The organism is Nocardia sp. NPDC057227 (genome assembly GCF_042669725.1).
In the GTDB taxonomy this organism is placed as follows: Bacteria; Actinomycetota; Actinomycetes; order Mycobacteriales; family Mycobacteriaceae; genus Nocardia; species Nocardia asteroides_A.
Genome location: NZ_JBHUXA010000039.1, coordinates 1 through 40,657, shown reverse-complemented (window position 1 = coordinate 40,657; position 40,657 = coordinate 1). Strand labels below are relative to the sequence as shown.

The window sequence follows — 40,657 nt, the reverse complement described above, 5'->3', positions numbered from 1 at the left end:
GTGCCGGGCCGCCCTCGCCGGTCTTCCCCCGTCCACCCTCGATCGCAAGGGACGCGCGCTCGTGTTCGATCTGATCTCGCGGTACGACGACCAGATACTCGACGCCTTCTGGGTGACCATCCAGCTGACGCTGCTCTCCTCCGTCGGCGCGCTGGTGCTCGGCACGATCGTGGCCGGGCTGCGGGTGTCGCCGGTACCGATCGCGCGCGGTGTCGGGACCGCCTACGTCACGCTGATCCGCAACACCCCGCTCACGCTGATCATCGTCTTCTGCTCGCTCGGGCTGTACTCCACCATGGGGCTCACGCTCGGCGGCGAGACGCTGAACGCCATCAACTTCCGCTGGGCCATCGTCGGCCTGAGCGTGTACACCGCCGCGTTCGTCTGCGAATCGCTGCGCTCCGGCATCAACACGGTGCCGCTCGGGCAGTCCGAGGCCGGCCGCTCGCTCGGGCTCGGGTTCAGCCAGAACCTGCGGCTGATCGTGCTGCCGCAGGCCTTCCGCGCGGTGGTCGCGCCGCTGGGCAGCGTGCTGATCGCGCTCACCAAGAACTCCACCATCGCCTCCGCCATCGGCGTCGCCGAGGCGGCCGCGCTGATGGCGACCATGAACGAGACGGAGGCCGACCTGCTGGCGATCGGCGCGATCTTCGCGCTCGGCTTCGTGATCCTGACCCTGCCCACCGGCCTCTTCTTCGGCTGGCTGGCCAAACGATTCGAGGTGGCCCGATGAGCGCCGCGCCGTCGGTCCTGTTCGACGCACCCGGCCCGAGGGCCAGGCTGCGCAATCACTTCTTCACCGCGATCGTGGTGGTGCTCGTCGCCGCCGGGCTGTGGCTGACCATCTCCGCCTTCGCGGACAAGGGGCAGTTCGCGGCGGACAAGTGGACGCCGTTCCTGGAGGCCTCGGTCTGGGAGACGTACCTGCTGCCCGGCCTGCGCGGCACCATCGTGGCCGCGCTGCTCTCCATCGTGCTCGCGCTGGTGCTCGGCATGATCTTCGGTGTCCTGCGGCTCTCCGAGCACCGGCCGGTGCGCTGGTTCGCGAGCGTGGTGGTGGAGCTGTCGCGCGCCATCCCGGTGCTGATCCTGATGATCTTCCTGTTCGCGGTCTTCGCCGAGTACGACCTGTTCAAGTCGGATGATCTGGCGCTCGCCGCGGTGGTCACCGCGCTCACCATCTACAACGGGTCGGTGATCGCGGAGATCGTGCGAGCGGGTATCCGCTCGCTGCCGCGCGGGCAGACCGAGGCCGCGGTGGCGCTCGGGCTGCGCAAGAACCAGCTCATGCGGCTGATCCTGCTGCCGCAGGCGATCACCGCCATGCTGCCCGCACTGATCTCGCAGATGGTGGTGGCGCTCAAGGACTCCGCGCTCGGCTACCAGATCACCTACGTCGAGATCGTGCGCTCCGGGCAGCAGCTCGGGTCGTCGGAGAGCAACACCATTCCCGCGCTCATGGTGGTCGCGCTCGTCATGATCCTGCTGAACAGCCTGCTCACCTTTGTCGCCACCCAGGTGGAGCGGCGGTTGCGCACCCGCAAGAAGAAGGGCACCGCGGTGCTCGCGGCCGACTCGGTGGTCACCGACGCCGCGCCGGGTGTGGACATCGCCAAGCGGTAGGACCGACTACGCAGGTGGCACAATCATGGTGTGCCACTTCTGGATTCGTCTCCGGTCGACGTGACGCTCTTCGACGGCCCGCAGCCGGTGCTGCGCGACGGCGGGCTGGTGCTGCGGCCGTGGGCGGCGGCCGACGCCGAGGCCGTGTACGCGGCGTTCACCGACCCGGCGGTGATGCGGTGGCATCGCAGGCGGGCCGATTCGATGGCCGAAGTCGAGGGCTGGATCCGTGACTGGCAGGCGACCTGGCCTGCGCGTACCGCCGCGAACTGGGCCGCTGTCGCCGACGGGGCGGTGACCGGCCGGATCTCGCTCACCGGGTTCGACCTCCGCTCCGGCAATGCGCAGGTCGCGTACTGGACGCTGCCGGCCGCGCGCGGCCGCGGGCTCGCTCCGCGCGGAGTGCGCGCTGCGGTCGCGTTGGCCTTCGCCGTCGGCTTCCACCGCCTGGAACTCACCCACTCCGTCCACAACCCGGCCTCCTGCCGGACCGCGGAGAAGTCCGGCTTCCCCCTGGAAAGCACGCAGCGCGAGGCCGGATTGCACGCCGACGGCTGGCACGACATGCACCTCCATGCGCTGGTCACGCCTGCGGGCGCGTCCGGCTGAGCCCTGATCCCGCGGCTCCCGCGAATGCGTCCGGCCGAGCCCTGGCGAACCAGGGTCGCCGCAGGCGCGTCCGGCAGGGTCAGTCGTCTGTCGGCTCGGTGCCGCCGCCGTACCCGGCGGCGTCGAGTTCGGCGCGAACCACGGGGAAGACGACCGACGCGGGATAGCCGCGGCGGGCGAGCATGGCGGAGAGCCGACGGAGTGCGGTGTCGCGGTCGACGCTCGCGGGCAGGCTGCGCAGCTTGCGGCGCACCAGTTCGGCGGCGCGCTCCTGTTCGTCGTCGCCGCTGATGCCGTCCAGCGCGGCCGCCGCCGTCTCCGGCGCGACCCCCTTGCGGCGTAGTTCCTGGGCGAGCGCGGCCCGCCCCCGCCCGGAGAAGGTGTGCCTGGCCTGCACCCACTGCTCGGCGAAGGCGGCGTCGTCGACCAGCCCGACCTCGGCGAGCCGGTCGACCGCGGCCGCCGTCACCTCGGCGTCGAATCCCTTGGCGGACAGCCGCTGCACGAGTTCTGCGCGGCTGCGAGCGCGGACGGCGAGCAGGCGAAGACAGGCTTCCTTCGCCTGCTCGACCGTCCCACCCTGCGGGGCACCCCCCTGCGCCGCGCGGCCGGAGCCGGACGGCGCGGGTTCCTCCCGCCCGGGCCCGGCCGCCACCGGACCCGCCCGCCGACGGCCGGCACCACCGCGGCCGTCCGGCGGAAGATCACTTCCCCCCGGCTTGCTCTCCAGTTCCCGCAACCGCCGCCGGACCTCGTCCACCGGATCGGGTCGAGCGCGGCGGTTGCGGACGGGCTCAGAAATCGGCGGGCACCTCGGCGCCCTCGGCCGCGGTCACGTCGGCACCGATGCCGAGCTTCTCCTTGATCTTCTTCTCGACCTCGTCGCGCACGTCGATGTTCTCCAGCAGGAACTTCCTGGCGTTCTCCTTGCCCTGGCCCAGCTGGTCGCCCTCGTAGGTGTACCAGGAGCCGGACTTGCGGATGAAGCCGTGCTCGACGCCCATGTCGATGAGCGAGCCCTCCTTGGAGATGCCGTGGCCGTAGAGGATGTCGAACTCGGCCTGCTTGAACGGCGGCGAGACCTTGTTCTTCACGACCTTGACCCGGGTGCGGTTGCCCACCGCGTCGCTGCCGTCCTTGAGCGTCTCGATGCGGCGCACGTCGAGCCGGACCGAGGCGTAGAACTTGAGCGCCTTGCCGCCGGTGGTGGTCTCCGGCGAGCCGAACATGACGCCGATCTTCTCGCGCAGCTGGTTGATGAAGATGGCGGTGGTGCCGGAGTTGTTGAGCGCGCCGGTCATCTTGCGCAGCGCCTGGCTCATCAGCCTGGCCTGCAGGCCGACGTGGCTGTCACCCATCTCGCCCTCGATCTCGGCGCGCGGGACGAGGGCGGCCACCGAGTCGATGACGATGATGTCGATGGCGCCGGAGCGCACCAGCATGTCCGCGATCTCCAGCGCCTGCTCACCGGTGTCCGGCTGGGAGACGAGCAGCGCGTCGGTGTCGACGCCGAGCTTCTTCGCGTACTCCGGATCCAGCGCGTGCTCCGCGTCGATGAACGCGGCGACGCCGCCTGCGGCCTGGGCATTGGCCACCGCGTGCAGCGCGACGGTCGTCTTACCCGAGGACTCCGGGCCGTAGATCTCGACGACCCGGCCACGCGGCAGCCCGCCGATGCCGAGCGCGACGTCGAGGGCGATGGAGCCGGTCGGGATCACCGAGATGGGCTGCCGCGCCTCCTCGCCGAGCCGCATGACCGCGCCCTTGCCGAAGCTCTTCTCGACCTGGGCGAGCGCCAGTTCCAGTGCCTTGTCGCGGTCGTAAGCCTGTGGTGCCATGTCGATCCCCTTCGCTCGGGAAGCTGATGTGGTAGGCGCTCCGGCTCAGGGGAGAGAAGCGCTTCCTCGTGGTTGGCGCCCACACTAGAGCGCGGCACCGACAAGTTCTGGGCTCAGCCTAGACGAACAAGTGTTCGAGTCAAGCCGCCCCGCCGCGCGGCCGTCACCACCGGACGCGGGGCACGTCGAACTCGGCGCAGAGTGCGCGCCAGACCTCGCGGGGATCGACCCCCGCCTCGATGGCCTGCGCGCCGGTGCGCCCGCCGAGCGCGAGGATCACGTGGTCGGCGAGCAGTGTGTCGCCCCTGGCCACACCGAATTCGGTGTGCAGGAGTTCGGAGAATTCGGTCAACCGCACCGTGCCGAAGATACCGGGCCCGGTGCGCACCCGCGCCGCGCCCGCCCGCCATGCCCGGCGCACCGGCGGATCAGCGCACCGCGGACCGCTCCAGCACCTTGTGGCAGAGCGCGACCGGGTCGGCGACCTCGGCGGCGCTCGCCGCCGCGGCGCCCGCCGCGGCGGTGTATCCGGGCTGCTCCAGCACCCGCAGGACCGCGGCCCGGACGGCGGCGGCGGTCAGCGGCCGGATCAGCAGCGAGCCGCCCTGGCGGGCGGCGCGGTTGGCGAGCTCCCACTGGTCGCCGCCGCCGGGAACGGTGACCACCGGCACCCCGGCGAGCAGGCTCTTGGCCAGCAGCCCGTGCCCGCCGCCGCCGACCACCACCGCGGCCTCCCGGAGCAGCACGTCCTGCCTGCCGAGCCCGGCGCGCACCCAGCCGGGCAGCCCGGGCGGCGGGGCGTCCAGCATCGAGACGGCCACCCGGACACCGGCGCCGTCCAGCGCCTCGACCACGGTCTCCACCATCCCGGCGACCCCGGTGTGCGCGGTGGACGGCGCCACCATGACCAGCGGTTCGGTGCCGGGCGGCGGTGCCAGCACGGCGTCGGTCGGCTCCCAGAGCAACGGCCCGACCACGTGCGTGCGCGCGGGCCAGTCCGGGCGCGGCACCTCCAGCGCGGGCAGGGTGGCGATCAGCCGGGCGGCGGGGCCGGGATCGGCGCCGGGCAGCCCGACCCCCTCGCGGGCCGCGGCGCGCTGCCGGTGCCCGGCCCTGACATCGCGCGCGGTGAGCGCGCGCAGCACGGTGTCCCTGGCCCGCCCGCGCACCCCGGTGCCGGGGGCGAGCCCGCTGCCGATCGGCGGCAGCCCCTTCGACGGCAGGTAGAGCGGGTGCGGCGAGAGCTCGACCCAGGGCACGCCGAGCCGCTCGGCGGCCATCCCGCCACCGGCGGTGAGCACGTCGGAGACGACCAGCTCGGGGCCGATGGCGTCGAGGTCGGGCAGGATCTCGGTGGAGATGTGCGCGGCGCGCTCGTGGATCCGCCTGCCCGCGTCGGCGTCGTCGTCGACGGCGCGCGGCGCCAGCCCCTTGAGCCTGCGCACCGCGATCCCCGCGGCCGCGGCGGTCGCGAACCAGCGCGGGCCGGTGAAGAGCACCGCTTCGTCCCCGGCGGCGCGGAAGCGCTCGCACAGGGCCAGCGCGGGGAAGGCATGTCCTGGGTCGGGTCCGGCCACCACGGCTACGCGCATCCGCCCACCCTGCCACACCGCCGCTGCGGGGTCAGTCGCGGAAGTGGTACAGCGTGAAGCCGACCGCCCGCGCGGCCGGGAAGTCGGCGCGCGGCCCCGTGCCCTGCTCGACGATCTCGGCGACCTGCTCCTCGACCGGTCGCCCCGGCGCGAGTACCTCCAGGTAGCGGCGGTGCGCGGCGAGCGAGGCGTGCGCAAGCGGGATGACCTCCGTGACGTCGACGGCGTGGTCGCCGCCCGGCTCGAAGACGGCGGCCCAGCGCGCGGTCCACGGCGGCAGCTCGGCGAGCTCGGGGAAGATCCACTCGTTGCCCGCGTCGGCGACGGCGTCCAGCGCCGCCCGGCCGGTGGCCCTGTGGTCGGCGCTGTTCGGGTAGCCGGGCGCCCAGACCGGGCCGAAGTGCATGAGCACCACCAGCTCGGGGCGGTGCCGCCGGATGGCGGCGGCCAGATCGCGGCGCAGCGCGAGGCTCTCCTCGATCCGGCCGTCCGGGTAGCCGAGGAACTCCACCGCGCGCACCCCGACCTCGGCGGCCGCGGCCCGCTCCTCGCGCTCGCGCAGCGGCCCCGCCTCGGCGGGCGGCACCCCGGCCATCCCGGCCTCGCCGCTGGTGACCAGCAGGTACCCGATGTCCTTCCCCTGCCCGGTCCACCGGGCGACCGCGGCGGCGGCCCCGTACTCGATGTCGTCGGGGTGGGCCGCGATCACCAGCCCGCGCTGCCAGTCCTCCGGAAGCTGCCGCATACGGGCGAAGTTACCGCGTGCTCGCCGTGGCGGAGCTACAACTTCGATACCGTGTTGTCTCCGCTCCCGGCCACCGCCTTGTAGAGCAGGTACAGCCCGCCGACGATCACGGCAAGCACCAGGAGCGGGAACAGCCCCTTCAGCAGCGCCCCGATGATCGCCACCGCGATCCACACCAGCGCGACCACTCCGATGATCTTCCACACCATTGCCATCTCTCCTTCGGTTCGTCCCGGTTTCCAGCATGGCAGCCGAACGGCGGTGAAACAGCAGGTGAAGGCTGATATCAGGGTAGATTTCGGGGTTGCCACCGACCCGGCCTCCCGCGCTATCCGCACGTACCCTGACGGTGTGGCCATCTCGCGTCGGCAGTTCGGGCGGTTCGGCGGCGCTGCCCTGGCGGTGCTCGCCGGTACGGCCGCGGCGAGCAGCGCCCGGTTCCCGGCGCCGCGCCGGCTCGGTGACCCGTTCGCGCTCGGTGTCGCCTCCGGCGACCCGACGCCGGACGGCTTCGTGCTCTGGACCCGGCTCGCCCCCGACCCCACCGCCCCGGACGGCCTCGCGGGCACCCCGCTGGCACCGGTCAGCGTGGACTACGAGGTGGCGCACGACGAGCAGTTCCGCGCGGTGGTCGCCCGCGGCACCGCCGTCGCGACCCGCGACCTCGGGCACAGCGTGCACCCGGAGATCAGCGGGCTGGAGCCGGACCGCTGGTACTACTACCGCTTCCGCGCCGGCTCGGCGATCTCCCCGGTCGGGCGCACCCGCACCGCGCCCGCGCTCGGGCAGCGGCTGGCGCGGATGCGCTTCGCCTTCGCCTCCTGCCAGTCCTGGACCTCCGGCTACTTCACCGCCTACGACCACCTGAGCCGGGAGGACCTGGACCTGGTGGTGCACCTCGGCGACTACATCTACGAGATGGGCTGGCTCCGCGGCCGCGCGGGCCAGGAGGTCTGGGAGCCGCAGTTCGACGGCGAGGCGGTCGACCTGCGCGGCTACCGGCTGCGCTACGCGCAGGCCAAGGCGGAGGCGCCGCTGCGGGCCGCGCACGCCGCCTTCCCGTGGCTGGTCACCATGGACGACCACGAGGTGGACAACAACTGGGCCGCGGACGCGCCCGGGCTCGGCGTCACCGTGCAGCGGCTCCGGCCGCTCTTCCTGAAGCGGCGCGCCGCCGCCTTCCAGGCCATGTACGAGCACCAGCCGCTGCGGCTGGCGCAGCTGCCGCGGGGGCCGTCCATGCTGCTGCACCGGCGCTACCGCTTCGGCGACCTCGCCGACTTCACCATGCTCGACACCAGGCAGTACCGCACCGCGCAGGCCTGCGGCGACGGCAACGTGGTGACCGGCTGCGCCGAGCGCGCGAACCCGGAGCGCACCATGCTCGGCGCCGGGCAGCGGGAGTGGCTGCTGGACGGGCTGGCGAACTCGACCGCGCGCTGGCAGGTGCTCGGCAACCAGGTGGGGATGAGCCGCACCGACATGGACACCGGCCCCGAGGTGGCGCTGCCCACCGACCCGTGGGACGGCTACCTCGCCGACCGGGCCGCCGTGCTCGGCGCCGCTACCCGGCTCGGCGGCCGGAACATGGTGGTGATCACCGGCGACCGGCACGAGAACCACGCCGCCGACCTGCGCCGCGACCACGCCGACCTCGACTCGCCGGTGGTCTCGGCCGAGTTCACCGGCACCTCGATCACCAGCGGTGGCGATGGCGCCGACATGACGCCGCGCGGGCGCACGATGCTGGACGCCAACCCGGACATCAAGTTCTTCAACGGGCAGCGCGGCTACGTCCGGGTCGAGCTCGACCACGAGCTGTGGCGCACCGATTTCCGGGTGCTGCCGTACGTGCGCAGGCAGGGAGCGCCGATCGAGACCAGGGCGGCGTACGTGGTCGAGGACGGGGTGCCCGGGGTGCGGGAGGCGTGGCGGCCGGAGCCGCCGCGCGGGGCAGGGGGCGCGGGCGAGCGGCCGGACAGCGCGGAGGCGGCGCCGACCCGCTGATCAGAGCGGGAGCTCCGGCCACCACCGCCGGTACAGGTCGTCGCCGGTGTGGAAGTCCCAGTTCGCGTCGATGACCACCCAGGCGCGGTCCGGGTCGTCGAACTTGACCGTCAGCATGCCGGTGTTCGCGCCCGGGTAGTGGCTCCAGCGGACCCGGCCGGTGCCGGAGGGGCGGGTCCACGGTTCTTCGCGGGTGGTGGCGTTCTCGATATTGGTGGTGAAGTCGCTGTCCCGGCGCGGGTCGCCGCGGCGGTAGGACCAGACGTAGTACTTCACGCCGTCGTCCTGGGTGCACTCCAGGGCGGGGGCGCCACCGTTGTTCAGCACGTTCATGCTGGTACAGCGGGCGCCGCGGTAGCCGGTGGCGGCGGGGTCCGGCGGGAGGAGGCCGGGGAAGAGGGTGACGAGGTCGGCGTCGCGGCCCCAGGCGGGGTTCGCCGGGCGCGGCGTCGTGGTGGGGGTCGTCGTGGGCGGGGCGGTGGTGGCCGTCGCGGTCGGTTCGGCCGGGGTGCCGGTGCCGGTGACGGTCGACGGGCTGGCGGCGAGGGTGACGGCGGTGCCGACGACGAGCACCGCCGCGAGCGCCGCTGCCGCGCGGAACCAGGTGCTGGACAGGACGCTTCGCCGCTGGTTCGGCGCGGGCACGGGGTATGCGACCTGCTGCGGTGCGCGCGGAACGGGATTCGAGCCGTCCGGCGGCAGCGGGGGTGGTCCAGGTGCGGGCGGGTCCAGGTGCGGGCGGATCAGGGTGCGGTCGCCCGGGGCGGGCAGGTCCGGATGCGGGCGGATCAGGGTGCGGTCGCTCGGGGCGGGGACACGCGGGGCGGGGACGCTCGCCGGGGAGCCGGGCGGAATCGGCACGCCGGCCAGCGGCGAGACCGCCTGCGAGACCACGGCGTCGAGGGCGGCGCGGGCGGCGGCGGCGAAGGAGCGGCAGTCCGGGAACCGCTGCTCCCGATCCTTCGCCATGGCGGTCGCGATCACCGCGTCCAGCCCGACCGGCAGCCCGGGCACCACGGCGGACGGTCGTGGCGGCGGCTCCATGAGGTGCGCGCCGAGCACCGCGGCGGGCGTGCTGCGGGTGAACGGCAGCGCGCCGGTGAGCATCTGGAACAGCGTGGCGCCGAGCGCGTAGATGTCGGCGCGATGGTCGAGCGGGTCGCCCCGGATCTGTTCCGGCGCCACGTACCCGAGCGTGGCGATCAAGGCTCCCGCCCCGGTGAGCCCGCTGTCGTCGGTGCGGCTGCGCGCGATCCCGAAGTCGGTGACGAAGACGTGGTCCGCCCCGTCGTCGTCGGCGACGAGCAGGTTGGCCGGTTTGACGTCGCGGTGCAGCAGCCCGCGCCGGTGCGCCGAATCCAACCCCGCGGCTGCCTGGGTGAGGATCTGTACCGCGCGCCGCGGGTCCAGCCTGCCGCCGTCGGCGCGGATCAGCTCGGCGACGTCCGGCCCGGCGACGTAGCGCATCGACATCCAGAGCAGGTCGTCCTCGGCGCCACGGTCGTAGATCTCCACGATGTTCGGGTGGTCGAGCTGCACCGCCAGCTCGGCCTCGCGCCGGAACCTGGCGCGGAACTCCGGGTCGGCGCCGGCCACCGGGTCGAGCACCTTGAACGCCACCGAGCGCGGCAGCCGCGGGTGCCGCGCCAGGTAGACGGTGCCCATGCCGCCCGCGCCGAGGGTGCGTTCGATGCGGTGCCCGGCGAACACCGTGCCCGGGGTCAGGGTCATGGGGCGGGCCTCCTCAGAGCGGGGCGCCGGCGAACCAGCGGTCGTAGACGTCCCGGCCGCCGCGGCCGCCGGAGGCGCCGACCGTGCAGAAGCTGCGGGCGGGGTCGTCGAAGGCGATGTCGAGCAGGCCGTAGCCGCCGGTGTCGTCGGTGGCGTAGCGGAGGGTGCCGGTGCCGCTCGGCCTGGTCCAGCGCTCCTCGTGCAGGGCGGCGTAGCCGCTCCCCGCCCGGGTGTAGGTGACCGGGCGGCGGGTCGGGTCGCAGTGGATATTGACATCGAAGCCGTCGTCGGACTCCGCCGGGCAGTGCAGCCAGGCGCCGCGGTCGTCGTTCAGCGCGCAGCGCATGCCGAGGTAGCCGGTGCCCTCCGGGTCGGCCGGGACCAGGCCGGGGAAGGCGTCGGCGATGTAGGCGGCATCGCCCCACGCGGATGTGGGCGGTGCCGAGGTCGTCGGCGGGCGGGTGGTCGGCGGTGCGGTGACGGTCGTCGGTGTCGCGGGGGTGGCGGTGCCGGTCGGGTCGGGTCGGGTCAGGACCACGAACGTGGCCGCGGCCAGGACGCCGAGCACCACGAGCGCGCCCGCGACGACGGGCCTGCGGCTCCGCCTGCCCGGCGCGGGAGCGCTCACGAAGCCGGGCGAGACCCCCGCACCGCCGGGAGGCGGGCCGGTGGGGGCGGCCGGGGCTCCGGGAGCGGGACGCCCCGGTACAACGCAGGACCCGGCCACACTCGTCGCGCCGCCTGCAAGCGGTGAACCGGTCCTGCCCCCGGAAGCGGACACGCCACCGGCCCCGGCGGGGCCGAGCGCGGCCACCGCCGCCTCCGCCAGCGCCCCGCAGCTCGCGAACCGCTCCCTCGGCTCCTTCGCCATGGCCTTCGCGATCACCGCGTCCAGCGCGGGCGGCAGCGCGGGGTTCAGCGCGGAGGCGCGGGGCGGGGGCTCGAAGAGGTGCGCCGCCATGGCGGCGGCCGGTTGCCGCGAACCGAACGGCTTTCCGCCGGTGAGCAGCTCGAAGAGGGTGCAGCCGAGCGAGTACACGTCGGCGCGCCGGTCCACCGGGCAGCCGGTGAGCAGCTCCGGCGCGGCGTAGGCGAAGGTGGCGAGCACCGAGCCGGTGACGGTGAGCGAGGTGGGCGCGTCGAGCGGCCTGGCGATGCCGAAGTCGGTGAGCCGGACGACGTCGTTCCCCTCGTCGTCGACGGCGACCATGATGTTGGCCGGTTTGACGTCGCGGTGCAGCAGGTCGCTGCGGTGCGCGGCGTCCAGCCCGCGCGCGGCGGCCGCGACGATCCGCACGGCGCGCGCGGGCGGCAGCTCGGCGGGCCCGCGCCGGATCAGCTCGGCGGCGTCCACCCCGTCCACGTACCGCATGGCGATCCAGAGCGTCTCGCCCTCGGCGCCGCGGTCGTAGACGGCGACCACGTTGGGGTGTTCCAGGCGGGCGGCCAGATCGGCCTCGCGTTCGAACCTGGCACGGAACTCCGGGTCGGCCCCGAGCCCGGGGTCGAGTATCTTCAGCGCGTCCCGCCGCGGCAGCCGCGGATGCTGGGCGAGGTACACCGCACCCATCCCACCGGCCCCCAGCGGGCGCAGGACGCGGTAACCGGCGAATATCTCGCCAGGGCGCAGCACCACGAAACGACCTCCTCCCAGACTGGAGGATACCTACTCCGCGGCGTTGTCAGGAGTGCGCGGGATGCGCCGTCCGGTAGGCCGCGACCACCTCGTCCGGCACCCGGCCGCGCGAGGAGATGTCGAAGCCGTTCTCCCTGGCCCAGCGCCGGATGGCGGTGGCGTCCTCGCCCGCGCGCCCGGCAGTGGGCTGCTCGCCCGCCCGCCTGCGGCGGCCGCCGACCCGGCGGGCGTGCCGCACCCACTCCCCGAGTTCGGCGCGCAGGCGCTCGGCGTTCGCCGACGACAGGTCGATCTCGTAGGTGACGCCGTCGAGGCCGAACACGATGGTCTCGTCGGCCGCCGATTCCCCGTCGAAATCGTCGACCGTCGTCACGACCACCCGCTGCGCCATAGTTTCCCTGTCCTTCTGCCGAAACCGTTCGGAGACAGGACATTACACACCCCCGCCGCCCGATGCCCGGTAGCCGCGCCGGAAAACGCTACCGGCCGTGCGGCGGAAGGTGGGCGCGGCCGTCGTCGGCGAGCTCGGTGAGCGCCTGCGCCCAGCCGTCGAGGCGGTCCGCGGCGTGCCTGAGGTCGGCGACGATGAGATCGAAATTGTAGTGCACCACACCGGTTTCCGGCACCGCGAGCAACCCGCCCGCGGCGGCGACCAGCTGCTCGTACTCCGCCACCCCGGCATCCAGCCTGGTGACCGCGGCGCGGACGGTGTCGCGCAGCGAACCCGCGGTCGCGGGGTTGGCCTGGCCGATGGCGTCGGCGGCCTGCTCCATGGCCTGCACGTCGGTGATCAGCGCGGCGAGCGCCGCGGCGCCGGAGCCCGCGGTCTCGCGCAGGTCGGCGAGCTCGTCCAGCGGGAGCCTTCCGGTGCGCGCGATCTGGGTGATCAGTGCGTGCAGGGCCCGCTCGGCCCGGTCCAGCCTGCCCGCGGCGGTGCGGGCGGCGGAGCGCAGCGGCGGCAGTTTGCGCGGCCGGTAGGCGGCCTGCGGTAGCGGGAGCTGCCGCAGCTGCAGGTAGCGCCGCGCGCTGATCGCGCCGCCGGTGACCAGCGCCACCGCGCCGCCGCCGAGCACGACGACGGCCCAGACCGGCGCGGAGAGCACGACCAGCCCGACCGCGCCGACGGTGGTGAGCCCGCCCGCGGTGCCGAGCCGCAGGCTGGTGCGCCGGGCCCGGCGCCGCCTGCGCAGCTCGCGCTCCCTCGGGTCGGCCCAGCGCCGCACCGCCACCAGGGCGTTCTCCCCGATGTCCCGCAGCGTCGCCGTCGCGGGCGCCGGGACCTGCTGCACGGCGGTGGTTTTCACGCGGCCGAGCCACGTCGGTCCCGGCTCGGGCTGCTGGCGGCTCATCGGGCTGGCCTCCCCTTCTCGATCGAACCGCACCGGCCGGGCCGGTGCGCGCTCACTGCTGGGCGGTCTGCCCCTTGTTCAGGTCGGCCTGCTGCACGGCCGGGCTCGGCTGCGGCTGGGCCTGGCCGACGGCCGGGTTGGCGCCGCCCGCGGGCAGCGACTCGCCGCGCATGGAGGCGCGGATCTGCTCCAGCTTGCTGTGCCCGGCCATCTGGACGCTGGCCTGCTGCACCTCGAGCATCCGGCCCTGCACCGTGTTCTGCGCGAGCTCGGCGGCGCCGAGCGCGTTGGCGTAGCGGCGCTCGATCTTCTCCCGCACGGCGTCCAGACTCGGGGTGCTGCCCGGCGCGGAGAGCGTGGAGTCCATCTGCTGCAGCGAGGCCGAGACCTGCTCCTGCATCTTGGCCTGCTCCAGCTGGCTGAGCAGCTTGGTGCGCTCGGCGACCTTCTGCTGCAGCAGCATGGCGTTCTGCTCGACCGCCTTCTTGGCCTGCGCGGCCGCCTGCAGCGACTGGTCGTGCAGCACCTTGAGGTCCTCCACCGACTGCTCGGCGGTGACCAGCTGGGCGGCGAACGCCTCGGCGGCGTTGGTGTACTGCACGCCCTTCTCGGTGTCGCCCGCGGCGATGGCCTGGTCGGCGAGCAGCACGGCCTGCCGGGCGTTGGCGTTCAGCTTCTCGACCTCGTCGAGCTGCCGGTTCAGCTTCATCTCCAGCTGGCGCTGGTTGCCGATCACCGATGCGGCCTGCTGCGAGAGCGCCTGGTGCTGCCGCTGGGCCTCCTCGATCGCCTGCTGAATCTGGACCTTGGGGTCGGCGTGCTCCTCGATCTTGGAGTCGAAGAGGGCCATCAGGTACTTCCAGGCCTTCGCGAACGGATTAGCCATCGGTTGATCCCGCCTCCATCTGACGCGCCACGTCGCGACGCGGCTGCGGTGCGCGACCGTCACGCACTCGTTGTCGGTTCCTATCCTCCACCATGTGGAGCCCGGATCCACCGCGACCGGGCACCCCGAATCTAGTCGCAGACAGCGGCCGCGCGCAGCGTGCGGCGCCGGTCACCAGCTGTTCACCAGGGCGAGGGTCTCGCCGCGCGGGGCCGGGATCACGATCCTGGTCTCCACCGGGAGCGGGCGGCCCGCGCCCGGCGTCATCACCACGCTGCCCGGCACGATCGCGTCCGCGCCGGGGAGGTCGGCGGCGTCCGGTGCGCCGACCGCGTCCGGGCCGGTGCCGATCCCGGCCGGAACCGGGACCGCCTCGGCGCCCGCGCCCGCCGTTCCGGTCACGTTCCGCGGGCCCGGCGCCGCCCGCGTCGGCGCGTCGAGCGGCGCGGCCGACATGGTGGCGCCCGCCGGGGCGGCCGCTGCCTCCGAGCCGGCGCCGTGCTCGGCGGCGGAATCGGTGAAACCGGCCGGGTCGGTGAAGCCGCCCGGTTCGGAGCTGCGCTCGGGCGCGGCCTCGCGGCCGGGCTCGGCCCGCTCCGGCGGCGCGCCGGCCAGCACCGGCTCCAGCTCGCCGAGCGGCCCGAACCCGTCGGCGTCGGCCATGATCGTGCTCACGTCCCAGAGCACCCGGGAGAGCGGCACGTCGAGCGCCGAGCAGATGGCGGCCAGCAGTTCACTGGATGCCTCCTTGCGCCCGCGCTCGACCTCGGAGAGGTAGCCGAGGCTGACCCGGGCCGAGGTGGACACTTCGCGCAGGGTGCGGTGCTGCGCGAGACGCGCACGCCGCAGACTGTCCCCGATCGCCTCTCGCAGCAGCGTCATGTCGTACTCCTCTTCCTCGCACACCGACCGCCACCTCCCCGCGCGGCTCGCGGAGCCGGTGGCGGCGCGGCCGGACCTCCGGCGCACACCGTTCTCTGGCACAACGCGCCGCGGCGCCGATCGGTTCCCGCTCCTCCTCCGGGTTCACCCGGATTTCACGGCGCGAATCCGCCCGGCGCGGCTCCGGGTTCTCCCGGGTCACCATTGGTTTCCCGGACCCGGCGTCAGGACCGCTCGGCGGCCTGCACCGTGCGCAGCAACTCCTCGACCGCCGCGCGCGTCGCACCGATTCTGATGGTCCACCGGTCACCGGCGAGTTTCAACCGCTGGGTGGTGATGTGTCCGGCGCCGGCGACCGCGAGGAAGACGGTGCCGACCGGCTGCCCGCCCTGCGGGTCCGGCCCGGCGACCCCGGTGAGGCCGACGCCCCAGTCCGCGCCGCAGCGGGTGCGGGCGCCGACCGCGAGCTGTTCGGCGGTGCCCGCGGCGACCGGGCCGAGCCCGGCCAGCAGCTCGGCGTCGACGCCGGCCAGGGTGTGCTTGAGGTCGGTGGCATAGACCACGAGCCCGCCGCGCAGGACGGTGCTCGCGCCGGGAACGCCTGCCAGGGCGGCGGTGAAGAGCCCGGCGGTCAGCGATTCGGCGGCGGCGACGGTCTGCCCGGCGCCGCGCAGCGCGGCGACCAGCTCGGCGGCGCCGACCACGGCCAGCGGATCGGCCGTCACGATTCCTTGGCCCGCCCCGGCCCGGCCAGCCAGACCCGGACCGCCTGGCCGACGTAGTCGAGCCCGGTGGCGACGGTGAGCACCAGCGCCAGGTACATCAGCGCCATGCCCGCGGTCTCGAAGGCACCGCTGAGCGGGAGCAGCAGCACGCCGATCGCCAGCGTCTGCACCAGCGTCTTGAGCTTGCCGCCGCGCCCGGCCGGGATCACCCCGCGCCGGACCACGACCAGCCGGAGCAGCGTGATGCCGATCTCCCGCGCGCAGATCACGATGGTGATCCACCAGGCCAGGTCGCCGAGCACGGAGAGGCCGATGAGCGCGGCGCCGACCAGCGCCTTGTCCGCGATCGGGTCGGCGAGCTTGCCGAAATCGGTGACCAGGCCGTATTTACGGGCCAGCTGCCCGTCGAAGCGGTCGGTGATGGCGGCGACCGCGAACAGGACGGTGGCGCCGATCCGCCAGCCGGTGTCGTGGCCGTCCGCGGTGAAGAGCGCGAGCACGAACAGCGGGACGATCGCGATCCGCAGCATGGTGAGCATGTTCGCGATGTTCATCAGCGGCACGGCGGGCTCGTGCGGCACGTGGCCCTCCTGCGGCGCGCGCTGATAGCCGGGGCCGACGACGGGGGTGCTCCACCCCCGATCGATCTCCTCGGGCTGCGCGCTCACGACGGCCCCCGGCCCGCGGATCGCACGCGGCGATACCGGGAGCGGACGGGTCGGATGCGCGGCACAGGATCAGCCTATCGGTAACCGCCCCCGCTACTGTTCACCCCATGACTTCTCGGGCACCGACCGGTGCTTCCACCAGCGACGCGAACTCCGTCGCGCCTCCCGGCGCGCCCGCTTCCGCCGTGGTGGTGCGCCGAGCCCGCACCGCGGACGTGCCGGGGATCAAGGGGCTCATCGATGTCTACGCGGGCCGCATCCTGCTGGAGAAGAACCTGGTGACGCTGTACGAGGCGGTCCAGGAGTTCTGGGTGGCGGAGCTGGACGGCCGGCTCGTCGGCTGCGGCGCGCTGCACGTGCTCTGGGCGGACCTGGGCGAGGTGCGCACGGTGGCGGTGCACCCGAGCGTGAAGGGCCACGGTGTGGGAAAGCTCATCGTGCGCAGGCTGGTCGAGGTGGCGCGGGAACTGGGGCTGCACCGGGTGTTCGTGCTCACCTTCGAGGTGCCGTTCTTCGCCGGGCACGGGTTCGTGGAGATCCACGGCACGCCGGTGACCGCCGAGGTGTACGCGGAGATGTGCCGCTCGTACGACACCGGCGTGGCCGAATTCCTCGACCTCAGCTACGTGAAGCCGAACACGCTCGGCAATACTCGGATGCTGCTGACCCTGGATTGAGGAGATCGCCCGTGCCCACCTTCGCCGTGCACTACACCTACTCCGACGGCACCGTGCCGGGGCGCGATGTCCATCGCGCGGAGCATCGGAACTGGCTGGGGTCGCTCGTCGACGCCGGGAGTCTGCTCACCAGCGGGCCGTATCCCGACGGGTCCGGGGCCCTGCTCATCTTCCGCACCGACTCCGAATCGGAGCTGGGTGAGCTGCTCGAGCGGGATCCGTTCGCCCGCGAGGAGCTGATCGACGCGGTGCGCGTCGCGGAGTGGTTGCCGGTGCTCGGCGCGTTCTCGGACTGAGTCTCGCGTCCGACGCCTCGCGGGTCTTCGACCCGCCCTGGCGTCTCGAGGGATGAGGCAGGGGCGGCACACCTGAGGTGTGCCGCCCCTGCACCCCTGACGGGGCTGTTTCGGCCCGCTTCAGCGGCTACTTCGGTTCCACCGACTCCGGTTCCTCCGCGCGCGGCTTCGCGGTGCCGCGGGTGCGGAGGAGGCTGGCGACGGTGGCGACCACGAGGATGCCGATGATCACCGAGAGCGAGAGCGGGGTGGAGATCTCGGGGACGGCGACGTGCTCGCCGCCGTTGATGAAGCCGAGCGTGTTCTCGTGCAGCGCGTGCAGCACCAGCTTGACGCCGATGAACGCCAGGATGGCGGCGAGGCCGTAGGAGAGGTAGACGAGGCGGTCCAGCAGCCCGCCGATCAGGAAGTACAGCTGGCGCAGCCCCATGAGGGCGAAGGCGTTGGCGGTGAAGACCAGGTAGGGCTGCTCGGTGAGGCCGTAGATCGCCGGGATGGAGTCGAGCGCGAAGAGCAGGTCGGCGAAGCCGATGGCGAGCAGCGCCAGCAGCATCGGGGTGACCACGCGCTTGCCGTCGATCCGGGCGAGCAGTTTGTCGCCGTGGTAGTAGTCGGTGGTCGGGACCAGCTTCTTGGTGATCCGGACGATCGCGGAGTCCCGCTTCTCCTCGGTCTCCACCTCGTGCCCGCTGTCCTTGAGCAGCTTCGCGGCGGTATAGATCAGGAAGGCGCCGAACAGGTAGAACACCCAGCTGAAGGCGCTGATCGCGGCGGCGCCGACGGCGATGAAGCCGCCGCGCATCGCCAGCGCAAGCACGATGCCGATGAGCAGCACCTTCTGCTGGTACTTCCGCGGCACCGCGAAGGTGCTCATGATGATCAGGAAGACGAACAGGTTGTCGACCGAGAGCGCCTTCTCGGTGACGAAGCCCGCGTAGTACTCACCGGCGTAGGTGCCGCCCCACTGCCAGGCGACGAAGCCGCCGAAGAGCAGCGCGATCCCGATGTAGACGGCGGACCACGAGCCGGATTCCTTGAAGGTCGGCTCGTGCGGTGTGCGCACGTGCGCGAAGAAGTCGAAGACGAACAATCCCAGGATCACCACGATGGTGATCACCCATACGAGTCCGGTCACCTGCATGCGCGGGTCCTGTCGACGGCTGCGGCGGTCATGGCACCCAGCATGCCCGAATTGTCCGAGGTTTGCCGCAAGGGAGCGGAACCGGGTGCTTCGTCACATCGGACGGTACACCTCAGTCCGCGTCGGCCGACTCCGGATCGCCGCCGCCGCGGATGGCGAACAGCACGCCGTCCAGCTCGTCCGGCTTGACCAGCACGTCCCTGGCCTTCGAGCCCTCGCTCGGCCCGACCACGCCCCTGGTCTCCATGAGGTCCATCAGCCTGCCCGCCTTGGCGAAGCCGACCCGCAGCTTGCGCTGCAGCATCGAGGTGGAGCCGAACTGCGAGGTCACCACCAGCTCCACCGCCTGCAGCAGCACGTCGAGGTCGTCGCCGATATCGGCGTCGACCTCCTTCTTCTCGCCCGCCTTCGCCGCGGTGACGCCCTCGGTGTACTCCGGCTCGGCCTGGTTCTTGGCGAACTCGACGACGGCGTAGATCTCCTCGTCGGAGATGTAGGCGCCCTGCAGCCGGGTCGGCTTGCCCGCGCCCATCGGCAGGAAGAGCCCGTCGCCCATGCCGATCAGCTTCTCCGCGCCGGGCTGGTCGAGGATGACGCGCGAGTCGGTGAGCGAGGAGGTCGCGAAGGCGAGCCGGGAGGGAACGTTGGTCTTGATCAGGCCGGTGACCACGTCCACCGAGGGCCGCTGGGTGGCGAGCACCAGGTGGATGCCTGCCGCGCGGGCCTTCTGGGTGATCCGGACGATCGCCTCCTCGACGTCGCGCGGGGCGGTCATCATGAGGTCGGCGAGCTCGTCCACGATGGCCAGGATGTACGGGTACGGCCGGTACACCCGCTCGCTGCCGAGCGGGGTGGTGATCGCGCCGGACTTCACCTTGCGGTTGAAGTCGTCGATGTGCCGAACCTTGCTGGCCTGCATGTCCTGGTAGCGCTGCTCCATCTCCTCGACCAGCCAGGCCAGCGCGGCGGCGGCTTTCTTGGGCTGGGTGATGATCGGCGTGATCAGGTGCGGGATGCCCTCGTAGGGGGTGAGCTCGACCATCTTCGGGTCGATCAGGATGAGCCGCACCTCCTCCGGCGTCGCCCGCTGCAGCAGCGAGACCAGCATGGAGTTCACGAAGCTCGACTTGCCGGAGCCGGTGGAGCCCGCCACGAGCAGGTGCGGCATCTTGGCCAGGTTCGCCGAGACGAACTCGCCCTCGATGTTCTTGCCGAGCCCGATCACCAGCGGGTGGTGGTCACTGCGGGTGGAGCCGGCCTTGAGCACGTCGGCCAGCCGGACCAGCTCGCGGTCGGAGTTCGGCACCTCGATGCCGACCGCGGACTTGCCCGGGATCGGCGCGAGCAGCCGGACGTTCTCGGTCGCCACCGCGTAGGCGATGTTCCTGGCCAGCGCGGTGATCTTCTCGACCTTCACGCCGGGGCCGAGCTCCACCTCGTACCGGGTGACCGTCGGGCCGCGGACGAAGCCGGTGACGGCCGCGTCGATCTTGAACTGCACCAGCACCTCGGTGATCGCCTCGATCATCGATTCGTTGGCGGCGCTGCGCTTCTTGGGCGGGTCGCCGTCGGTGAGCAGCGAGAGCGGCGGCAGCGTGTAATCGCCCTCGATCACCCGGTCGGCGACGAACTCCGGCTCGGCGGGCGGCGGCGGGGTCTGGTCGACCGGCTTGGGAGCGGCGCGCCTGCGGGCGGGCCGCGGGGCGGGCTCGGGCTCGGGGTCGAGCGGCGGCTCGATCGGCTTGGCGTCGCGCAGCGGCGGTTCGCCGAGCAGCTCGGTGGGCGCGGCGGAGCCGGGGAACTCGTCGGTCGGGTAGTTCTCGGCCGGGGTGCGGCCGCGGCGGCGGCGCGGGCGCGCGGGCGGGTCGTCGTAGCCGGGCGGGTCGAGCGTGCCGTAGCCGGTGTCGAAGGGGTGCGCGGCGTCGTAGTCGGTGTACTCGTCGCCGCCGGACTGGGTGCCGAAGTAGCGGCGCAGCACGTCGGGCACCTCGCGCACGGTGATGCCGGTGAGCAGCAGCACGCCGAAGGCGATGCAGAGCACCAGGATCGGGGCGGCGAGCCACGGGGTGAGCCCCTGGCCGAGCGGGCCGCCCGTGACGAAGCCGAGGAAGCCCGCGGCCCTGGAGCGGCCGTGCGCGTCGGTGGGGGCGCCCGCCGCGAGGTGCCAGAGGCCGAGGAAGGGCAGCCCGACCAGCAGCCCGCCGAGGACCAGGCGGGGCCGGATCTCCGGGCGCGCCTCGGTGCGCATGAGGATCACCGCGACGGCGGCCGCGCCGAACGGGACCGCGGCCGAGGCGGAGCCGCCGACCGCGCGGATCACCGTCTCCACCCAGCGGCCGACCGGGCCACCCGCGGAGAGCCAGACGGCGGCGGCGACCACGGCCGCGAAGGCGAGCAGCCCCAGCGCGATGCCGTCGCGCCGGTGGCCGTGGTCGATGTCGCCCGCCTTGCTCACCGTGCGGGTGGCGGCCCCGACGCCGCGCGCCAGCATCGACCAGCCGCCGGTGACGGCGCGGGTGAGGACGGCGAGCGGGGCGGTGTTCGAACGGGCCCCGGCCGGACGCCGGGCGGGGCGGCGGACGGCGCCGGACCGCGCGGTCGCGCCCGCCCGAGCGGTGGCGCCCGCGCGCGGCGTGCTGCGTGCCCTCGGGGCGGGCGCCGCTGCCCGCGGCACCCCGGAAGCGGCGGGCGCGGAACCGGTCCGGGGAGCCCGCCCCCGCGCCGATCCCGCGCGCGGCCGAGCCGACGTGGTGCTGCGGGGCTTACCTGCCATGGCCCCAGGCTAGCCCCAAATGCCCCGCGGAAACCATCCGCAACACTGTTCCCGCGCGTCTCGCGCGCCGGTCACGAGGTGGTTCGCCGCCTAGAGGGAGCGGTCGAGGGCGAGGACCGCGCGGACCGAGTCCTCGGGACCGGAGGTCTCGATCCGTACCTTGTCGCGCCCGAAGGCGTGCAGCAGCAGCTCGGCGGGCGCGCCGAGCAGGACCACCGGCTCACCGGAGCCCGAGCCGATCCGCGCCTCGTCCCCCTCCGGGGTGCGCAGCACGATCGGCGCGGGCGACTTCCGGTAGGCCATCTTCCCCATGCGCCGCAGGGTCTTCCAGAGCTGCCGCTGCTCGTCGCCGGGAAGTTCGCGCGGCTCCCACGTCTCGCCCCCGCGGCGCACGTCCTCGTGGTGCACGAAGTACTCGGCGAGGTTGGCGACGGCGTCGATCGGCTTGAGCGGCGACCACCACGGCGGGCCGGTGCGCACCTCCTCCAGCAGCTCGGGGAACGGCCGCGCGGCGGCACGCGCCTGCACCCGCTCCAGCCGCGGCGCCAGCGCCTTGATCATGATGCCGGGCGCGGCGTCCGGTCTGCGCTCCCGCACCACCAGGTGCGCGGCGAGATCACGAACGCTCCAGCTGCCGCAGAGCGTCGGTGCGTCCGGACCGGCGGCCGTCATCGTCGCCACCAGTTCGCGGCGTTCCTTCTGTGCCATGCTCATCCTGCCGAAGATACCCAGCGCGCGCCGCACTGTGTATTTTGTTGCTTCGGTCCATCGGGTCGTGGATCTTCCGGACAGAAGGGCAACTCCCCCGTGAAAAAATTCGTCTCCGGCGTCGCCGTCGCCGCCGCGGTCGGTTCCGCGCTGACGCTCGGCGCTCCCTCCGCACACGCGGTGCGGTCCTACTACGGCGCGATCGCGCTCTCCCCCTCCACCGGACTGATCGGCTACTCGTACGACTACGCCGACGTCGATCAGGCCACCGCGAAGGCGCTGAGCAGCTGCGGCGCCGCGGACTGCGAGTCGCTGGTGTGGTTCGCCAACGGCTGCGGCGCCGTCGCCTACTCGGATCGCACCGCCACCTGGAGCTGGGCCTACGGCGCCTCGCGCCGCTCCGCGCAGTCGCTGGCGCTCAACGAGAACTACTCCGACGCCACCATCGTGCACTGGAACTGCACCTCCAACCACAGCAACTGACGGGGAACACCGTGAAGCACCCTTTCCGCACCGCCGTTGCGGTGCTCATGACCACGGCCGCCTGCACCCTCGCGGTCGGCTGCAGCAGCTCCTCGGACGACAAGGCGTCGGACAGCACCGTCGCCACCGCCACCCGCGACGCCGATGCCGGCCAGGCGCAGGGCGGCAGCGACAACGGCACCAAGGTGACCGGCGCCGCGCCGACCACAGCGGCCGCGCCTGCGCTGGCCAAGCCGACGGTGGCCGAGCTGAACGACCGGCTCACCAAGGCCTTCGATCCCGCGGTGCCGAACGCCGAGAAGACCAGCTGGATCCAGAACGCCGAGCAGGATCCCTACCTGGTGCAGAACCTGGTGGCCGCGGCCGAGCGGGAGAACGTCACCGTGAAGGTGACCAACGTGCAGGAGCCGGCCGGCGGCAAGGTCAAGGCCGACGCCGACGTCTCGATCGGCGGCACCCCGGTGCAGAACGCCTTCATCGAGTTCGTCTCCGAGGGTGGGCAATGGAAGGTCTCGAACACCTTCGCCTGCAACGTCGTCAAGAGCGCGAAGATCGAATCGGCCGCCTGCGAGGGCTGAGCCGGAGTACGCGAAGAGCCCGCCGGAGATCTCCTCCGGCGGGCTCTGTCGTCTCGGTGGGTCAGACGCCGATGACGGTGGGGATGATCATCGGGCGGCGGCGGTAGACGTCGGCCACCCAGCGCCCGACCACCCGGCGCACGCTCTGCGCGATCCGGTGCGTGTCGGTGACGCCCTCGCCTGCCAGCCGCTGCAGCTCCGCCTCGACCAGCTCGGCCGCCTGGGCGAGCGCGCCCGGGTCGTCGGAGAAGCCGCGGCCGCTGAGCTCCGGCGGACTGACCGTCTTGCCGGTGTCCTGGTCGATGGCGACGGTGATCGAGATGAAGCCGCCCTCGCCGAGCACCAGCCGGTCCGACAGGGTGGATTCGCCGACGTCGCCGACGGAGAGGCCGTCCACGTAGACGTGGCCGACCGGCACCCGGCCGACGATGGAGGCGATGCCGTCGACCAGGTCGACGACGACGCCGTCCTCGGCCAGCACCACCCGCTCCTCCGGCACGCCGGTCGCCACCGCAAGCGCGGCGTTGGCGCGCAGGTGCCGCCACTCGCCGTGCACCGGCATGGCGTTGGTCGGCCGCACCGCGTTGTACAGGTAGAGCAGCTCGCCCGCGGAGGCGTGGCCGGAGACGTGCACCTTGGCGTTCTGCTGGGTGATCACCTTCGCGCCGAGCCGGGCGAGGCCGTTCACCACGGTGAAGACCGAGTTCTCGTTGCCCGGGATGAGCGAGGAGGCCAGCACCACCAGGTCGTCGGCGCGCACGTTGATCTGCCGGTGGTCGCCGCGGGCCATCCGGGAGAGCGCCGAGAGCGGCTCGCCCTGGGACCCGGTGGAGATCAGCACCAGGCGGTCGCCGGGCAGGCTCGCGGCGCCGTCCATGGTGACCTCGACGCCGGCGGGGACGGTCAGGTAGCCGAGGTCCTGGGCGATCTGCATGTTGCGGACCATCGAGCGGCCGACGAAGCAGATGCGGCGACCGTAGCGCTGGGCCACGTCGACGACCTGCTGGATCCGGTGCACGTGGCTGGCGAAGGAGGCGACGATCACTCGGCCGCGCGCCTTGCCGATGACGGTGTCGAGCACGCCGCCGATCTCGCGCTCCGGGGTGACGAAGCCGGGCACCTCGGCGTTGGTGGAGTCGACGAGGAAGAGGTCGACGCCCTCGTCGCCGAGCCGGGAGAAGCCGGCCAGGTCGGTGAGCCGGTTGTCCAGCGGGAGCTGGTCCAGCTTGATGTCGCCGGTGTGCAGCACGACGCCCGCCGGGGTGCGGATGGCGACGGCGAGCGCGTCCGGGATCGAGTGGTTGACGGCGAAGTACTCGCAGCCGAACGGGCCGTGCGTGGTGTGCTGGCCCTCGGTGACCTCGACCAGCTTCGGGTGCAGCCGGTGCTCGCGGCACTTCGCCGCGACCAGCGCGAGGGTGAAGCGGGAGCCGATCACCGGGATGTCCTGGCGCAGCCGGAGCAGGAAGGGCACCGCACCGATGTGGTCCTCGTGGCCGTGCGTGAGCACCACCGCGACAACGTCGTCCATCCGGTCCTCGATGGGCCGGAAGTCCGGCAGGATCAGGTCGACGCCGGGCTGCTGGTCCTCCGGGAAGAGCACGCCGCAGTCGACGATCAGCAGCTTGCCGCCGAACTCGAAGACGGTCATGTTGCGGCCGATCTCGCCGATGCCGCCGAGCGCGAAGACGCGCAGGCCGTTGCGCGGGGCCTTCGGCGGCGTGCCGAGCCGGTCCTGCGCGGCCACGACCGGCTGCTCCTGCGCCTGCTCCGAGCGGCGCCCGGCCGGCTTGCCGCGCGTGTTGCGGCGGTTGCCCTGCCGGTCGTTGCGGCCGCTGTCGCGCGCGGCGGATTCGGCGGCGGGCGCGGCGCTCTCCCGGCTCGCGGAGCCGCCCGAACGGTCTGTCCGCTCGACGGCGGCCGCGCCGGTGTCGGCGGCGACCTCGCCGGTCTCGCCGGCGCGGCCGGTCGCGTTTCCTTCGGCGACCACCGCCGCGGCATCGGCGGCGGCGATCTCCGGAGCGGCGCTCTCGGTGACCGGCCGCTCACTCACCGGGAGCGGCGGGCCCGCGGTGCGGCTGGCGGAACGTCTCCGTGGTCGGCTCATACAAGTACCCCCGCGGCCCGCAGATCGCCGGCCAGCTCGTCGAGTTGGGCGGTGGATGGCATGAGCTGCGGCAACCGCGGCTCACCCACGTCCACGCCGAGCAAGCGCAGCCCGCCCTTGGTCATCGCCACGCCGCCGAGGCGCGCCATGGCATTGTTCAGCCCGATCAGATCGGCATTGAGCTGCCGGGCCCGCACCACGTCACCGGCCGTGTAGGCGGTGAGCAGGTCGCGCAGCCGCTCCGGCACCAGGTGCCCGATAACGCTGATGAATCCGGCCGCGCCGACCGACAGCCAGGGCAGGTTGAGCGCGTCGTCACCGGAGTACCAGGCCAGCCCGGTCTCCGCGATCAGCCCGGCGCCCATGTTCAGGTCGCCCTTGGCGTCCTTCAGCGCGACGATCCGCGGGTGCTCGGCGAGCACCCGGATGGTGTCCGAGGCGATCGGCACCACCGAGCGCGGCGGGATGTCGTACAGCGTGACCGGGAGGTCGGTGGCGTCGGCGACCGCGGTGAAGTGCGCGACCAGCCCCTCCTGGGACGGCCGCGAGTAGTAGGGCGTGACGACCAGCAACCCGTGGGCGCCCGCGCGCTGCGCGTTGCGCGCCAGGTGGATCGAGTGCGCGGTGTCGTAGGTACCCGCACCCGCGATCACGGTGGCGCGCTCGCCGACGGCGTCGACGACGGCACGCAGCAGATCGGCCTTCTCGGACTCGGTGGTCGTCGGCGACTCGCCGGTGGTGCCGGAGACGGCGAGCAGGTCGACGCCGCGGTCGACCAGGTGTGCCGCCAGCGCGACGCCCGCCTCGACGTCCAGCTTCCCCTCGGGTGTGAAAGGGGTCACCATGGCGACGCCGACCGAGCCGGACGCCCGGAGCGGGGTGGGCGTCGTTTCACCGTTCCTCATGGTGAGAAAGGCTACCCGGTCGCGCTTGCGCGCTCGACACCCTCGTCCGGCCACCGGTGTGCCGCGCCGCCGCCGGACGCGCGAACCGGCCGCACACCCGCTCGCCGACATCATGGCGACGCCGAGTGATGTCACTGATTCCTTGCCACGACACCCATTAAGACGCCATGCTGGTGTCATGGATCTCGACAGCTATACCGCCCGCCTCCGCGCCGACCTGGTCGCCGCGGCCGCGCTCGGCGACGAGAAGACCCGCGCCACCGCCGAGGCGCTGGCCACCGCCGTGGAGAGCTCGGCCCGGCTGATGCTGCTGGCCGCGCTCTCCGACCTGGCCGCCGAGGTGAGCACGGCGCTCGGCGACCGCACGGTGCACGTCTCGGTGCGCGGCGCGGACGCCGCGGTCGACGTGCGCCCGGTCGCCAAGGACGGAACCGACACCCCGCCCACCTTCGAGGAGATGACCGGCGATATCAGCCGGGTGACGCTGCGCCTGGTCGAGCAGCTGAAGTCGCGCGCCGAGGAGGCCGCGGCGCAGAGCGGTCAGTCGCTCAACTCCTGGCTCTCGCACGCGGTCAGCAACACCCTGCGCGACCAGATGCGCGGCTACGGCGGGGGCTACGGCACCAGGCCGAGCGCCGGGCCGGAGCCGCGCGCCGACAGCTGAGCCAGCTCCGGCATCAGGTCGCCGCGGTCGCCGAGCACCACGTCGTCCAGCTCCAGCCAGTCGGCCATCGCGCGCAGCGCCCCGGCCAGCGCGGCCGCGGTGTAGGGGGTGGCGTGGCCGGGCTCGGCGAAGGCGGCGGGGACAAGCAGCCGCCCGTTGCCGCGCTCGGCGCGCAGGTCGACCCGGCCGACCAGCTGTCCGTCCAGCAGGAACGGGAAGACGTAGTAGCCGTGCACCCGCTTCGCCTCGGGGGTGTAGATCTCGATCCGGTAGTGGAAGCCGAACATCCGCTCGGTGCGCGGGCGGCAGAAGACCAGCGGGTCGAACGGGCAGAGCAGCGCGGCGCCCTCGATCCGGCGCGGGGCGGGGGCGCCCGCGCGCAGGTAGCCGGGGCGGTCCCAGCCCTCGACGGCGACCGGGATCAGCTCCCCGGCGTCGACCAGCTCGGCGATGGCCGGTTCGGTCTGCTTGCGCTGCATGCGGTAGTAGTCGCGCAGGTCGGTTTCGGTGCCGACGCCGAGCGCGGTGGCGGCCCGGCGCACCAGCTCACGCACCGCTTCCTCGCGCGGCACCGCGCGGGCGTGCAGCTCCGGCGGGATCACCCGCTCGGCCAGGTCGTAGTACCTGGTGAAGCCGGAGCGGTGGCTCACCGAGACGGTGCCCGCCGCGAAGAGCTGCTCGCAGATGGTCTTGGTGTCGGTGAGATCCCACCAGGAGCCGCGCGGGCGCGGCTTGTCCAGTTCCAGGTGCTTCTCGATCTGGGTGGCGGTGGCGGCGCCGATCTCGGTGAGCACGTCGACGATGTCGGCGCCGAGGGTCGGGTTGCGCTCCAGCACCCGGCGCATCCCGGCCCAGCGGCCGTGCTGGTACTCCGCCATCCGCCAGCGGAAGAGCGGCCAGTCCTCGACCGGGATCAGCGCGGCCTCGTGCGCCCAGTACTCGACCAGCCTGCGCGGGGTGCGCGCCCGGTGCCGCCAGACCGCGTCGTCCAGCACCGCGCGGTCGTAGCCGCCGATCCGGCTGAACACCGGCGCGTAGTGCGCGCGGACCACCGCCGAGACCGAATCGATCTGCAGCAGCTGGGTTCTGGCGAGGACGTCGAGGACCGTCCTGCGGGTGGTGACGGCGGGCTTGCGCCGCCCGAACCCCTGGGCCGCCAGCGCCGTCCGGCGCGCGACGGCCGCACTCATCGTCCGCATGCTGCGCAGGATGCCACGGGGGTCCGACAGGTCAGGTGGAGACCCGGACGGCACCGGCGGCGTCGATCTCGATCCGCCGGTCCCCCGCGCCCGCCGCGGCCAGCACGGTGGCCAGCACCCGGCGGCCCATCGGCAGCACCCGCACGGTGACGGTGCCGTCGGTGGCGGCGTCCAGCTCGCCCGCGGCGGCGTCGACCACCCGCTCGCGCACCCATCGCGGCACCCCGGCGAAGCCGCCGTCGTCCAGCAGCACCACCTCGACCCCGCGCGCCCGCGCGCCGCGGGCGGCGGCGCTCAGCTCGTCGGTGACCAGCTGCGGGGCGCGCAGCCCGTCCCTGAGCTCGGCCTCCAGCAGCCTGCACTCCTCGCGGTCCCGCCCGTTCAGGTCGGCGCCCGCGGCGATCCGCTCCAGCATGGGCCTGGCCAGCCGGTCCAGCCGGGCGAGCTGCCGGTCGCGTTCGCCGTTCTCGGCGGCGAGGGTGGCCTCGGCGGCGGCCCGCAGCGTCGCCTCCTCGCGCAGGGTGCGCAGCGAGCGCTGGGTCGGGCGCATGACGGCGGCGAAGAGCGAGACCCCGGCCACGGTGCCGATCGGCACGATGGTGCCGACGAAGGCGCCGCCGGTCATCCCCTCGGCCGCGGCCAGCACCGCGATCACCCCCGCGGTGGCGGCCACCCCGATCCAGGCGGCGCCGAGCCTGCCGCGCAGGACCAGCAGGGCGAGCACGTAGGAGGCGGCGAAGGCGGTCGAGACCTGCGGGGTGTCGCCGCGGTTCGGCAACCCGGTCATGGTGAGCACGGCAGCGAGCGGAGCGGCGAGCACCACCAGCGCGGTCGCGCTGGCAGGCAGCGGGTCGACCGGGATGACCAGCACCAGCAGCCCGGCGGCGGCCAGCGCGAGCAGGGCGAGCAGCGCGGGCACCGGCGGCGACCCGGCGAAGTTGCGCACCATGTAGAGCACGATGATGGCCTCGAAGCCGACCAGGAAGAGCCAGGCGGCGCCGTCGCGCAGGCCGAGCAGGTCGCGCAGCGCGAAATCGGTGTCCCGGTCAGCCATCGTTGCCCCACACCAGCGTGACGGTGGTGCCGTCGCCGCGGTGTGATTCCACGAAACCGGCGCCGCCGGGGAGTCTGCTCATCCGGCCGAGGATGCTGACCGCGACGCCGAGCCGGTCCGGGGGTACGGCGGCGGGGTCGAAACCGGCGCCGTCGTCGCGCAGTACCACGCGGATCCCGCCCGCGCCGATCGTCACGGTGACGGTGCGGCACACGGCGCGGCCGGGCACGGTGGCGTGCCGCAGGCTGTTCCGCGCCGCCTCGGTGAGCGCGGCGGCCAGCGTCACCGCGGCCTCCAGCGGCATGTCGAGGGCGCCGCCGACGCCGGGGCGCTGCGCGCCGAACTCGATCTCCGGGTTCACCTCGTGCACCGCCGAGCGCAGGAAGCCGATGGCGGACTGCGCGTCCAGCCGGTCCGGCGCGATCCCGCCGCCGCGCACCGCGTCCAGCTGCGCGATCGTGCGCTGGGCCTGCTTGTGCAGCACGCTCGGCTCGGTGCAGCCGCCGCGCGAGGCGTCGAGCAGCGTGGAGAGCACGGCATCGTGGATGAGCGCGGCGAAGCGGGCGCGCTCCCGCTCCCGTGCCGCCGCCCCGGCCACCGCGGCCGCGCGCCTGCCCTCCAGCGCGGACTCCCGGTCCACCCTGGCCGCCGCCGCCCGCGCGTAGATGACGCACCAGGCGAAGAGCGCGGCCAGCCCGCCCGACCTGGCCACCGCGTTGACGAAGGCCGCCGGGGTGACCTCGGGCAGCACCGCGGCATTGGCCGCCGAGATCAGCACGCAGCCGAGCACCAGGTACCCGACGGCGAGCGAGAGCCGCCAGGAGAGCGCCGCCGCCAGCACACCGAGCACGAGCACCCGGTACAGCCAGATCTGCTCCGCCCCGGTGGCCAGCACCGGGTAGGTGCTCGGCACCATCAGCGCGGCCGCGAGGAAGCTCACCGCCGCCACGGCGGCCGTGCGCTGGATCGCCCTGCGGTTCATCGCCACCGACACCACCGCGAGCACCGGGAACAGCCCGAACGCGAGCACCACCGTGACCAGCACCCGGCCGGGGTCGGCGCCGCGGCTCTGCTCCGCGATCTCCGGCAGCTCGATCAGCCCGACGATCACCCCGGCGATGCCGACGCTCAGCCCGAGCCTGCGCAGGATGCGGTCGGCGGCGGGCTCGGCGGCCGGGCCCGCCGCGAGGGAGAGCAGCCCGCGGACCCAGCGGCCCGCAGGCACCCGGACGGAATCGACGGCGGCGATGACGCCCGCGGTCATGCCCTGCTGTTGCGCTCGGGCATCGGGAGCCAACCGTCCTCCACCGCGCGCTTGTACAGGTCGGTCTTGGTCGGCGCGGGGCGCCCGGCGTCGGCGTACTTCTGCCGGATCCGGCCCAGGTAGTCGTTGACGGTCTGCTCGGAGAGGCCGGCCAGCCGGGCCACCCGGGATGCCTTCTCGCCGGAGGCGTAGAGCATCAGCACCTCCTCCTGGCGCGGGCTCAGCCCGACGTCGGAGAGCTGCGGGTCGCCGTCGATGGCGGCGGCCCAGTCGGTGGTCACCACCTGTTCGCCGGAGGCCGCGCGGCGCACCGCGGCCACCACGGTCGGCACGTCCTCGGACTTGCGCACCACCCCGAGCACCCCGGCCCGCGCCGCGGAGCGCACCAGGAACGCGTTGTCGGCGCCGGTGAAGACCAGCACCTCGATCCCCCGGCCGCGCAGCGCGCGCACGTTGTCCTCCGGCACGGAGCCGTCGGCGAGCCGCAGATCCAGCACGGCGAGGTCGAGCTCCGCTGTCGCGGAGAGCAGTTCACCCACGGTGCCCGCGGTGTGCACCAGATCGAGGTCGGGTTCGGGGGCCAGCATCGCCGCCAGGCCGATCGCCACCGATTCGTGGTCCTCCACCAGCCCGATCCGCCGGGCCGGCGCGCCGTCCTCGCCCCAGGTCACCTCGGTACTCCCATCCCGGCCGTCGTGTACAGCACGTTCAGGAAGTATGCCGGGTCGGGGGTGCGCAGTCAGCCCACCAGAATCGGGGGCGCGGTCATCCCATCAGTTGCGCGGCGATGGTGCCGCCGAGTTCCCAGCACTGCTCGAGATCGGCCTTGGCCGGCTTGCCGGAGACGACGACGTGCTCGGCGGCCTTGACCCAGCCGAGACCGGTGGTGATGGAGTCGATCGCGCGGACCGCGCCCTCGGTGCCCTCGTTGCCGTGCAGGTAGAGGCCGAAGGGGCGGCCGCGAGTGGTGTCGAGGGCCTGGTAGTAGACGGTGTCGAAGGCGTGTTTGAGGGCGCCGCTCATGTAGCCGAGGTTGGCGGGGGTGCCGAGGAGGTAGCCGTCGGCCTCCAGCACGTCGATCGGCGCGACGGTGAGCGCGGGGCGGCGGACGACCTCGACGCCCTCGATCTCGGGATCGGTGGCACCGCGCAGCACCGCCTCGAACATCTCGTGCGTGTGCGGCGACGGCGTGTGGTGCACGATCAGCAGGCGGGGCACGGGCTCACCGGTCCAGGCGTTCCAGGGCGACGGCGCGGCGCATGGCCTCGCGGGCGCGGGAGCGGTCGCCGGCCAGGTCGTAGGCGCGGGCCAGGCGGTAGGAGGAGCGCCAGTTGTCCGGGTCGGCTTCCCATTCGGCCTTGACCCGGGCGAAGAGCGCGTCGGCGGCGGGCCGCTCGACCCGGCCGGAGGGGCGGCGCGGGAGCTCGGCGGTGTCGAGTTCGCGGCCCTCGGCGTGCATGCGGCGGGCCAGGTGCTGGTGCGCCAGCGCGGCGCGCAGGGTGGCGACCACGATCCAGACGCCGAGCAGCGGCAGGATCAGCACGCCGACGCCGATCGCGACGGCCGCCGCCTCGCCGGAGGTGAGCAGCTCGATCGCGATCCGGCCGAGCAGCAGGAAGTAGAAGCCGAGCGCCAGCACCAGGGCGGCGATGAAGGCGACCCGCTTCAGCACTTCGCCCGCGGGCGCGGATTCGGTCACAGATCCAGGAACGGGTCGAGCCCGACGGTGAGGCCGGGGCGGGCGGCGATGCTCCGGACGCCGAGCAGCACGCCGGGGGCGAAGGAGTTCCGGTCGATGGAGTCGTGCCGGATGGTCAGCGTCTCGCCCTGGGTGCCGAAGAGCACCTCCTGGTGCGCGACCAGCCCGGCGAGCCGCACCGAGTGCACCCGCACCCCGTCGACGTCGGCGCCGCGCGCGCCGTCCAGCTCGGTGCTGGTGGCGTCCGGGCTGCGGCCGACCCCGGCCTTCGCCCTCGCCTCGGCGATCAGCCCGGCGGTGCGGTAGGCGGTGCCGGACGGCGCGTCCGCCTTGTTCGGGTGGTGCAATTCCACCACCTCGACCGACTCGAAGAAGCGCGCCGCCTGCTCGGCGAAGCGCATGGAGAGCACCGCGCCGATGGCGAAGTTCGGCGCGATCAGCACACCGGTCCCTGGGCTCTCCGCCAGCCGGGCGCGCACCTCGGCGAGCCTGCCGTCGTCGAAGCCGGTCGTCCCGACCACGGCGTGGATTCCGTGCTCGATCAGGAACTTCAGGTTGCCCAGCACCACGTCGGGGTGCGTGAAGTCGACGACGACCTCGGTGTTCGCGTCGGTGAAGGCGGTCAGCGCGTCGTCCTTGTCGACGGTGGCGACGAGCTCCAGGTCGTCCGCCGCCGTCACCGCGGCGCAGATGGCCCGGCCGACCTTTCCCTGCGCGCCGAGTACTCCGACCCGAATCGTCACCGCTGCTCCTCTCGTCCCGAACTCCGGTGAGCCTATCGTCAGAACAGGATCACCTGGCGCAGCGCGTTCCCCGCGGCCAGCTCGTCCATGGCGGCGTTGATCTGCTCCAGGCCGATCCGGGCGGAGACCAGCCGCTCCACCGGCAGCCTGCCCGCGCGCCACAGCCGCACGTACTCCGGGATGTCCCTGGCGGGCACCGCGGAGCCGAGGTAGCTGCCGACGATCGAGCGCCCCTGCGCCACCAGCGCCAGCGGCGAGATGCTCGCGCGGGCGTCCGGGGCGGGCAGCCCGACGGTGACCGTGGTGCCGCCGGGCGCGGTCGCGGCCACCGCGGTCTCGAAGGCGCGGATATTGCCCGCGGCCTCCACCACCACCTCGGCCTGCACACCCCGCTCGGCCACCTCGGCGGGGGTGAGCGCGGCGGTGGCGCCGAGTTCGCGGGCCAGCGCCAGCTTCTCCGGCACGGTGTCGACGGCGATCACCTCGCCGACCCCGAGCGAGGCCGCGACCAGCAGCGCCGCCATCCCGACGCCGCCGAGCCCGACCACCATGATCCGGTCGCCCGGCGCGGGCGGCGCCGAGTTGAGCAGCGCGCCGCCGCCGGTGAGCACCGCGCAGCCGAGCACCGCGGCGACCTCGGGCGGGACATCGTCGTCGACCGGGACCACCGAGCGGCGGTCGACGACGGCGTGCGTGGCGAAGGCGGAGACGCCGAGGTGGTGGTGCACCTCCGCGCCGTCGCGGCGCAGCCTGCGGCCGCCGCCGAGCAGCTCGCCCGCGTTGTTCGCGGCGCTGCCCGGGATGCACGGCGTCCGGCCCTCGCTCGCACAGCCGGCGCAGTCGCCGCAGCGCGGCAGGAAGGTCATGACGACGCGCTGCCCGACGGCGATGTCCGGCTCGCCCGCGCCGACGGCCTCGACCCGGCCGGCCGCCTCGTGCCCGAGCAGCATCGGCACCGGGCGCACCCGGTTGCCGTCGACCACGGAGAGATCCGAGTGGCACAGCCCGGCCGCCTCGATCCGCACCAGCAGCTCGCCCGGCCCCGGCTCGGCCAGCTCCAGCTCGGAGATGGTGAGCGGCGCCGACTCGGCGAACGGGGCGGGCGCGGCGATGCGCTCCAGGACGGCTCCACGGATCCTCATGGCGCCGACGCTACCCGGCGGTGCGGCGGCGCAGGCCGAGCCCGGCGGCGACGAGGCAGGCCACGGCGGCGGCGGAGACGAACCACGGGAAGACCGTGCTCAGCCCCCAGGTGTTGGCGGCCCACCCGGCGAGCACCGTCGGCAGCGCCATGGCGGTGTAGGCGAGCAGGTAGTAGGCCGACATGGTCTCGCCGCGCCGGTGCTGCGGCACCACGTCCGAGAGGTGCCGCAGCGACCCACCGAAGCCGAGCCCGAAGGTAGCGCCGAGGAACACCCCGGCCAGCAGCACCGCGACCCAGCTGTGCGTCGCCAGCGCCGGAATCAGCGCGAGCAGCGCGAAGGCCATCCCGATATCGCCGACGACGGCGGCCCGCCGCGCCGGAACGCGGGTGGCGACGAGCTGCACCAGCGCGGCGGAGAGCGCGGTCGCGGCCACCACCGCGCCGCCGAAGACCAGGTTGTGGATGCCGGTCTGGCGCGCGGCCAGCGACGGGTAGAGCGAGAGCAGCACGCCGAGCACCGACCACGCCGCCATCACGCCGATCGCGGAGAACCAGAAGTCGCCGCGGATCTCGGCGGGCACCGACGGCCTGGCGATCCGGATCCGCCCGGCCACCCGGGCCGCGTGCGGCTCGCGCAGCGCGATCACCCCGGCCGCGATGGCCAGGCAGACCACGCTGATCACCACGTACGGCGTGCGCAGCGGGTACGGCGCGTACTGGGCGAGCAGCGCCGAGCCGAGGATCGTCACCGCCATCCCGACGTTGAACGCCACCCCGCTGAGCTGCCCGGAGCGTGCGCCGCGGTGCGGCCGCAGGTCGAGCAGCGCGGCCGCGCCCGCCACCACGGTGGCGCCGACCGCCATGCCGTGCAGCGCGCGGGCGAGCACCAGCATGGGCACCGAGTCGGCGGCCACGAAGACCACCAGCCCGGCGATCATGGTGCCGAAGGCGCCGAGCAGCACCGGCTTGCGGCCGAGCACGTCGGAGATCCGGCCGGTGACCAGCACCGCGGCCAGCGCCGCGACCGCGTACACCGCGAAGATGACCGTGGTGGTGAGCGGCGACAGGTTCCACTCGGATTCGTAGAGCCCGTAGAGCGGGGCGGGCGCGCCGGAGACCCCGAGCGCGACCCCGGTCGCCACCAGGACCAGGGGATAGGCCCAGCGCTGCACCGCCGGCTGGGCGATGGTCGCGGTCATCGCGGCTCCTGTCCGATAGGTTTGATGGTTGTCGAACCGCACTCGACCATACGACCCGGGTACGATAACCATCAAACCTGAGTGAGGTAGATCATGAGCGAAGTGTCCGCGCCGGTGGCGCCGCTGTCCGCCGTGCTCGGCGCGCTGCAGGACCCGGTCCGGCTGGAGATGGTGCGGCGGCTGGCCAACGCCGATGGCCCGGTGCGGTGTGCGGCGCTCTACGACGCGATCAACAAGTCCACCGCGACGCACCACTTCAAGATCCTGCGCGAGGCGGGGGTGATCGAGCGGCTCACCGTCGCGGGGAACACCTGCCAGCGGCTGCGCCGCGCCGAACTCGACAGCGCGCTGCCCGGGCTGCTGCCCGCGGTCGTCGAGGCCGCCAACCTCGATGCTCGGTGACCCTGCCCGATCTGGACCTGGCCGCGGTGCGTGGCTTCCTCGCGGTGGCCGAGCACGGGCAGCTCACGCTCGCCGCGGCCGAGCTCGGCATCAGCCAGCAGGCGGTCTCCAAGCGGATCGCGAAACTGGAGGTGGTGCTGGGGGTTTCGCTCTTCGAGCGGGTCCGTACCGGGGTGCTGCCGACGGCGGCGGGCGCCCGCTTCCTGCCGCGGGCGCGGGCGCTGCTCGCCCTGGCCGACGAGACGGTGGCGGCGGTGCGCGCCTTCCCGCGGCCGTTGCGGGTGGCGGTGCTCGGCGAGCGTCAGGCGGCTGTTCGGTCGCTGCGCTTCTTCCTGGATCGGCATCCAGGCGCGGACGCCGAGATCCTGGTCTGCGATGCCGTCGCGACCGCGCGGGACGCGCTGCTCGGCGAGCGCGCGGACGCCGCCTTCGCCAGGGCGCACGGCGGGCCGCGCCCGCTGCCCGCGCACATCGCGGCGGCGCCCGCGCTGCTCGAGCCGCTGCACCTGCTGGTCGGGCGGCACCATCCGCTGGCGGGCCTGGACTCGGTGCCGCTGGCCGAGCTGGCGGGCAGCTCGGTGTGGGTGCCGGGCGCGGCGGTGCCGTCCGAGTGGGCGGACTTTTATCGTGACCTGGGCGAGTTCGCGGGTATCGAGATCGATACCGCGCGCCCGGAGCCGGGCTCGGGGATCGGGCGCATGGTCGAGCGGATCGCCGCCTCGGACGTGCTCTGCACCTTCAACGGCGACGACTTCGACACGCCCTACCACCCGGAGCTGCGGCGGGTCCGGGTGGTCGACCCGGCCCCCGCCTACCCGCACGCCCTGCTCTGGGACGCCGCCGACCCGCACCCCGACCTCACCGAGCTGCTCGCCCACTGCCGCGCGCACTACAACGCCGACACCGCGGCCTCCTGCTGGCTCCCCGAACCCGACCGCCCGCTCTTCGCGGGCTGACAACGCCCGCGAGCACGACGGCGACACGTCCCTAGTTCTCCACCAACCTCCGCACCGCGACCGGAAGATCGCGGGTCCGGCGATACGGCCCGGCGACGGCGGCGGCCATGGGCCGGGCGAGCAGGGTGCGGGCGACGGCGTCGACCTGCTCGGTGGTGACCGCGTCGATCCGCGCCAGCGTCTCGGAGACGCTGCGGTGGTTGCCGTAGTTGAGTTCGCTGCGCCCGATCCGGTTCATCCGGGAGCCGGAGTCCTCCAGGCCGAGGACGAGCCCGCCGCGCAGCGACCCCTTGGCCCGCGCGCACTCGGCGTCGGTGATGCCGTTCGCCGCCACGTCCTCGAGCACGCCCCGGGCCAGCGCGGCGACGGTGCCGAGGTTCTCCGGCTGGCAGCCGAGCGCGACCGAGAAGGCGCCGGTGTCGGCGAAGGTGTCGACCCCGGAGTAGACCGAGTAGGCCAGCCCGCGCTCCTCCCGGATGGCCTGGAAGAGCCGCGAGCTGAGCCCGCCGCCGACCACGGTGTTGAGCACCGAGAGCGGCCAGCGCTTGTCCCCCTCGTGCCTGCCGTAGGCGCGCACGCCGAAGGCCAGGTGCGACTGCTCGCTGTCCCGGTTGCTCCAGTGCAGGGTGGGCGTGGTGCGGGTGCGGAAGCGGCCCTCGCGCCGGGGCGCGGGTGCGGCGGCCGGGTCGAGCCGGTGCGCGAAGGCCCGCTGCACCAGCTCGACGGTGTGCTCGTGCTCGATGTTGCCGGCGACCGCGACGACCATCCGCTCCGGCCGGTAGCGGCGCTGGTGGAAGGAGCGCAGCTGGGTGGAGCGCATGGCCTCGATGGATTCCACCGAGCCGATGACCGGGCGCCCGATCGGGTGGTCGCCGAAGAGCGCGGTGAGGAAGGCGTCGCCGACCAGGTCTTCCGGGTCGTCGTCGCGCATGGCGATCTCCTCGAGCACCACCTGCCGCTCGACCTCGACGTCGGCGGCCCGGCACAGCCCGTTCAGCACCACGTCGGAGACGAGTTCGACCGCGAGCGGCAGGTCCTCGTCGATCACGTGCGCGTAGTAGCAGGTCTGTTCCTTGGCGGTGAAGGCGTTGAGCTCGCCGCCGACCGCGTCCACGGACTGCGCGATGTCGAGGGCGCTGCGGGTCGGGGTCGCCTTGAACAGCAGGTGTTCCAGGAAGTGCGCGGCGCCGGCGACGCCGGGGCCCTCGTCCCTGGAGCCGACGCCGACCCAGACGCCGACGGAGGCGGAGCGCACGCCCGGGACGTGCTCGGTGACGATGCGCAGCCCGCCGGGCAGCTCGGTGCGGCGGACCCCGCTGTCCGAGCCGAGTTCCTCGGCGGTGACGGTTCGGAGCGACGAACCCCCCTGCTCACCGCGGAGCAGGGGGGCCGTCGTGTTCTCGGTACTCACAGATACCGTGTCTACTCGCTTTCGGCGGTGGCGGCCTCGGGGGCCGCGGCTTCGGCGGTGTCCTCGACCGGGACCAGCGAGATCTTGCCGCGGTTGTCGATATCGGCGATCTCGACGCGCAGCTTGTCGCCGACGTTGACCACGTCCTCGACCTTGGCGACGCGCTTGCCGTTGCCCAGCTTGGAGATGTGCACCAGCCCGTCGCGGCCCGGCAGCAGCGAGACGAACGCGCCGAAGGCGGTGGTCTTCACGACCGTGCCCAGGAAGCGCTCGCCGACCTTCGGCAGCTGCGGGTTGGCGATGGCGTTGATCAGGTCGATCGCGGCCTGCGCCGACGGGCCGTCGGTCGCGCCGACGAACACGGTGCCGTCGTCCTCGATGGAGATGTTGGCGCCGGTCTCCTCGGTGATCTGGTTGATGACCTTGCCCTTGGGCCCGATCACCTCGCCGATCTTGTCCACCGGGATCTTGATGGCGGTGACGCGCGGGGCGTACGGGCTCATCTCGTCCGGGCTGGTGATGGCCTCGGCCATCACGTCGAGGATCGTGGTGCGGGCGTCGTGCGCCTGCGCCAGCGCACCGGCGAGCACCTGCGAGGGGATGCCGTCCAGCTTGGTGTCGAGCTGCAGCGCGGTGACGAAGTCACGGGTGCCCGCGACCTTGAAGTCCATGTCGCCGAAGGCATCCTCGGCGCCGAGGATGTCGGTGAGCGCGACGTAGCGCACCTCGTCGGTGCCGTCGGCGCCGGTGACGGTGTCCGAGACCAGGCCCATCGCGATGCCCGCGACCGGCGCCCGGAGCGGAACGCCCGCGTTCAGCAGCGAGAGCGTCGAGGCGCAGACCGAGCCCATCGAGGTGGAGCCGTTGGAGCTCAGCGCCTCGGAGACCTGCCGGATGGCGTAGGGGAACTCCTCCTGGCTGGGCAGCACCGGCAGCAGGGCGCGCTCGGCGAGCGCGCCGTGGCCGATCTCGCGCCGCTTGGGCGAGCCGACCCGGCCGGTCTCACCGGTGGAGTACGGCGGGAAGTTGTAGTGGTGCATGTAGCGCTTGCTGGTCTCCGGGCCGAGCGAGTCGACCTGCTGCGCCATCTTCACCATGTCCAGCGTGGTGACGCCGAGGATCTGGGTCTCGCCGCGCTCGAACAGCGCCGAGCCGTGCGCCCGCGGGATCACGGCGACCTCGGCGGAGAGCGCGCGGATGTCGGCGAGGCCGCGGCCGTCGATCCGGAAGCTGTCGGTCAGGATGCGCTTGCGCACCAGCTTCTTGGTGAGCGAGCGGAAGGCGGCGCCCAGCTCCTTCTCCCGGCCGGCGAAGGTCTCGCCGAGCTGGTCGAGGACGGTGAGCTTGATCGAGTCGATCTGCTCCTCGCGCTCCTGCTTGCCCGCGATGCCGAGCGCCTCGCCGAGCTGCGCGCCAGCGGCGGTCTCGACGGCGGCGAAGACGTCGTCGCCGTAGGGCGGGAAGAGCGGGAACTCGCCGGTCGGCTTGGCGGCCAGCGCGGCCAGGTCGGCCTGCGCGCGGACCAGCCGGGCGATGAACGGCTTGGCGGCCTCCAGCCCCTCGGCGACGACGGCCTCGGTGGGCGCCTGCGCACCCGCGTCGACCAGCGCGATCACGTTGGTGGTCGCCTCGGCCTCGACCATCATGATGGCGACGTCACCGGAGTCGACCACGCGGCCGGCCACGACCATGTCGAAGACGGCGTGCTCGAGCTGCTCGACGGTCGGGAAGGCGACCCACTGCTGGGCGCCGCCGACGGCGGGGTCCTGCAGCAGCGCGACCCGGACGCCGCCGACCGGGCCGGAGAACGGGAGCCCGGCGATCTGGGTGGAGGCGGAGGCGGCGTTGATCGCGACCACGTCGTACAGGTCGTTCGGGTCGAGGCTCAGGATGGTGACGACCACCTGGATCTCGTTGCGCAGCCCGTCGACGAAGGAGGGGCGCAGCGGCCGGTCGATCAGCCGGCAGGTGAGGATCGCGTCGGTGGAGGGCCTGCCCTCGCGCCGGAAGAAGGAGCCCGGGATGCGGCCCGCGGCGTACATCCGCTCCTCGACGTCCACCGTCAGCGGGAAGAAGTCGAAGTGGTCCTTGGGTGCCTTGCCCGCCGAGGTGGCGGAGAGCAGCATCGTCTCGTCGTCCAGGTAGGCGGCGACCGCGCCTGCCGCCTGCTGGGCCAGCCGGCCGGTCTCGAAGCGGACCGTGCGGGTGCCGTAGGCGCCGTTGTCGATCAGCGCGACGGACTCGAACACGCCGGGCTCGACCTCGACGGCCGTGGAGTTACGTTCGATGGTGTCGGTCATATGTTCTGTTCAACCTCTCGTCTTCGCCGGATCCAGCGCCCGTCGGGCGCGACCCGGCATTTCGTCAGCCGTTCCGGACACGGACACGCGGCAGCCTCGTGCTGCGCAACGCGCGCACCCGGCCGCTCCCCCTTGGGAGCGGCGACGCGGAGGCGGTCATCGATCGAAGCCCGCCGGACGGTTTCCCTACCGTGCCGGGAGGCCACTACCGAAGACCGACGCCACGCGACGGGTGCGTCCGGCTGTTGCCGTAGTTGTCCGGGCGCGAGATCAGGTCTCGCTGCCACAGAGGAGCCAACGTCCAGATTGTACGTCTACCCGCGGGTAAATCCCCCGGAACCCCCGCCCTTCAGCGCCCAGCGCTGGTCAAAGCACCTTTCCGGCGCGCCGGAAAGCAAAAGAATTTTTCCCTCGGGGCCGCAAGCGCCCCCGAACCCCCACGGGGCGAGCGCCCCGAACCCCGCCCTGCGAGGCGCAGGACCAGGAGCCTGTTCACCCCGCGCAACGCAGGTACTGAGGGGCGTCTGCAGCGAACCCCTCGGTGTCCCCCAAGTAACGAGATCCCCCACCGCCCCAGCCCCGTCGGGGGCGAGTCTTACGAGCCCCGTTCGCGGCCGGCTCGCGTTCGAGCACTCGAAGCGCATGCGCCGAAGGCGCGAGTCT

40 protein-coding genes and 1 pseudogene are annotated in these 40,657 nt (G+C 73.3%); 11 read left to right on the top strand and 30 right to left on the bottom strand.

Going from position 1 to position 40,657, the window contains the following annotated elements; all coding sequences use genetic code 11:
* Nucleotides 1-61: 61 nt before the first annotated feature.
* From ACFUJ1_RS33110 to ACFUJ1_RS33100, 3 genes are read left to right on the top strand one after another with little or no spacing between them, the layout of a single operon-like run.
* Entirely contained in the window at nucleotides 62-733 is a 672-nt protein-coding gene (locus ACFUJ1_RS33110) for an amino acid ABC transporter permease (protein ID WP_378611767.1), read from the top strand.
* Nucleotides 730-1,623 carry an amino acid ABC transporter permease gene (locus ACFUJ1_RS33105; protein ID WP_378651252.1) on the top strand — a complete coding sequence of 298 codons (894 nt, stop codon included), beginning with the start codon at nucleotides 730-732 and terminating at the stop codon, nucleotides 1,621-1,623. Before ACFUJ1_RS33110 ends, ACFUJ1_RS33105 begins: the two co-directional genes overlap by 4 nt.
* Before the next feature lie 30 nt (nucleotides 1,624-1,653).
* A complete protein-coding gene (locus ACFUJ1_RS33100; protein ID WP_378651251.1) occupies nucleotides 1,654-2,232 on the top strand; it encodes a GNAT family N-acetyltransferase in 579 nt (192 codons plus the stop codon).
* Nucleotides 2,233-2,311: 79 nt separating this feature from the next.
* Here ACFUJ1_RS33100 and recX read toward each other — a convergent pair whose 3' ends face one another.
* From recX to ACFUJ1_RS33070, 6 genes are all read right to left on the bottom strand, one after another.
* The gene (recX, locus tag ACFUJ1_RS33095) at nucleotides 2,312-2,887 is read right to left on the bottom strand and encodes a recombination regulator RecX (RefSeq protein ID WP_378651254.1); all 576 of its coding nucleotides are present in this window, start codon (nucleotides 2,885-2,887) and stop codon (nucleotides 2,312-2,314) included.
* Between the two features lie 139 nt (nucleotides 2,888-3,026).
* Nucleotides 3,027-4,070, bottom strand: coding sequence for a recombinase RecA (gene recA, locus ACFUJ1_RS33090; protein WP_233019575.1), 1,044 nt, complete (start codon nucleotides 4,068-4,070; stop codon nucleotides 3,027-3,029).
* Between the two features lie 163 nt (nucleotides 4,071-4,233).
* Entirely contained in the window at nucleotides 4,234-4,428 is a 195-nt protein-coding gene (locus tag ACFUJ1_RS33085) for a DUF3046 domain-containing protein (protein ID WP_067656752.1), read from the bottom strand.
* 70 nt (nucleotides 4,429-4,498) lie between these two features.
* The gene (locus ACFUJ1_RS33080; RefSeq protein ID WP_378651250.1) at nucleotides 4,499-5,662 is read right to left on the bottom strand and encodes a glycosyltransferase; all 1,164 of its coding nucleotides are present in this window, start codon (nucleotides 5,660-5,662) and stop codon (nucleotides 4,499-4,501) included.
* Nucleotides 5,663-5,693: 31 nt separating this feature from the next.
* Complete coding sequence (locus tag ACFUJ1_RS33075) at nucleotides 5,694-6,407, bottom strand: PIG-L deacetylase family protein (protein ID WP_378651249.1); 714 nt, start codon at nucleotides 6,405-6,407, stop codon at nucleotides 5,694-5,696.
* Between the two features lie 35 nt (nucleotides 6,408-6,442).
* Nucleotides 6,443-6,622, bottom strand: a complete 180-nt coding sequence (locus tag ACFUJ1_RS33070; RefSeq protein ID WP_378611760.1) for a hypothetical protein — start codon at nucleotides 6,620-6,622, stop codon at nucleotides 6,443-6,445.
* A gap of 136 nt (nucleotides 6,623-6,758) precedes the next feature.
* Between ACFUJ1_RS33070 and ACFUJ1_RS33065 the strand changes: the two genes are divergently transcribed.
* On the top strand, nucleotides 6,759-8,414 hold the full coding sequence (locus ACFUJ1_RS33065) for an alkaline phosphatase D family protein (RefSeq protein WP_378651248.1): 1,656 nt from the start codon (nucleotides 6,759-6,761) through the stop codon (nucleotides 8,412-8,414).
* On the opposite strand, the gene ACFUJ1_RS33060 is transcribed toward ACFUJ1_RS33065, so the two are convergent.
* The 8 genes and pseudogenes from ACFUJ1_RS33060 to pgsA form a co-directional block, all read right to left on the bottom strand.
* Nucleotides 8,415-10,145 carry a serine/threonine-protein kinase gene (locus ACFUJ1_RS33060; protein WP_378651247.1) on the bottom strand — a complete coding sequence of 577 codons (1,731 nt, stop codon included), beginning with the start codon at nucleotides 10,143-10,145 and terminating at the stop codon, nucleotides 8,415-8,417.
* A gap of 13 nt (nucleotides 10,146-10,158) precedes the next feature.
* The gene (locus tag ACFUJ1_RS33055) at nucleotides 10,159-11,781 is read right to left on the bottom strand and encodes a serine/threonine-protein kinase (protein WP_378651246.1); all 1,623 of its coding nucleotides are present in this window, start codon (nucleotides 11,779-11,781) and stop codon (nucleotides 10,159-10,161) included.
* A gap of 46 nt (nucleotides 11,782-11,827) precedes the next feature.
* The gene (locus tag ACFUJ1_RS33050) at nucleotides 11,828-12,172 is read right to left on the bottom strand and encodes an Lsr2 family protein (protein ID WP_378651245.1); all 345 of its coding nucleotides are present in this window, start codon (nucleotides 12,170-12,172) and stop codon (nucleotides 11,828-11,830) included.
* An 88-nt stretch (nucleotides 12,173-12,260) separates the two neighbouring features.
* Nucleotides 12,261-13,130 carry a hypothetical protein gene (locus ACFUJ1_RS33045; protein ID WP_378651244.1) on the bottom strand — a complete coding sequence of 290 codons (870 nt, stop codon included), beginning with the start codon at nucleotides 13,128-13,130 and terminating at the stop codon, nucleotides 12,261-12,263.
* A gap of 52 nt (nucleotides 13,131-13,182) precedes the next feature.
* On the bottom strand, nucleotides 13,183-14,016 hold the full coding sequence (locus tag ACFUJ1_RS33040) for a PspA/IM30 family protein (RefSeq protein WP_378651243.1): 834 nt from the start codon (nucleotides 14,014-14,016) through the stop codon (nucleotides 13,183-13,185).
* Nucleotides 14,017-14,571: 555 nt separating this feature from the next.
* Nucleotides 14,572-14,898, bottom strand: a pseudogene (locus tag ACFUJ1_RS33035) (helix-turn-helix domain-containing protein); the annotation flags it as partial.
* A 224-nt stretch (nucleotides 14,899-15,122) separates the two neighbouring features.
* The gene (locus ACFUJ1_RS33030) at nucleotides 15,123-15,623 is read right to left on the bottom strand and encodes a CinA family protein (RefSeq protein WP_378651242.1); all 501 of its coding nucleotides are present in this window, start codon (nucleotides 15,621-15,623) and stop codon (nucleotides 15,123-15,125) included.
* Nucleotides 15,620-16,177 carry a CDP-diacylglycerol--glycerol-3-phosphate 3-phosphatidyltransferase gene (gene pgsA / locus ACFUJ1_RS33025; RefSeq protein WP_378651253.1) on the bottom strand — a complete coding sequence of 186 codons (558 nt, stop codon included), beginning with the start codon at nucleotides 16,175-16,177 and terminating at the stop codon, nucleotides 15,620-15,622. Before pgsA ends, ACFUJ1_RS33030 begins: the two co-directional genes overlap by 4 nt.
* A gap of 221 nt (nucleotides 16,178-16,398) precedes the next feature.
* On the opposite strand from pgsA, the gene ACFUJ1_RS33020 reads away from it, so the two are divergent.
* The gene (locus ACFUJ1_RS33020) at nucleotides 16,399-16,968 is read left to right on the top strand and encodes an amino-acid N-acetyltransferase (protein ID WP_378651241.1); all 570 of its coding nucleotides are present in this window, start codon (nucleotides 16,399-16,401) and stop codon (nucleotides 16,966-16,968) included.
* Nucleotides 16,969-16,979: 11 nt separating this feature from the next.
* On the top strand, nucleotides 16,980-17,264 hold the full coding sequence (locus ACFUJ1_RS33015; RefSeq protein WP_378651240.1) for a YciI family protein: 285 nt from the start codon (nucleotides 16,980-16,982) through the stop codon (nucleotides 17,262-17,264).
* Between the two features lie 127 nt (nucleotides 17,265-17,391).
* On the opposite strand, the gene ACFUJ1_RS33010 is transcribed toward ACFUJ1_RS33015, so the two are convergent.
* The 3 genes from ACFUJ1_RS33010 to ACFUJ1_RS33000 form a co-directional block, all read right to left on the bottom strand.
* Nucleotides 17,392-18,405 (bottom strand): TerC family protein, encoded by a 1,014-nt coding sequence (locus ACFUJ1_RS33010; RefSeq protein ID WP_378651239.1) that lies wholly within the window; start codon nucleotides 18,403-18,405, stop codon nucleotides 17,392-17,394.
* A gap of 112 nt (nucleotides 18,406-18,517) precedes the next feature.
* Nucleotides 18,518-21,178: a DNA translocase FtsK gene (locus ACFUJ1_RS33005; RefSeq protein WP_378651238.1), complete on the bottom strand. Its 2,661-nt coding sequence runs from the start codon at nucleotides 21,176-21,178 to the stop codon at nucleotides 18,518-18,520.
* Between the two features lie 90 nt (nucleotides 21,179-21,268).
* A complete protein-coding gene (locus ACFUJ1_RS33000; RefSeq protein WP_378651237.1) occupies nucleotides 21,269-21,892 on the bottom strand; it encodes a TIGR03085 family metal-binding protein in 624 nt (207 codons plus the stop codon).
* 93 nt (nucleotides 21,893-21,985) lie between these two features.
* On the opposite strand from ACFUJ1_RS33000, the gene ACFUJ1_RS32995 reads away from it, so the two are divergent.
* Together ACFUJ1_RS32995 and ACFUJ1_RS32990 are read left to right on the top strand one after the other, a co-directional pair.
* The gene (locus ACFUJ1_RS32995) at nucleotides 21,986-22,369 is read left to right on the top strand and encodes a DUF4189 domain-containing protein (protein ID WP_378651236.1); all 384 of its coding nucleotides are present in this window, start codon (nucleotides 21,986-21,988) and stop codon (nucleotides 22,367-22,369) included.
* Between the two features lie 11 nt (nucleotides 22,370-22,380).
* Nucleotides 22,381-22,947 carry a hypothetical protein gene (locus ACFUJ1_RS32990; RefSeq protein WP_378651235.1) on the top strand — a complete coding sequence of 189 codons (567 nt, stop codon included), beginning with the start codon at nucleotides 22,381-22,383 and terminating at the stop codon, nucleotides 22,945-22,947.
* Nucleotides 22,948-23,008: 61 nt separating this feature from the next.
* On the opposite strand, the gene ACFUJ1_RS32985 is transcribed toward ACFUJ1_RS32990, so the two are convergent.
* Together ACFUJ1_RS32985 and dapA are read right to left on the bottom strand one after the other, a co-directional pair.
* The gene (locus ACFUJ1_RS32985; protein ID WP_378651234.1) at nucleotides 23,009-25,054 is read right to left on the bottom strand and encodes a ribonuclease J; all 2,046 of its coding nucleotides are present in this window, start codon (nucleotides 25,052-25,054) and stop codon (nucleotides 23,009-23,011) included.
* Nucleotides 25,051-25,959 carry a 4-hydroxy-tetrahydrodipicolinate synthase gene (gene dapA, locus ACFUJ1_RS32980; RefSeq protein WP_378651233.1) on the bottom strand — a complete coding sequence of 303 codons (909 nt, stop codon included), beginning with the start codon at nucleotides 25,957-25,959 and terminating at the stop codon, nucleotides 25,051-25,053. The genes ACFUJ1_RS32985 and dapA overlap by 4 nt, the downstream gene beginning before the upstream one ends.
* A gap of 178 nt (nucleotides 25,960-26,137) precedes the next feature.
* Here dapA and ACFUJ1_RS32975 point away from each other — a divergent pair, with 178 nt between their 5' ends.
* The gene (locus ACFUJ1_RS32975; protein WP_378651232.1) at nucleotides 26,138-26,623 is read left to right on the top strand and encodes a hypothetical protein; all 486 of its coding nucleotides are present in this window, start codon (nucleotides 26,138-26,140) and stop codon (nucleotides 26,621-26,623) included.
* On the opposite strand, the gene ACFUJ1_RS32970 is transcribed toward ACFUJ1_RS32975, so the two are convergent.
* The 9 genes from ACFUJ1_RS32970 to ACFUJ1_RS32930 all read right to left on the bottom strand — a co-directional run bounded on the left by ACFUJ1_RS32970 (nucleotide 26,575) and on the right by ACFUJ1_RS32930 (nucleotide 34,925).
* Nucleotides 26,575-27,822 carry a winged helix-turn-helix domain-containing protein gene (locus ACFUJ1_RS32970; RefSeq protein ID WP_378651231.1) on the bottom strand — a complete coding sequence of 416 codons (1,248 nt, stop codon included), beginning with the start codon at nucleotides 27,820-27,822 and terminating at the stop codon, nucleotides 26,575-26,577. The two genes, ACFUJ1_RS32975 and ACFUJ1_RS32970, sit on opposite strands and share 49 nt — an antisense overlap.
* Nucleotides 27,823-27,853: 31 nt before the next feature.
* Complete coding sequence (locus ACFUJ1_RS32965) at nucleotides 27,854-28,876, bottom strand: hypothetical protein (RefSeq protein ID WP_378651230.1); 1,023 nt, start codon at nucleotides 28,874-28,876, stop codon at nucleotides 27,854-27,856.
* Entirely contained in the window at nucleotides 28,869-30,140 is a 1,272-nt protein-coding gene (locus ACFUJ1_RS32960; protein ID WP_378651229.1) for an ATP-binding protein, read from the bottom strand. The genes ACFUJ1_RS32965 and ACFUJ1_RS32960 overlap by 8 nt, the downstream gene beginning before the upstream one ends.
* Nucleotides 30,137-30,811, bottom strand: coding sequence for a LuxR C-terminal-related transcriptional regulator (locus ACFUJ1_RS32955; protein ID WP_378651228.1), 675 nt, complete (start codon nucleotides 30,809-30,811; stop codon nucleotides 30,137-30,139). The genes ACFUJ1_RS32960 and ACFUJ1_RS32955 overlap by 4 nt, the downstream gene beginning before the upstream one ends.
* A gap of 94 nt (nucleotides 30,812-30,905) precedes the next feature.
* On the bottom strand, nucleotides 30,906-31,358 hold the full coding sequence (locus tag ACFUJ1_RS32950; RefSeq protein WP_378651227.1) for a flavodoxin family protein: 453 nt from the start codon (nucleotides 31,356-31,358) through the stop codon (nucleotides 30,906-30,908).
* Nucleotides 31,359-31,362: 4 nt separating this feature from the next.
* Nucleotides 31,363-31,839: a hypothetical protein gene (locus tag ACFUJ1_RS32945; protein ID WP_378651226.1), complete on the bottom strand. Its 477-nt coding sequence runs from the start codon at nucleotides 31,837-31,839 to the stop codon at nucleotides 31,363-31,365.
* Nucleotides 31,836-32,582: a 4-hydroxy-tetrahydrodipicolinate reductase gene (gene dapB, locus ACFUJ1_RS32940; RefSeq protein ID WP_378651225.1), complete on the bottom strand. Its 747-nt coding sequence runs from the start codon at nucleotides 32,580-32,582 to the stop codon at nucleotides 31,836-31,838. The genes ACFUJ1_RS32945 and dapB overlap by 4 nt, the downstream gene beginning before the upstream one ends.
* A gap of 38 nt (nucleotides 32,583-32,620) precedes the next feature.
* A complete protein-coding gene (locus tag ACFUJ1_RS32935; protein WP_378651224.1) occupies nucleotides 32,621-33,724 on the bottom strand; it encodes a zinc-binding dehydrogenase in 1,104 nt (367 codons plus the stop codon).
* 10 nt (nucleotides 33,725-33,734) lie between these two features.
* A complete protein-coding gene (locus tag ACFUJ1_RS32930) occupies nucleotides 33,735-34,925 on the bottom strand; it encodes an MFS transporter (RefSeq protein WP_378651223.1) in 1,191 nt (396 codons plus the stop codon).
* Between the two features lie 93 nt (nucleotides 34,926-35,018).
* Between ACFUJ1_RS32930 and ACFUJ1_RS32925 the strand changes: the two genes are divergently transcribed.
* Together ACFUJ1_RS32925 and ACFUJ1_RS32920 are read left to right on the top strand one after the other, a co-directional pair.
* Complete coding sequence (locus ACFUJ1_RS32925) at nucleotides 35,019-35,327, top strand: ArsR/SmtB family transcription factor (protein ID WP_378651222.1); 309 nt, start codon at nucleotides 35,019-35,021, stop codon at nucleotides 35,325-35,327.
* Nucleotides 35,324-36,283: a LysR family transcriptional regulator gene (locus ACFUJ1_RS32920; RefSeq protein ID WP_378651221.1), complete on the top strand. Its 960-nt coding sequence runs from the start codon at nucleotides 35,324-35,326 to the stop codon at nucleotides 36,281-36,283. Before ACFUJ1_RS32925 ends, ACFUJ1_RS32920 begins: the two co-directional genes overlap by 4 nt.
* Before the next feature lie 31 nt (nucleotides 36,284-36,314).
* On the opposite strand, the gene ACFUJ1_RS32915 is transcribed toward ACFUJ1_RS32920, so the two are convergent.
* Complete coding sequence (locus ACFUJ1_RS32915; protein ID WP_233020935.1) at nucleotides 36,315-37,580, bottom strand: pitrilysin family protein; 1,266 nt, start codon at nucleotides 37,578-37,580, stop codon at nucleotides 36,315-36,317.
* Between the two features lie 125 nt (nucleotides 37,581-37,705).
* Nucleotides 37,706-39,994, bottom strand: coding sequence for a polyribonucleotide nucleotidyltransferase (locus ACFUJ1_RS32910; RefSeq protein WP_378651220.1), 2,289 nt, complete (start codon nucleotides 39,992-39,994; stop codon nucleotides 37,706-37,708).
* Between the last annotated feature and the right edge of the window lie 663 nt (nucleotides 39,995-40,657).

Excerpts from the sequence above, each read along its gene's own strand:
- ACFUJ1_RS32970 (WP_378651231.1), bottom strand. The coding sequence starts at position 27,822 with ATGCGGACGATGAGTGCGGCCGTCGCGCGCCGGACGGCGCTGGCGGCC.
- ACFUJ1_RS33005 (WP_378651238.1), bottom strand. The coding sequence starts at position 21,178 with ATGGCAGGTAAGCCCCGCAGCACCACGTCGGCTCGGCCGCGCGCGGGA.
- ACFUJ1_RS32930 (WP_378651223.1), bottom strand. The coding sequence starts at position 34,925 with ATGACCGCGACCATCGCCCAGCCGGCGGTGCAGCGCTGGGCCTATCCC.
- ACFUJ1_RS32985 (WP_378651234.1), bottom strand. The coding sequence starts at position 25,054 with ATGAGCCGACCACGGAGACGTTCCGCCAGCCGCACCGCGGGCCCGCCG.
- ACFUJ1_RS32960 (WP_378651229.1), bottom strand. The coding sequence starts at position 30,140 with ATGACCGCGGGCGTCATCGCCGCCGTCGATTCCGTCCGGGTGCCTGCG.
- ACFUJ1_RS33050 (WP_378651245.1), bottom strand. The coding sequence starts at position 12,172 with ATGGCGCAGCGGGTGGTCGTGACGACGGTCGACGATTTCGACGGGGAA.
- ACFUJ1_RS33020 (WP_378651241.1), top strand. The coding sequence starts at position 16,399 with ATGACTTCTCGGGCACCGACCGGTGCTTCCACCAGCGACGCGAACTCC.
- ACFUJ1_RS32935 (WP_378651224.1), bottom strand. The coding sequence starts at position 33,724 with ATGAGGATCCGTGGAGCCGTCCTGGAGCGCATCGCCGCGCCCGCCCCG.
- ACFUJ1_RS33070 (WP_378611760.1), bottom strand. The coding sequence starts at position 6,622 with ATGGCAATGGTGTGGAAGATCATCGGAGTGGTCGCGCTGGTGTGGATC.
- ACFUJ1_RS33045 (WP_378651244.1), bottom strand. The coding sequence starts at position 13,130 with ATGAGCCGCCAGCAGCCCGAGCCGGGACCGACGTGGCTCGGCCGCGTG.
- ACFUJ1_RS32925 (WP_378651222.1), top strand. The coding sequence starts at position 35,019 with ATGAGCGAAGTGTCCGCGCCGGTGGCGCCGCTGTCCGCCGTGCTCGGC.
- ACFUJ1_RS32965 (WP_378651230.1), bottom strand. The coding sequence starts at position 28,876 with ATGGCTGACCGGGACACCGATTTCGCGCTGCGCGACCTGCTCGGCCTG.
- ACFUJ1_RS33060 (WP_378651247.1), bottom strand. The coding sequence starts at position 10,145 with ATGACCCTGACCCCGGGCACGGTGTTCGCCGGGCACCGCATCGAACGC.
- ACFUJ1_RS33000 (WP_378651237.1), bottom strand. The coding sequence starts at position 21,892 with ATGAGCATGGCACAGAAGGAACGCCGCGAACTGGTGGCGACGATGACG.
- ACFUJ1_RS33105 (WP_378651252.1), top strand. The coding sequence starts at position 730 with ATGAGCGCCGCGCCGTCGGTCCTGTTCGACGCACCCGGCCCGAGGGCC.
- ACFUJ1_RS33080 (WP_378651250.1), bottom strand. The coding sequence starts at position 5,662 with ATGCGCGTAGCCGTGGTGGCCGGACCCGACCCAGGACATGCCTTCCCC.
- ACFUJ1_RS33075 (WP_378651249.1), bottom strand. The coding sequence starts at position 6,407 with ATGCGGCAGCTTCCGGAGGACTGGCAGCGCGGGCTGGTGATCGCGGCC.
- pgsA (WP_378651253.1), bottom strand. The coding sequence starts at position 16,177 with ATGAACATCGCGAACATGCTCACCATGCTGCGGATCGCGATCGTCCCG.
- recA (WP_233019575.1), bottom strand. The coding sequence starts at position 4,070 with ATGGCACCACAGGCTTACGACCGCGACAAGGCACTGGAACTGGCGCTC.
- dapA (WP_378651233.1), bottom strand. The coding sequence starts at position 25,959 with ATGAGGAACGGTGAAACGACGCCCACCCCGCTCCGGGCGTCCGGCTCG.
- ACFUJ1_RS33010 (WP_378651239.1), bottom strand. The coding sequence starts at position 18,405 with ATGCAGGTGACCGGACTCGTATGGGTGATCACCATCGTGGTGATCCTG.
- ACFUJ1_RS33040 (WP_378651243.1), bottom strand. The coding sequence starts at position 14,016 with ATGGCTAATCCGTTCGCGAAGGCCTGGAAGTACCTGATGGCCCTCTTC.
- ACFUJ1_RS32910 (WP_378651220.1), bottom strand. The coding sequence starts at position 39,994 with ATGACCGACACCATCGAACGTAACTCCACGGCCGTCGAGGTCGAGCCC.
- ACFUJ1_RS32975 (WP_378651232.1), top strand. The coding sequence starts at position 26,138 with ATGGATCTCGACAGCTATACCGCCCGCCTCCGCGCCGACCTGGTCGCC.